Genomic DNA, 48,089 nt, shown 5'->3' on the forward strand with positions numbered 1-48,089 from the left:
TACGTCGGTCAGATGCCGGCAACCGTAATCCCCCGTCGGTTGTTGTCTGCCGAGGACGCCGAGACGCTCCGCGCCTACCTGGCCGAACGCGGGCTACTTCAGGTCCGATGAAATCGCGTTGGCAAGCCCACGGACGCACCCGAGCATGTGGTCGCCCTTCCAGAGGCCGGGTCTCGTAGGCGTGCTGGCCTGCCGAGCGGCCGTCACTGTCCGTACTGCTGCTCGGGCATTTCATCGGTGGTGGCGTCCGGGCTGGCGTTGAGGCCGGTGGCGATCTGAGCGGGCAGCGGGTAGGCATGTTCGACAGGTAGTTGAGCTGCTGCCGCCTGGTCGTCGCCGCTACGCAGAAGATCCCGGACCAGGTGCACCCTGGGGGTGATATCGGTGATGGCAACGACCCAGTCGTCGACATACCGGTGGACGGCCTCGCCGGACAATCCGACCTGCAGCGACCGGTACGGCAGCGCCTTCAACTCCAGCGATCGTTCCGGATCCCACTGCACTCGGACTGGACTGGTCTTCAGTTGCCGCGACCAGGTCGCCTTGTCGCGGTGCACGTCTCGGTCATAGTGACTCAGGCACGCCCGCGCCAGCGCCCACTCGAATCCGTCCCGCCTGATGTCGATGGACAGAACGCGCTCTTGCCCTGGCTTCATAGCCCAACCGCAGCGGTACATCATCCACAGGAACGACGGCTTGATCCACGTCATCCGTTCCCGCTTGAAGGGAGCCATGAAGCGGCCGGCTGCCACCGCTGGCAGCGCGATCTGCGGGGGGTACGCCTGGTACACGGTGATGGTGTCGGTCGAGTAGCGGGCGCGGACCTGGCGGGCGGGAACGGACACGCACGTCATCCTTACCGGTCGGGAGCGATCGCTCCACTGATATTGCAGGTACCGGCTGGATCGCCCAGACCCAGGCCGACCGCACCCGAGCGAAAGCAGAACTACACGCACCCGCGGGCACCACCCCACACCGGCTGACCCGAGCAGAACTTACCGCCCTGGTGACCGCGCTCGGGGATATCGCCGCCGTGCTCCGCGACGACCCAGCCGACAAGGCCAAGGTCTACCGGCAACTCGGCCTCCGGCTGAACTACCATCCCGAAATACAAACGGTGCGCGCTGAAGTGGATCTCAGCGCGCACCGTGGGAAAACGGTTTGTGTCCGAGGGGCAACACGAACCGTTACCCCATCACCGATAACAATCGTCAAGGCCTTGAGGCCAACCCAAGCCTAGGAACGCCGCTGCCCCAACCTGTCGGTTCCGCTGAAAGGGGTCATCACGCACCTGCACGACAGTGTCGCACGCACCGGGCCCGGCTCCCGTGGACTATCCGCCTTCCTGTCGAAGTCAACCTACCCAGCGTCCACCTCACCCGCACCAACCCGTCATGGGCCTGCACGGCTTCAGCTTCGGCGAGATCACCTTTAACAACTGCGGCATTCCCGCGACCAACCGGCTCAGTGCCGAAGGCGACGGCCTCGACGTCGCCTACTCCTCCAGCGTCCTGCACGCCAGACCCAACCAGGCCGCCGTCGCCCTCGGCATCCACCAGGCAATCCTCGACACCACCGTCACCTACACCGTTACGGCAATCCCTGACAGACCTGCCGACGGCGATGCAGCGGCTCGGCTACATCAAGTCCCGGCTTGATGACCGCCCGGCTGGCCGCCTACCACACAGTAGGCCCGCTCGATATAGGACAGTCCTGCGACGCCGAATTCATCAACGCGAAGCTGACATCGAGCGTCACCTACGCAACGCCCTGCACATCTTTGCCCCCGCAGGTACCTCGGACATCCAACGCCTCCGGATAGCCGAACACGCACCCGGCATCACCAGACAACCCTGATCCACCCGGTTCAGAACCTCTCCGTCCATTCGCCTCGACAAGAGGGCGACGCGATGAAGCTCGTGCGCCTGCGGGGAATATCAAAGGACGATCCAGTTGCCGAAGGTGCCGCCGGCTTCGCCCTGGCTGACACCGCCGATGCTGTCGTTGGTAGCGGCGGCATTATATCGCATTAGAGCCCTCCGTTGACGTGACTGATACAGACAGGCTCGCGGCACTCGCTTCACAAACGGTTTCGCCCGGCTTCAGAACCACTTCAGGACGGAGCCAGGACGCGAACCGGACCACCACCACGGTCTACTCGGAGAACGCCGACCGGCTGACCACCACGGTCACGGTCACGAACCCGGCCGGTCACACGAGCACCAGTAGCTTCGATGTCACGCGTGCTGTGCCGTTGACGGTCACCGACGCCAACAGCAAGGTGACAACCGGCACCTACGACGCGGTGGGTCGGCTGCTGTCGGTGACCCGGCCTGGCAACACCACCGGTACTCCCGATGTCGAGTACGCCTACACCCTGTCGAAGACCGCGCCATCCTGGGTGCGCACGCGGGCGTTGGGCCCGAACGGCAACCAGATCACCTCGTACGAGATCTACGACGGGCTGCTGCAACACCGCCAAACCCAGGCCACCTCCGCTGACGGGAAGCGGGTCATCACCGAGAACGTGTACGACGAGCGCGGGCTGACGGCCAAGGAATCCACCTTCTGGAACACCGACTCCACGCCGACGTCCACCCTCGTCACCGCCGCTGACTGCGTCGACGACCACGGTCGGGTCGCCGAGAAGCGGCAGTACCACACGTCAAACACGGCGGGGGCGTTCGACAAGACCACCTACGGGTACAACCTGCGCGGTTACCTGACCCCGATCGTCGATCCGGCCGGGAACACCTGGTCCTACACCTACGACCTCCTCGGCCGCAAGACCCAGTCCGTCGACCCCGATGCCGGCACCGCCCTGCCCTACCGCACCTACCTCGGCGACAACGACAAACGAGTGCGACTGACCACGCAACACGGCACCAGCGCCCGCCGGCTCCTCGACGCCCGGGTACACACCGAGAACCCCACCACCCCGGGCACCTGGGACGACAAGTTCAGCACCCAGTACGCCTACCAGGACAACGGCCTGATCACCGTCATCGCCGGAAAGACCGACGGACAACGAGACCAGGTCGAGTGCTTCACCTACGACCACCAACAACGCCTCACCGAGGCATGGACCGAAGCGACCTGGAACTGCGCCACCCCGCAACGCGCCGGAGCCGACCCGTACTGGCGGCAATGGACCTTCGACACCATCGGTAGCCGACTCACCCAGGTCGACAAGAACCCCGCCACCGGGGACACCACCTGGACCTACACCAGCCCCAACCCCGGCCAGGCCCGCCCCCACACGGTCACCACGGCAACCGGCTTCTCAGCCACGCACCCGACAACACCACCCTCTACCTCGGCCACACCCAACTCGAACTCACCGCCGGCAGCACCCAAGCCGACGGCACCCGCTACTACAACGGCTACGCCATCCGCGACACCACCGGCCTGAAGTGGACCGTCAACAACCACCAAGGCACCGGCCAAGTCCAAATCGACGCCGGCACCCTCACCACCCAACGCCGCCGCACCCCAACACATCCACGGCTACAGCTACGCCAACAACAACCCCACCACCCTCAGCGATCCCACCGGACTCATCCCCCTCGCCACCGGCGGCGGTCCCGCTGAAGAGAAATACTGGAAAAACAAGGAGACAAAGCTAACCTATGACATCCATAGAGAAACGCGGAAGGTCGTTAAGAAGTCTCGCCCTTAGCCTAACCTCAAAAAGATTCCTATCTACCCCCTACCAGTCTTCAATTCAATTCCAGAAAAGTTGCGACACCCGGATGCGCTAGACTGGATCATGTCGGCGCCTCCAATCTCAACCCAAGTGTCGGATATATACAGCAACAACAGGGAACGGTCGCTCGATTCCAGGCCTCGCATGAATCCTGAGCCATCAAAGGGGATGGTCGCGTTTTGTGTCGGTGCTAATGTACAGTTGGGTGAGACGGTAAGTGTGTCGGGATGTCTTGGGTTCGACCAGGATGGCGTAGGTGTCTTTTATGGCGGGAAGATGGGAATGGGTCCAGGTATCGGTGCTGGCCTAACGGCCGGCTTGCAATTCTCTAACGGGGGCGTCGTGGATCAGGCCGGCACTTCAACTTCAATATACGGCCAAGCGGGCCTGGAGCAGCCCGAGGGCCCTGTCATCGGATGGTCCACGTCGGAAGCTGGCGACGTTCACACAGTCAGCGTTGATGCTTCTGCTGGTCCGGGTGTGTCGTTCGGTGAGGCCGGGGTTTCTCGAAATTCGGTCCTCTACTACAAAAACCATGGTGAGTGAAAATGAGAAACCCGAATGAATTCGGTGAGTTGCGTAAGAGCTTCACATATCGGCTCCACATTCGGTCCATACGGATCTTCTTCGGGTTCTTTGTAACTGAGCTGCTTTTGGTTCTGGGTTTTGCCTTAGAGCTATTACCGGACGAGGCTGCGGCGCTGGCGATCGCGGCAGCAGTTATCGGGGCCGGTGCTGTGATTCTGTTAATTGTTACAACGGGAAGAGTGTCTAAGACATTGAGGGACCAGGGTGAATTGAGAAGCATTGATGCGCAAATTCCATACCTTCGTAATTTAATATCTGACATATTTAATCTTAAATAGAGTCCCGGCAAGGTTCGAGGTTGGGGAAGGCCGGTACAGCGGTTAGCGCTGAGAATGACCTTGCGATTGCGATCTCGACGCAAACGTGATCCCGTCAAACCGCTCAAGTACTCAGGACTTGAGGTGGGTCGAGTAGGGGTGCCGGTAAGAAACGTGTCGCTACATCCAAACGACGTCGATCATAAGCGGCCGGCTCCGGGTTTGGCTTGAGTGTGGGGTGCTGGTAACGAGCGTGTCACCAGCCGCCATGCAGTTGCTCTTGTCGTGGCCGCAGACGGCAGCCGGTGAGCGTCTACGCTGGTGTCCGTTTGAGGGTCCTTCACCGGCACCTCCCGGCCGGGTCCTCATTGCTGTTGCGGTGCAGTCGCCCAACGTGACGCAGCACTGGCGGCAGGCGTGTTAGTGGGCTGCGTCGGCTCTGTTGTTCCTGTTCACGTCCGCGGGATGGATATGGGGGTGCGGGTTGGCGTGGTGGTGGGCAGGATGGGCGGGTGCATAGTGCGATCTCGGTGACGCCGGCCCAGTTGCCGGATCTGTTGCTGCATGTGGCGGTGGTCCGGCCGGTGTTTGTGTGGGGCGCTCCGGGTATTGGTAAGAGTTCGCTGGTGCGGCAGTTCGCCGTGTCGCTTGGGTTGGACTGCGTGACTCTGGTTGGTACGCAACTCGCGGCGGAGGATCTGATCGGGGTGCCGGAGTTGCGGGATGGCCGTAGCCGGTTCGCGCCACCGGAGTCGATCGCTCGCGATGAGCCGTATTGTCTGTTTCTTGACGAGTTGAACGCGTCGGCGCCGGAGGTGCAGAAGGCGTTCTACTCGTTGATTCTGGACCGCCGTATCGGGGCCTACGAGTTGCCTGCGGGGTCGATCGTGATCGGCGCGGGTAACCGTGCCACGGACAACGCGCTGGCTCGGCCGATGGCCTCGGCGTTGGTCAACCGGATGGTTCACACGCATCTGCGCGCCAGTGTCGATGACTGGCTGGCGTGGGCGCAGGGCGCCGGGATCCACCATTGGGTGGTCGACTACCTATCGGAGCGTCCGGACCAGTTGTGGGTCAGCCCGCCCAAGGTGGAGGAGGTGTTCTCCACCCCGCGTAGCTGGCACATGCTCTCCGACGCGCTGCGGTCCTACGGCGATGACATCGACGAGCACACGCTGCGGCTGTTGGCGGCCGGCACGTTGAGCCCCAGCCACGCCTCCGGGTTCTGCGGCTACGTGAAGATCGTGCGGCACCGGCACGGGCTTGAGGTCGTCGTGCGTGGGGATGCGGGCTGGCCTACCGCTGCCGCAGACCGGGACCTGCTGTACTTCCTGGCGGAGGCGTTCCGGGCCAGGTTGGTCAAGGAACTGCCGGCGAGCAAGGAACACGCCTCGCCGACAATGCGGCAGTTCGCGCATCGGGCCAAGGCGCTGCTGGTCGAGTTGGCGGAGACGTCGCTGGAGTGCGCCCAGATGGTCATTTCCACCGACGAGGATGGCGCGCCGGTGCTGCCGACATGGTTCCTGGTCGAGGTGAGCCGTGACCTGCCCCGGCTGGTCGCGGCCCGAGCCTGAGGCCGTACACCACGATGGGCAGGAAGAGGCAGGCGCAGGTCGATCCGAACATGGCCGCGTTCGAGGCCGCATGGCGGAAGCTGACCGGCCATCCGATGTTCGCCCCGCTGCTGAGCGTCCAGGTCGGGCTCTGGCAGCGCGTCGGTGCGCGGGCGATGCTGGCCGAGGACGGCCAGCTCGTGGCGGCGAACGCGATCGCCGTGGTCGACTCGCGCGGCCTGATCCGGGCGAGCAAAGCCCGTAGGCTGGACGAGGACCAGTGGTCATGGGTGCTGGCGCACTGCCTGCTGCACCTCGGTTTCGGTCACCTCGCCCCAGATCGTCACGCCATCGACCCGGCGTACGGGGATGTGGCCTGCCTCGTGGTGGCACGGTTCCAGCGGGCCGTCAAACTCGGCACCGAACCGGTGCTGCTGCCAGCCGAGCTTCCCAGTGTCGACGAGTCGGTGCTGCTGCGGCAATGGCGGCAGGCCGGCGTGCCGACCGAGTACGCGGGCTGTGGCACCGGCGGCCACGGACCAGACCTGGTCCCACCACCGCACACCCCGGACCCGGCCGGCGCCAGTGCACCGGACTGGCCGGCGCAGTTCGCGGTGGGCCTGTCCGCGGCGGCGACCGCGGCGGTGGACGTGGCGGGCGGGGCACGCACCTCACTGACCGACCCGACCAGCCGCCGGCAACCGTGGCACCTGGCGATGGGCTGGTTCCTGTCGTCCTACCCGCTGCTCGGTGCGCTGGCGTCCCGATTCACCCTGGTCGCCGACGTCGAACTCGCGCGGGGCTGGGATATCACGATCGCCGCCGTGTCCCCGGTCGCGGGCGAGATCTACCTCAACCCACTGCGAAACCTGTCGGACGAGCAGTGGCGGTTCGTGTTGGCGCACGAGATGCTCCACGCCGCACTGCGCCACGGTGACCGAGTCGGTGGACGCGATCCGTACCTGTGGAACGTCGCGGCGGACTACGTCATCAACGGCTGGCTGATCGAGATGGGTGTCGGCGAACCGCCCGACCGCCTGCTCCACGACCCGCAGTTGGCCGGGATGTCCGCCGAAGCTGTCTACGACCATATCGCCAAGGATCTACGCCGCCTCCGCAAACTGGCCACGCTGCGCGGCATCGGCCTCGGCGACGTACTCGGTGAACCCCTGCCATCCGGCGGCACACCCGGCTACGGAGTTGACCTGGACGACTTCTACCGGCGGGCGCTGCTGGCCGGCTACGCCTATCACCAGCGGGAAGGCCGGGGACACCTGCCAGCCGGACTCGTCGCCGAGATCCGGGTCCTGGAGCAGCCGCCGTTGCCGTGGGATGTCCGGCTGGCCCGCTGGTTCGACGAGTACGTACCGTCGCCGCAGCGTGCCCGATCCTATGCCCGCCCGTCACGCCGGCAGGCCAGCACACCAAACATCCCGCGCCCGGGCTGGCGCTGGCCCGAGGAACCGTCACCCCGGTGCACATTCGGGGTCGTGCTGGACACCTCCGGATCCATGAACCCCGAACTACTCGGCAAGGCACTCGGCGCTGTCGCCTCGTACGCCACCGCCCGTGACGTACCCGCAGCCCGGGTGGTCTTCTGCGACGCGCACCCCTACGACGCCGGGTACCTGCCGGCCGAACAGATCGCCGGCCGGGTACGGATCCGCGGGCGCGGTGGCACCGTGTTGCAGCCCGGCATCCACCTGTTGGAGAACGCCCCCGACTTCCCAGCCACCGCACCGATCCTGCTCATCACCGACGGATACTGCGACACCGTACGCATCCGCCGCCAACACGCCTTCCTCATCCCGGAAGCCGCCCGACTACCCTTCACCCCCCGCGGCCCCGTCTTCCGACTACGGTAACGACAGCCGCGCTGCGTAGCCTCTGCTGAGGGGCGATGAGGGCGTCACTTCCGGATCGGCACAACGCCCGCATCGACTGGTTCGGTGGCCTCGCGATGGAGGCACACATCGCCGTTACTGGCCGCCCCTTCGCCGTCGACGGTCCGGACAGCCCCGATGAACCACTAGGAACCGCAGCCGACCTCACCGACGAGATCTCAACACGGCAGCGTTTCCCCAGAGTCGTGGCCTACCTCGACGCCAACACATGAATCAAACGCCCGTGGGAGAGCGCAGCCAGCTGAACGCGCTCCGCCGAGCACGACTTCCTCCACTTGCTCGCCGTGACCGTCCGCGACCGACGAACGCGCTCGGCGGCAGATCCGGATATCGGTCATCGCCGGGATGATCGCAACCAGCGACCCAACCGCCGAGCGCCTTGACGGCGGGTGGATGTGGTGCGTCGAGGACCGGATCCGCTGCGCCAAGGACACCGGCCTGGGTCGGCTACCCTCCCGCGAGCTCGCCATCAACGCCGCCTGGTGCACGACTGCAGCGATCGCCGTCGACCTGCTCGCCTGGCTGCAGCTCACCGGCCTCAACGGCGACCTGGCCAAGCCGAACCGAAACAACTGCGCCACCGGATCCTGCACACCGCCGCCGCCTCGTGCACGACCAACGCCGCCGCTGGCTGCGCATCCCCACCACCTATCCCTGGGCACACCCGAAACCAGGCTACATCGACCAACAGCGACCAAACGTGCCGAGCCGAAGAAGCCAGCGTCAGGCGCGAATCATCGAGGCTAACGGGAGAACCTGCTCGCAGAACCACCTACTCCCGCCGTACCCGATTCGACGGGCGGGGTGCGGATCCCGCGGTCGCCACGAACAGTCCCTCGGTCTGCGGCGTACGTCGCCAGCGCTTGACCTATTCAGGCGGGTCAGGAAGCCGGTCGCGGCTCACTTGTTGAGGTGCTATTGGTCCACAGTCTCGCCTCGGAGAACGCTGAACAGTCCCGAAGGTAGCCACCTTGCCGCAGCGTCGGCATCGCCACGTCGGTCTGCCCCTGTGAGGGAAGCCCGCTCCCACTGCTGGTGACCATTGCGGGAGTTCGCCGCTGCTTGCTGCGGCGTTCGTACCCTGCCTCGCAAGATCACATTCGTCTCAGCGGAGATCATCGCCGGCAACACACCAGGCGAGTCGCCCAGGATCTGCTCGCGCAGCAGGTCAACAGCTTACACTCAGCTGCGGCCGTCGCGTTCTCTTCTTTGCTACCAGGGCGCGGATGGCTGGCTCGGACGCGGTTCTGGGTGCTAGAAAGACTGACGTGGTCCCGTTCCGCCCGGGATCGGGGCTTCTAGACGACCTTTAGACTAAGGTCTCATTCCGTGATCCGGCTTCACCCGGACAATCGGAAGGACTACACATGATCGACACCATGCAGATGAGGCCTATCAACCCCGAGTCGGTGCCGGAGGCCAAGGGCGGTTACCACAACGCGCTGGAGGTCCAGACTGCTGGGCGGATGCTGTTCATCAGCGGACAAATCCCGCAGACTCCAGACGGCCACGTTCCGACGGCTCCCGAGGCGCAGTGCCGACTGGTCTGGCATAACATCCAGGCGATTCTCGCCGACGCCGGTATGGACGTCGACAACCTGGTCAAGGTCACCACCTTCTTGGCCGATCGCCGGTTCGCCGAGGTCAACACCCAGGTCCGCAACGAGGTACTTGGCGCCCATCGCCCCGCATTGACGGTGATCGTGACCGGGATCTTCGACCCCGAGTGGATCATTGAGGTCGAGGCTATCGCCGTCGCATAGCCGGTCACCGGCACGGAACTCACCGTCACTCAGTCACTCGGCCGGGCGGACGTGGGGGACGCTGGCTCTGCAGGGCGACGGACTGGTCACACTCCAAGATGGGTCCAGTTCGCGCACGTAGGCGCGAACGAGTTCGGGAATCCAGTAGTGCCCGTTCGGTAGCGCCTCGGCAAGCCCTGCATCGACCAGGTGTTCAGCAGCGATCTCTGCAGCGGCTATCGATTGACCCGACAGTTCAGCGAGCTTTGACACGCTGACGGCGTCCTGGTTGAGTCGGCTGAGCAGACGCAGCACGCGCCGCGCTACACCGTCGCCATATCGGGCAAGCACCCGCACTGCGGCTGCCAGCGACTCCCGCATCGTCATCGACTCGCAGACCAGAGCATCGAGTCGACAGGCAGGGTCGGCTAGCCGGGAAACCAATGCGGTCAGCGACCAGCTCTGCTGAGTCTGAAGCCGGGCGGCCGCAATCCGCAGGGCAAGGGGCAGCGCATCACAGCACTGCACGAGAGCCCGCGCTGCCTCGGGTTCGGCGTCCACCCGTTCGGCACCGAGGTGGTAGCGAAGGACGTCGAGCGCGTCCTCGGTGTCCAATGAACCAACGTAGACGCCAAAGGCACCATCTAGAGTTGTCAACCCGGACCGTGAGATGATGATCAAGCCACAATCAACAGGCACCGGCCCGAGGACACGTAGCTGCGCGGCGGTTGCCACGTCATCGAGGACGACCAGGATCCGACGGCCGGTCAGCAGGGCTGACCAGCCCGACGCGGGGTGGTCGTATAGCGGCGGCGATAGCCCGAGTGCTTTGGCCAGGACACTTACCACCCGGGCGGCCTCTACCGGGCCGTCGGGCGTGCCCCCGCCCATGGGCACGAACACCGGTCCACCGAGATACTGTGTGCTCAGTTCGTGGGCGGCGCGCACTGCCAGGGCGGTCTTGCCAGCCCCGGCCAGGCCTTGAACCAGGCCCAGCCGTCCGGACCGCACCCCGCTGACCAACCTGTCCAACTGGGAACGCCGACCGTATAGGGCCACCGGATCGGGGGGAAACCGGTTGGCCAGCGGGCTGGACGTAGTCGTCCGGGCAGGTGGGTGGGCTCCGTCGCGGTGCAGTCGCAGCAACGGGTCGTTGCGAAGTATCCGCTGTTCCAGGTTTCGGAGCGACACGCTGGGCTCGATTCCTAACTCGTCGACGAGCAGCCGCCGCAGGTCGCGGTACACGCCCAGGGCCACTGCCTGCTGTCCATCGCGATACAGGGCAGTCATCAGGTGGGCGTGCAGGCGCTCTCGCAGGGGGTGCTGGCTGACGAGCACCTTGAGTTCTGGCAGCAGCATGCCGTGTCGGCCCAGCTCGAGCTCAGCACCAATACGCGCCTCGACCGTCGCGATCCGGGTCTCTTCCAGGCGAGCCACTTCAGCTGTCACTAGCGGGGTAGGTCGGACGTCGGCTAGCGGGACGCCGCGCCATAGCGCTAACGCCGCGTCGAACCCCTCGACGGCGGCCTCCGGCAGGCCGGCCGCGAGGTCGGCGTGGGCTTGCCGGACGAGCCGTTTACACTCGCCGATGTCGATTGATTCCGCAGCGACCACTAGGCGGTAGCCGGGGCTGCGAGTGGTCAGGAACTCGCCGTCGCGGTCGTCGAGGGCACGGCGCAGCCGCCAGGCGTACCCGGCGACCAGGTTGCTGGCCGAGGTCGGCGGATGATCGTCCCAGAGTTCAGCTATCAGTTGTTCAAGCGATACCACCTGGTTGGCCTTAAGCAGCAGAACCGCCAACAACGCGCGTTGTTTGGCGGATCCGATCCCCTGCCACTGATTGCCGTCGTAGAACTCCATCGGTCCCATCAACCGGAAACACGGGCGGGCGGGTGATACTTGCCGGGTGATCGGCATTTCTGCTCTCGATTCGTGAGCATGGTGAAATAGCTGCCGGTCAGACCAACCCAACGTCGGCCGCCAGGCGATGGCGGTCGACCTTGCCGTTGGCGTTGACCGGGAAGAATTCGACGCGGTGGTATTGCGTCGGTGCCATGTAGGGCGGTAGGTGCTCAGTCACCAGCCCGGCTAGCGCCGTCTCCTCCAGTGAGTCGCAGGTATACAACGCGTGTAGCTCTACTCCACCTGCACGGGCGGGCACCGCCAGGACAACGACTTCGTGCAGGCCCGGATGTCGGCGCAGGACTGACTCGATCTCGCCCAGCTCGATCCGGTATCCGTGGATTTTGACCTGGTCGTCGATCCTGCCTAGGTGGACCAGTTCCCCATCTTCCTGGCGGACCCGGTCCCCCGTCCGGTACCAGTGCTGCGGGCCGGGCAGGCGATCAACCTGGGTCGTCCGGTCGCCGACATGGTCGACGAATCGGCCATGGTTTTGGGCGGGGTCGAGGTAGCCGTCGAATCGTTGGGTACCCCGTATGCACAGCTCGCCTTCGTTGCCGGCGGTCCCATCGGGTGCGAGCAGAACCCCCTCCAGGTGTGGGTGGACACGCCCGATAGGAACGGTGTCGTTGCTGGTTCGTGGCCACCGCGCGGGATCGGCAGGAAGTTGGTAGCGGGTGCAGGTGACTGTTAGTTCGGTTGGGCCGTACAGGTTTTCCAGGGTGCTGCCTGGCGTGGCGTCCGCCCACGCCCGCGCCTGGGCTAGGGTGAGTTGCTCGCCTGCGAAGAGACTCCACCGCAGGCTGGGCATGCTGCCAGGACGCAGGCTACGCAGGCGGCCAGCAAGGGAGATCACTGACGGTACTGAGAACCAGTGGGTGAGCTGGTTGTCGTTGACGTAGCGGGTGGGTGCAAGTAGATCGTCAGGCGCGGCGACCACCAGCAGCGCTCCTGACAGCCAGGCGACGAACATGTCGAATACCGATGGGTCAAAGGTCAGCTCGAAGGTCTGCGACAGGCTTGCCCCCGGCTGTACCTGGTACGCCTCGGTGCAGTGCGCCACGTAGGGGGTGAGGTTGCGGTGGCGGACCGGCACTCCCTTGGGCGTTCCTGTGGAGCCGGAGGTGAACAGGATGTAGGCGACGTCCTCGGGGCCCCCGACGTATGGCTCCGTCCACCGTTGAGCGGGCACGTCGTACCAGCGGTGCTCCAGGGTGTCAGGCAGGTACAGAACGCTGATCGTTCCGGCTGCTTCGTTGGCCACCCGCCAGCCCGCGTCGTCGGCGAGTAGGGCGTCTACCTCAGCGTGGGCGCAGGTGCGTCGAACACGTTCCGCTGGTACGTCGACTCCCAACGGCACGACGGTCGCGGCCAGCCGCAGCGTGGCCAGATATCCGACGTATGCCGCGAGGCTGCGCGACGCGCAGAGCCCAACGGTCCGAGGCGGTTGGCCATGCAGTTCGACCAGCCGGGTGGCCAACCGCTCGACTTGGTCTAGGAGTTCGACGTATGTGAGCTGGTGTCCGGCGACGCGTAACGCTGGGGAGTCGGGGTGGCGGCGGACTGCGTCGGCGAACCCCTGAAATAGGGTCAGATTGTCTATGCTCACCGAGAGCCGCCGGCGGTTGTTGTCTCCGGCACGTCCTCACCGCCGTCGGTGGTGCCCGCGTTCTCGTCCTGTCCCCCGCGGGGCGCCGGGGTGGCGGGGGCTGCGGTCGGGCCGTCGACCTCCGCAATCCGCTCTCGTGTCACTACCTTGAAGAACGGATAGATCAGCAGCACGCAGAGGGCTGCGAAGAAGCCGAACGCCACTCGGTAGGAGAAGATCTGAGCGAGGATTCCGGCGAGGATCGCCGCGACCGGGGTCATGCCCCAGGCCACGAGACGGCTCGCCGCGCTGAATCGGCCAAGCATGTCGGCTGGCACCAGCGATTGGGTGATAAACCGTGAGTTGACCGTCCACATCGTACCGCCAGCTCCAGCGACAAATGCTGCGGCACCGACGATCCAGGCACTGGACGGTGCCGCGGGCAGCAGCGCAGGAGCCGCTACGAGTCCAAAAGCGCCGATGATGTCGGTGAACATCGACCAACGCCGGCCGATCCAGCGGTTGACGGGCCCGACGATGACGGTGCCGATGACCCCACCTGCGCCGAGGCAGGTAAGTAGGAAGCCATACTGTCGTTCGTCGAGTCCGAGCGGGCCACCGACGGCGTAGACCGGAATGAGGGCGAGCCAGGCCGCCCAGCAGCCGGCCATGATGGCGATGAGAAGCGCCATGGTCCGAAGCAACCGGTGCTGCCAAAGGAACCGAAGGCCTTCACGGATGTCCTTGTTGACCGATCGCTTCTGGGTGGTGGGCGGGGCAGCCACCTTGAAGTTGCCGACCAGCAGGAGTAGCAGGATCGCGCCGACGACGTAGGCGAAGCCGGTGACGCTGAGGGCTAGGCCGAATCCGATCGCCACTAGAAAGCCGCCGATCGGCTGCCCGGCGAAGCCGTTGAAGAGGTATTCAAGGGCTGTGATTCGTGCGTTTGCGGTCTCCCACCGGTGTTTCGGTACCGCCGACGGGACGATGGAGACTCCGGAGATCCCGGCCACCACGTCCGCCAGGCCGATGACGAGAGCGGCGGTGTAGATCAGTGCCAGGGTGGGGGTAGCGGCGAGCACGGCGACAAGAAGCGCGCCAACGGAGAGCATCCGACCGATCTCGGCAGCCATCAGTAGGGCTCGCCGGTCCATCCGGTCCACTAGGACCCCGATATGCAGCGCCGCTACCAGCCATGGCAGGCTCATGATGGCTGCGACGGCGGTGACCACGATGGGTGATCGACTAATGTGGGCGGCGAGTAGCGGGAGGGCGATCCGGGCCACCGCGTCAGCGACGTTCGTGGTGCCCGTGAAGACGACCAGAATCCATTCGTTTCGTCTGGCTCCGGGCGGATCCGCCTGCAATTTGGGTTGAGCTGTGGCCACGACAATCCCTCACACAGTCTTGACTTAGAAAAGTGAGCGTAAATCCACCACGAATCGTGCACTCCACATGGAAGTCAGACAAGCACCGTTTACTCAGTTACGCTGTCAGCTAAGTGACAGGGCGTATCGGACGGGTGGTTAGCCGATCCCGCCGGTCGTCGCCGCGCGATTTACGATTGACTAGCCACTAGGACGGATACAGAGTCGCCGGCCATCGCTGGCCGGGCGGTGATGGCATGTCGTGCATGCATCAGCAGGTGGTTGATCAATAGCGAAAGGTCTCTTTCGTACCTTCTATCAGTACTCTGGGTAGCAGTTGATAGCACCATAGGCCATGCAAAGAGGTGTGTCTATCCAGACACAAACATGATCACGGACCTGCTGGGCAGAGTCGAGCTACCGGTGACGCGCCCGTCGACGACTCGTTTTATACGTAGCGAGAATTCTGTCAAGCCTGCCTGATCTGGGCGATTAAGGCAGCATTACAACTCCATCGTCCCACCTTCAGCAATAACCAGCCTTTTGTGTCGCCCACTCCACGTATGTGGAGAAGCTCGCAGCACCCACCGATGTAGCAACCATCGACGTTCCATCCCAAGAACATCGAGAGAACATCGAGGCCAGGATGCTCGGGCTTAACATTCCAAGCGCAAATTCAGTCAGCCCACTTAGACGACGGCCGCCCCCTTGACCGATGCAATCGATCGGCGGGGTCGACCTCAATGAACGGAAGCAGGGATGACGACCCCAGCTGACCTCAACCAGACGATCGCGAAGTACGCGTCGGTGGCCTTCGACGACTCGACTCCCCTGCTGGAGGCGGGACTCGAATCGCTGTCGCTGCTGCGACTCGCCGTCGAGCTGGCCAACGACGACGACGCGGAGATCGACGCCACCCGCCTCGTGGACCTCCGCACCGTGGGTGACCTCAAGCAGTGGCTACACGAGCTGAGCGCCGTGGGCGCCGAAACCGGAGGAGGCGCACGGTGACCACGACTGCCGGGACGAAGCTCGCGACGGCAACCGCCCCAGCGCGGTTGCCGATCACCGAGTCGCAGAAGGGGCTGCTGGTTGTCAATGAACGCTCGCCAGGGCGCGCTGTCTACAACCAGCTCGTCCGGTTCGACATCGACCCGTCGGTCCCCGACGAGATGATCGAGCGCGCGCTCGTAACAGTGGTCGCAGTCCAGCCAGCCATGCGTCAAGTCTTCGGGCTGCTACCCGAAATGCACGTCCGACTCACCCCACCCCCGCAGCCGCAGGACTTTCCGCTCGAATGGGTCACGGCCCGGCAACGTGACTTCGAAGAGGCGGTCGGAGCGGCTCAACAGCGGATCGGCCGACCTGAATTCGACCTAGCCAACGGCCCCGCCTACCGTTTCGCCGTCGTTCGCTGCCTCGATGAGCCCCGCGTAGCGGTGCTCATGTGCGACCACCACATCATCCTCGACGGCGTTTCGATGGGACCTCTCGTACGGGACCTTCAGGAGGCGCTGTCCGGACGCCTCGTCGGGGCGGAGGTCGAGCAGCGGCGCAGCGCCCGCGAGAAGGCCTTCATCAAGGAGTTGGCGGCGCAGAACCGCACCGCCACCTCCGACCGTGTCGTCGAACGGTCTCGAGAGTGGGCGGCCCGGCTACGGGAGGTCCCACCGCTTGTGCTGGCACCCCTGCCTGGCCGCGCCGTGCAGACGGAATTCACCGGCGCCCGCGTCAGCTGGCACCTCAGCCAGAGCGAGACGGCCGCGCTATCGGAAGCCTGCCGACGGCTGGAGATCTCACCGTTTGTCTTCTTCTCCGGTATCTACGGCACGGTACTGGCCCGGCACGGCAACGTATCCAGCGTCCTGGTCGGCAGCCCATTCATGGCCCGCCGCACGATCGGCGCGTTCGAACTCGGCGGCTTCTTCGTCAACACGCTTCCGGTCACCGTCGACGTGGAGTGGGGCCGCACGGTCGACGAGCATCTCGGCAAAGTGGTTCGGGAGTCCATCGACTTCTGCCGCGCGAATGTGGACGTCACCTTCAACCGCCTCGTCGCCGACGTACAGCCCGACCGATCTAGCAACCGCAACCCGCTGTTCTCAGCGATGCTTGCCATGCAGGACACCTTCACGCCAGAGCCAGACGGTGCCGTGCTGCGGGTCCTGGAACCCGGCAACGGCACCGCCAAGTTCGACCTCTGGCTGGGCGCTACGCCGGTCGACGGCCGCTGGCTACTCGAACTCGAATACGACCGGCAGCTCATCGCGCCAGTGGTCGCCGACGGATTGCTCACCTCGCTGCGTGATGCCGTCCGCTGGGCGGTCCGCGACGGTTCGCGCCGGCTCGGTGACCTCTTCGCCGACGCCTCTGGCGCGGCCAGCGTTCGCTCCGACGGCTGGACCAGCCCGCTGAGCGGCGACACGCCATGGGACTGGGTCTCGGTGGCGGCCCGGCAGCGGCCCGACGCCCCTGCAATCGAAGACCCGAACCGTCAACTGAACTATGGCCAGTTGGTGGCTGAGGCCGAGCGGATCAGCGCCGGCCTTGCTGCGCACGGGGTAGGCCCTCGAGCCGTGGTAGGCCTCGCCGCCACGACCCTGTGCGACACGGTCACTGCCATTTTGGCCATCCTGCGCCGTGGCGCGGCGTACCTTCCCCTAGATCCGGGCCTGCCCGCCCAACGGCTGGAGTACATGGTCCGTCGGGCCGGCTGCGAATTCATCGTGGGCGAGACGGTGGTGCCGGGCGTGCCCACAGTCACGGTAGCGGACTTGACCGCCGCGACGCAGCCGCTGCCCGACTCGCTGGCCGACCCTACGGCCCCGATCTATGTCATGTACACGTCGGGCTCCACCGGGCAGCCCAAGGGCGTCCAGATGGGGCACCGACCGCTGGCCAACCTGACAAGCTGGCAGATCGCAGCCCTCGCCATGGACGCCGAGACCCGCTTTCTCCAATACGCCCCACTCGGCTTCGATGTCTCCTTCCAAGAGATCCTGCCGACTCTGGCCGCCGGCGGGACGGTGGTCTCCCGTGAGCCAGCCGACCGGCGGATGTTCACCGCCATGCTCACCCGAATCGCCACGACCGAGGTGACGCACGTCTATCTACCGGTCGCGGCGCTGCGGCCCTTGGTACAGACCGCCGCCGCCAGGGGCACTCGACTGCCCGCGCTGCGCTACCTTTGCGTCTCCGGCGAACAACTCACCGTCGACGACGAGATCCGCGACTTTTTTCTCGCCCACCCGCACTGCACCCTGGTCAACCTGTATGGCCCTACCGAAACCCACGCGGTGACATCGCACCGGCTGTCGTACCGGGACTCGGTATGGCCGACCCACATGCCGATCGGTCAGCCGTACCCAGGGGTAAGCGCATACGTGGTCGACGTTACCGGCCACCTCGCCCCGCCCGGCGTCGCCGGCGAATTGCTCCTGGGCGGAGACTGCCCCGCCGACGGGTACATCAATGACCCGGACAGCACGGTCGAGAGGTTCGTGCCCGACCGCTTCTCGGGCACCCCCGGTAGAACCATGTACCGCACTGGGGACCTCGTAGTACGCGACGACCGCGGTGATCTGGTCTTCCTCGGCCGGATGGACACTCAGGTCAAAATCCGGGGGTACCGAATTGAGCTGGGCGAGATCGAGACTGTCGCGAACCAAGTCGATGGCGTTCGACAGGCGGTCGCGTTGGTCCGGGGCAGCGGCGTCGACCGGGAACTCGGCTTGATCGTTCGTCCCGACACCGACGCCACTTTCGATCCGGAGCAGGTCCGCCAACGGCTGGCAACGGTGCTGCCTGTCTACATGCGACCACTGTGGATATTCGCAGTCGACGTGGTTCCGACGACACCGACCGGCAAGACTGACCGCGACGCCCTCCTGCGGCTCGCCGACGAACTCCTGGTCGATCAACAAAGCGCTGACACTGGTGAGGTCACCTACACCGACGAGCTGGAGCGGGACCTAGCCGGGCTGTGGGGCAGGGTACTCGATGTCGAGGGCATCCGGCCGGACCGTCCGCTCATCGAGTACGGCGCCCACTCACTCAACATCTTTACCACCCTCGCCGAGGTGCAGGAGCACTACGGGGTGGCGGTGCCATTGGTCGACTTCTTCGCCGCACCGACCGTGGCCACCCTGGCCGAACTGATCCGGGCGGGCCAGGACGGCGACGCGGCGGTGACGTCATGACGACCAGGCTGCCCGGCCGGCTGGTTCCCCTGCTGCGGCGGGGCACGCGGCCCGTGTGCGTGCTGCTGCCGGGCGCCGGTGGTGGGCTGCACCCCTACTTGCGGCTCGCCGCGGCGATCGGAAAGACCCATAACGTCGCGGCGGTACGCGCGGCCGGCCTACTGCCCGACGAGGAACCGGAAGTCAGCATCGCCGACATGGCTGATGCGGCGACGCGGGCGCTGGCCGCGGACCAGACGGTCCCGGCGGCTGTCGTCGGCTGGTCCCTTGGCGGCGCGGTGGCCTGGGAGCTGTGCGTGCGGCTGGCCGAACAGGGGTACCAGCCCGACCTGGTGCTAGTGGACGCGTCGCCGCTGCCGCGCCGTGCCACGGCCGAGGAGGACGCCCACGTCCGCGAAACCATCATCGGGATGCTCGGGCCGCGCCCCGACCCGGCGACCGTCAAGCGGGTCCGACGGGTCTTCGACACGCAGGTCGCTGCCCTCGCGAGCTACCGGGCCGACCGCTCCTACCCGGGCCGCGTGTTGATGCTGATGTGCACCGACGAGGAGTTCACGTTTCGGGCAGGGGCCGAAGCCCGGTGGCGGGAGCTCGCGCCGAATCTAAGTGCCGGACGGCTCGACGCAGGCCACTTCGATGTCTTCGACCCCGAGCGCCTGCCGCAGTTGGTCGACGAGGTGACGCCGTTTCTTGACCGAGCTTCCGGGGCGGTGCTGCGATGAGGCCGCTGGGGGTCGTCAGCGGCGGCACCCGGGGCATCGGTCTGTCCTTCAGTCGTCGCCTGGTAGAGCTGGGCCATCGGGTAGTCGCGCTGTACCGCGATGACGCCCTCGCGGCGGCAGCGGCGGCTGCGGAACTGGGCGAGGCGTTCCACCCGGTCCGGCTGGATGTCGCTGATGCTGACGCGGTAGGCGCAGCCGTTAAGACGACTCTCGACGTGCACGGTCCGCCAACCGTGCTGGTGAATAACGCGGGAATCAATATCGACCGGCCTTTTCTGCAGATGTCGACCGAGGACTGGCGGCGGGTACTGGACACGAACCTCTCCGGCGTGTTCCATCTGACCCGCGAGTTCGCGCCGGCGATGCTGAAGGCCGAGGGCGACGGCGTCATCGTCAACGTGGGCGCCACCACTGGCATCCGTCCCCGCCTCAACGGCGTGAACTACTGCGCCAGCAAGGCTGGCTTGCTGCAGCTGACCAAGTGCCTAGCGCTGGAGCTCGCGCCCCGAATCAGGGTCAACTGCTTGATCCCGGGCATGACCGAGACCGACGAGCTAGTGACCCGGTTCCGGCTTGACGACCCGGCTGCCCGAGCGGCAGTGGTGGCGGAGATTCCTCGGGGCCACATTGGGACCACCGAGGAGATCGCCGCCGCCCTGGAGTTCCTCGTAGGGCCGGCAAGCGGATACCTGACTGGGCAAAAGCTAATCGTGGATGGTGGGCAGTTCATGTGGTGACTGATATGGACAAGATCCTAGACGACGCGACGCGGGCCCGAGCCGAGCTTCCCCCACCCGGCGACGAACGCTACGACCGGTATTGCGAGGCGCTCGCCGACGAGCTCTCCTCGGGCTGGGCCGACGTGCTGGCGGCGAATGCCACCGACGTGGCCCAAGGCACCAGGGCCGGTCTCGGTCCCGAACTAGTCGACCGCCTGGCGCTTGGCAAGCGTCACCTCGACGCGCTGGTCGACCTGATTGCGCGCACTCGTGTGGCGCTGCCGACAGTGACCGCCCCGACCGTTGGTCACCGGGCCGGCAATGGCGCCACCGTGCGCCGGCTGCCCAAGCCGCTGGGTGTGGTCCTGATGATCTTCGAAGCGCGGCCGACAGTGACGGTGGAGGGCGCCCTGCTGCCTGTGGCGGTCGGCAACGTAGCCATCCTGCGCGGCGGCACGGAGATCGCAGCCACCAACCAGGCCCTCGCCGTCGTCATCGGCCGGGCGCTGAAAGACGCGCAACTACCCACCGGCACGGTACAGGTCGTCACCGACCCCGACCGGCGGCTAGTGCGGGCCCTACTCAAGCGGCACGACAAGATCGATGGACTCATTCCCCGGGGCAGCCCGTCCCTGATCGACTACTGCCTGACCAGTTCCACCATCCCGGTCATCGCCAGCGGCGGCGGGGTCAACCACCTCTACGTCGACCGCAGCGCCGACCTGGAGCTGGCCGCCCGGATCGCCCTCGACAGCAAGCTCGGCGAGCCCACCGCCTGCAACACCCTCGAACTGGTGCTGGCCCACGAGGACGTGGCCGAGGAGTTGACTCGGGCCCTCCTGCGAGCTGGCGCCGGGCTGGCCGAGCCATGGCTGCTGCGGGTTGACCCCCGGCTGGCCGCCGCCGTACCTCCCGGGGCGCCCGTGGCCGAACTGGCCGCCGCCGACAACGGTCGGGAGTTTCTGGAACGCGCGGTCGGCATCCGGCCCGTCGCTGGCCTCGACGAGGCGGTTGCTCACATCCGCCGCTTCGGCTCCCAGCACACCGAGGGCGTGGTAGCCGCTGACCCGGCCTCCGTGGAGGCATTCCTGGCCGGGGTGGACGCCGCCACGCTGGTGGTCAACGGCTCCCTGCGCCTGCACGACGGTCCGACGATGGGGCTGGGACCGGAGCTGTCTATCGCCACCGGCCGGCTACATGTCCGCGGACCCGTCAGCCTGTCTGCCCTGCTGACCTGGAGCTGGGTCGTCGACGCCGGGGGCAGGCTGCGCGGCGAAACGGAGGCGGCGACATGACTGACCGGCCTCGAGTCAACGAGGCAGTCAAACGGCTGGTCGTACGCGAGTCACGGGTCTCGGTCGACCCCGGCACCATCGACGACCTCGAGCCACTCAACGGTGACCTGCTACGAGTCAACTCGCTGGGCTTCCTCGGCATGCTCGTGCGGCTCGAGGACGAACTCGACGTCACGTTGCCGGACGACATCTTCGCCGGGCGGGCCTTCACGACCGTCGCCGACCTGGTCGACGTCGTCGTGGATCTGGTGAGGGAGGAGTCATGACCGAGACGCCTCGAGCCTGGCGCAGCGTCCTGCCGCACCTTGGCTACGAGCTGCCCGCCGATGTGACGCCGCCGAGCACCGGCGGCCCGATGACCGCCACTTTGCCGCTAGAGCTGATCCGGCAGAGTGTCGCAACCCGGGAATTCTGGCCGATCCCCGAGCCGGTCGCCGAGCGATACCGAACCTACCGGCCGGCGCCGCTATGGCGGGCCCGGCGCTTCGAGGCCGAGATCGGAGCGACCGTCCCGATCTACGTGAAGTACGAGGGTGGCAACATCTCGGGTAGCCACAAATTCAACACTGCGCTGGCGCAGGCCCACTACTACCACCGCGCAGGCTTCCGGGAGTTGGTCACTGGAACCGGCGCCGGGCAGTGGGGCAGCGCGCTCGCCGCCGCGTGCGCCGCATTCGGCATGGCCTGCACCGTTTTCATGGTCGGCGGGAGCCTACGCGATAAGCCGTATCGGGGCAGCCTGATGCGCCTCTACAGCGCGGACCTGCACGCCAGCCCCAGCCCACTGACACAAGTGGGACGCGTCGCCGCCGAGCGGTCCGGGCAGGGCAACAGCCTCGCGTTAGCCATCGGCGAGGCCGTCGAGTATGCCCGAGCGGACCCCAAGCGGGCGTTTTGTATCGGCAGTGGCGAGACATACAGCATCCTGCACCAGTCGGTGATCGGCCTGGAGGCCATCGACCAGCTTGCTGCTCTTGACGCCAGCGTGGAGGCGGTGATCGGTTGCGTGGGTGCCGGCAGCAACTTCGGCGGACTGGCCCTGCCGTTCTTCGCCGCCGACTCCGCCGGGGAGCGGGACGTGCCCACCGACTTGATCGCGGTGGAGTCCAGCACCACCCCGAAACTCACCCGTGGGGTGTACGCCTATGACCACACGGACTCCACAGGCACCGGACCGATGGAGGCGATGTACACGATCGGCAGCGGGTACGCAATCCCCGCATCGCACTCGGCGGGATTGCGCTTCCACGGTGCGGCGAAGCTCATCTCCGCGATGCGGTACCGAGACCAGATCTCGGCGTTGGCGGTGGGCCAGCGGGAGGCGCTGACCGCTGGCCGGACGTTCGCCCTGACCGAACTGGTAGTGCCTGCACCGGAGTCGGGTCACGCGCTGGCGGCCGCTGCCCGGGTAGCGACAGGCCGCGAACCCGGGCACTCAGCACGGCGCGGGCTGCTGGTCTGTATCAGCGGGCACGGCCTGCTCGACCTGGCCGCATACGACAAGCTCCTCGCCGGTTTGCCCGAGGACCGCGCAGCCGACTCGGACGCGTTGCGGGCGGCGACGGCGTCGCTGCGCGCAGTCCACCCGATGGGAGAGGCGTGACATGGTCGTTGTGCCTGCAATTCCGACGCGCAGTCGGGAGTGGACGCCGGTGCTGACCGGTCTTCGCGCCGAGCTGCTGGACTGCGTGCAGGTGAACCTGGCCGCCCTGGCTGATCGAGCCTACCGGCCTGGCGCACACCTGGAGCTCGGCGCCAGCCTGCGGCTTCACATCACCGCGCAACCCGCAGGGACGCCAGCGGTCACCGCGTCGGTCGAGCAGCGGTTGACCGAGGCGGGCGACCTGCTCGGCCTTCGGGTCACCCGGCGCTGGGACGATGTGCCTGGTACCCGGCTGCGTGAGCTACTCGCGGAGCACTCGCCGCTCTATGTGGTCGCCGACACGTTCACCATGAGCTGGCTGCCGTACGCCGGCAACCAGCACATGGAACACAGCTTCCTGTTGGTTGACGCCGACGATCCCTGCGTCTTGGTCGATGGCTACCACAACTCCACTCAGTGGGGCGACGCGCGACCGGGAACGTGGCGAATGTCGGCTGCGCAATTCGACGCGGCGGTGCCCCGAGCGACCGCGATGACCGTCGCCGCCGACGGGGCCCCAACGCTTGACCGGGCGGCGGTCCTGCGCGACAACGCTTCCGCGCTGCACGCCGAGGCAGACCAGATTGAGGACTACCTAGCGGCAGTGCGGCGACGGGTGGGCGAGGCGCAGGCGGCGACCCAGCTCGTACTCGACGTGTGGCTGCTCGGCCGGTCCCGGGCCCTGCACGCCGCCTGGCTGGCCAACGATCCGACCACCGCTGACGCGGCACGGGAGGCCGCCGCCCGCGCCGACGAATGGCTCACCCTGGCTAGTCAGAGCTACGTGGCAATGCGCCGGGTCCACCGAGGCGGCGTCTTCCCCGCTCCGGTCCTCGACCAGCTTGACGGCCTGCTGCGCGGCGAGGTGGCGTTCGCTGATCGGCTCGCCGACACCGGACGGGTGCCGCCGCAGGGCGCGCCGAACGCCGAATCTCAACAGATCCGCGGGGTGCTCGCCGACGAAGTCCGGGCTGCCCTCGGGGTGGGTCCTGAGGTACCAGTCGATGATCGTCCCCTACGGGCACTGCCTGGCTTCAACTCCTTCCGGCTGGTCGAGGTGATCGAGCGAGCAGAGGCCCGACTGCGGGTGGAGCTGGACCCGGACGACCTTACGAGGACGGCCCTGCACGACCTCGACTCACTCGGAGCCGTGTTCGACCGGGCCCGTGCGGCGACGCGAAGGGTGTCGGGCCGGTGACCGCGCTGCTGCACGACCTGCTGGACCGCACTGCGACCGCTCATCCGGACACGTCGGCGATCAGCCACGGCGACCAGGTCCAAAGCTACCGGAACCTGGACGCAGCCAGCCGGCGGCTTGCCAGCTGGCTGGCTACGCGCGGTGTCCGCCAAGGCGGACGAGTGCTCATCTGCCTGCCCACCGACCCGCTGGTACCCGCCCTGCTGTACGCCTGCTCCCGGGCGGGCGCCGTGTTCAGCATGGTCAACGAGCAATCCCCCATGGTCACCTTGGCCCATGTGCTGACCGATGCCGAGCCGATACTGCTCGTCACTGACAGTCCTCGAGCACTCGCCGTGGCCGCGAGCCACGGCGTGCCGACCGTGGGTACGGCCGAGCTGCGCGACGTCGTACAGGACGGTTCGGACTCCGCGCCAGCAGAGCCCCCACTGGCCGTCGACCCGATATGCCTGATCTACACCTCTGGCAGCACCGGCATGCCGAAGGCAGTGGTCTCTACCCACGCGCAGGTGGTCTTCGCCGTCAAGGCCATCGCCTCCCAGCTCGCCTACCGGGCGGACGACGTCGTGTGGTGCGCGCTGCCACTGTCGTTCGACTATGGTATGTACCAAATCTTCCTCAGCACCCTGGCCGGCGCCCGGCTACATCTGGCCTCCCCCGCCGACACCGGCCCGACGCTGCCCCGGCACCTGGTAAGCAGCGCCGCGACCGTGCTACCCGCCGTGCCCGCGCTGGCCCGTGGCCTGGTCCGAATGCTGTCCCGCCCGGGCACGACCGTGCCCACGCTGCGTCTACTCACCAACACTGGCGCCGCGATGCCGCCGGAGGTTCTGCGCGACCTGCGTGCCCGCATACCCACCTTGCGCGTCCAGCTGATGTTCGGGCTGACGGAGTGCAAACGGGCGGCAATCATGCCAGTGGATGAGGACCTGCGCCGACCGGGCGCCTGCGGGCGAGCCCTGCCCGGCACCGAGATCCTGGTCGTCGACGCGGACGGCGCGACGGTGCCGCCCGACACCGTCGGCGAGATCGTGGTCCGAGGCCCGCACGTCATGGCCGGCTACTGGCGTCGACCGGAACTCACCGCCCAGCGTTTCCCCCGCGTTGAAGGCCTCTTCCCCCAGCTGCGCACGGGCGACCATGGCTGGCTCGACGCCGAGGGGTACCTGTACTTCGTCGGCAGGCGTGACGACATCTACAAGGAACGCGGCATCCGCGTCAGCGTCACCGAGGTCGAGGCGGCGGCGTACCGAATTCCGCAGATTCAGGCAGCCGCCGTGCTGCCGCCGAGGGTGGAGGACGGCGGTGATTCGGCCACTTTGTTCGTAGTGAGCGAACTGACAGCGCCCGAGGTACTCGCCGCGCTGCGCACCGAGCTCGACGAGATCAAGATACCCCGGACGTGCCTGGTCGTGCCGGAGATCCCGTTGACCCGCAACGGCAAGGTCGACCGAGCCGAGCTGTACCGAATGTGGTCGGAGCACACCTGTGTCTGAGCTAGCGGAACTTTTCAACCGGCCGGACGCACCGCAGACCCCGGCGTACTTCTACGACCTGGACGAGCTGATCCGGTCCTACGCGGCGCTGCGCGCCGCGTTGCCGAGGCAGACCGAGCTGTTCTACTCGCTCAAGGCCAACCCTCACCCAACCGTGGTCGCCGAGCTGACCACTGCGGGGTGCCGGGCAGAGGTCTGCTCCCCTGGCGAGTTGCGCGTCGCGCTGGCTGCCGGCTGCGATCCGGCCCAGGTCCTCTACACGGGCCCGGGCAAGCGAGACATCGACCTAGTCGAGGCCGTCCAGGCTGGGGTCGAGCTATTCTCCGTCGACTCCCCGTACGGGCTGGACCAGCTCGACCGGGTGGCCCGCGAGCACGACGTCGAGGTACGCGCCCTGGTACGGATCAACGACGACACACCTGCGCCCGGTCAGGGGCTCACCATGACCGGCATCGCCTCACAATTCGGCGCGGACGTGCGCTGGGTGTTGGACCAGCCCGACCTATTCGGACCGCGCCGCAACGTGTGCCCGGTCGGGTTCCACCTCTACATGGGCAGCAACGTCGACGGTGAGGAGGCTCTGGTCGCTCAGTTCACGCAATCCGTCGACACTATACGGCGGTTGGTGGCGGCGACCAGAACGCAGCCGGAGCTGATCGACCTAGGTGGCGGCTTCGGGGCGCCTTTCGCGCGGGCCGGCGCTCGGCCGGATTTGCCGAAGTTGGCGGACCGGCTGGCGGCGTTGCTCGCCGACGCCTTCCCAGGCTGGCCGGCGCAAGGGCCGGCGGTGGCCTTCGAGTCAGGCCGGTACCTGGTCGGCACCTGCGGCACTCTGGTCACCCGGGTCCTGGAAGTGAAGCGGTCGCAGGGCATCCCCGTGGTCGTCCTGGAGTCGGGCATCCACCACCTCGGTGGGATGTCCGGTCTGCGGCGGCTACCGCCGATCGTGCCGGACCTACTTACGGTGGACGCAGCGGCCGGACCGCCAATACCCGGAACCATCGTCACCGGGCCGCTGTGCACACCGCTGGACACGTGGGCCCGCGCCACCGCCCTCCCGCCGTTAGTCCCAGGCCAGCTGGTCTCCGTGCCAAACGTGGGCGCGTACGGCCTCTACGCCAGCCTGGTGGCCTTCCTCGCGCATCCCATGCCCATCGAGGTCACCATCGCCGGGGGTCAGGTCACCAGCGTGACCCGGCTGGAACTCACACGGCATACCGTCACCGGCAGCGACAGGGGTTGATCTAACAATGGACGCCGCTTTTCCGGATCTACTCAAGCCGTTCCTCAAGTATGCGGGAACGCAGCCCATCACCTCCGAAGCCTCGCTCCACGAGCTGGGCCTGGACTCAATGCGCGCGATCGAACTGCTGTTTGCCATCGAGGACACCTACGGGGTGTCCATGCCTGACGAACTGCTGACCGACCGCACCTTCGCCACCGCGGGCAGCCTTTGGGACACCATCGAGTCGCTGCGGGGACGGACGGCGTGAGCACCGCCACCGGACACGAAAAGGCACTGGATGAAGTGCTGTCCGCCACCGCCTTGCACGCCGAGCACACCGACGCGGCAGCGGAGTTCCCCACCGCGGCGCTGGACGCGATGCGGGCCACCGGCATCCTCGGCCTGCTGGTGCCGACGCAACATGGCGGCGGTGGCGGCGGCCTCGGCGACCTTGTCGACATGACCCTGCGGCTGGCCCGGGTGGACATGTCTGTCGCGTTAATCTTCGCGATGCACTGCCAGCAGGTTATGGCAGTGGTCCGGCATGCCGACGGTCCGCTCGCCGAGCGGCTCCTGCCGGCTCTTGGCAAGGGAAACGTCTACCTCGCCTCAGTCACCACCGAACGCCGCAAGGGTGGGAGCTTGCTCAGCTCAGAGTCGACGGCCCGGCAGGACACCGGCACCCTGAGCATCGATCGGGACGCCCCGATTGTGACCGGCGGTCAACACGCTGACGCGTTCCTCATCACCACGCTAGCGCCGGAGGCCACCTCACCCAGCCAGGTCTCCCTGGTGTACGCCCGCCGCGACCAGCTTACGATCGAGATCCGCGGCGGTTGGCAGCCACTCGGTATGCGGGCCACCCAAAGCGTGCCCATGCGGCTAACTGGGCGGGTGCCAGCCGACCAAGTAATCGGCGCCCCCGGGCGGTTCCACGAGATCGTCGCCCCCACCTTCGGTCCGCTGGCACACATTGGCTGGTCGGCAGCGTGGCTCGGCGCGGCCACCGGGGCGTTGTCCCGGATCCTGCACCACATCCGGGACACCGGCCGGAGTCAGTTCGATCCCTCCTCGGAGCTGCTGCTGACCCGACTGGCCCGGATCCGGGGCCGTCTCGACCTGGTAAACGCTTTGCTGCGACACACCGTCGCCGCCGTGCAGAGCGCCCCCGACACCGCCGAAACGTCAACTCAGCTGCTTATCAACAACCTAAAGGTCCAGGCCGCCGAGCAGTGCTTCGGCGCCGCCGATGAGATGGTGGAGCTAGTTGGCTTACGACACGGCTATCTCCGGTCGTCGTCGCTGTATCTGGAGCGGGTCTTCCGGGACCTTCGCTCTGCCTCGCTGAACTACGCCAACGACCGGCTGCTGCTGGTCAACGGAGCGCTGGCTCTTCGAGACCGGCAGGTGAATCTTGCCTGAGTTGCCAACGGCACCGGAGATGGCGCTCGCGGACCCGGGCTCGGCGGGAGCCGGCACCAACGTGGCCGCGCGTACTGGGGTGGCACTGGGCGCGCTGGCCACACCCGAGGACGCCCGGGCAGTCTGGCGGACGCTCGGTGAGCACGGCCTCCTGCGTGACACCGGGCCGGCCGAGCTGCCGGGACTGCTCGGCGCTCTCGACGCGCGCTGCCCGGTCGGCGTGGTGCTGTCGGTCTGCGTTCAGGTCGCTAGCGCGCTGCCCGTCCTGCGTGAACAGGTCGACGGGCAGCCGGAGGACGGACCGGCGCGGACCGCATACCTCGATGCGATCGCCGGTCACGCGATGCTCGCGTTGGCCGCGACGGACCGTGACGGCGCTGGCTCCGACCTGATGGAGCTAGGCACGACGGTACGCCTCAACGACCGGTCGCTGGTGCTCGATGGCGGGAAGCGATGGATCACCAACGCCCGAACTGCCGCGTATGCGCTCGTGTTGGCTCGGCACCGCCCGCAGCGGCATTTCACCAGCTTCGTGTGGGTGCTGGTGCCCACCGACGCCCCCGGAGTGCGGGTGTCGGCCACCCGGGGTACCCCACTGAGCAACGCGGGTCTGGGGGACCTGCACTTCAGCGAGGTACACCTGGATCGGTCCTATCTGGTCGGACGCCCTGGGCGGGGCATGGTCAGCTTCGCCCGCCACATCGCCACCGAACGCTTCGCTGGGGGTGTGTGGGCCGCCGCGATGTGCCGTCGTGTACTCGCCGACACCCACCGCCGCCTCACTGAGCGTCCTCTTGGCGCTGGTCGGGCCTGGGATAACCCGGCGATCCGAGAACGGTTTGCCCGGTGCATGGTGGAGGCCTGGCGGATCGAGGCGGCCTGCGACGCCTACCGGAACAGCCCCGACCCCTTAGTGACCAGCATGTTATTGAAGGCCTCGGTGGCGCAGGGCTTGGACGTGGTGCTCGGCGAGTGCGCTGCCTTGCTCGGCGCGGAGGCGTACGTCGAGGACGGGCTAGCGCAGCTGCGGGCCACCGCCGGCATGTTCGCCACGGCCGGCGGCGCCACTGGGGCGATGCTCGCCGGGATCGCCGAACACGTGCCCGACCTACTCAGGGGTCAGCCATGGTGACAGCGCGGCAGCGGGCGGTGCTGGCCAGCTGGGCGCGACCGCGTCGAGCTAGCACGGGCCGCTACGGCGGCGTGGTTCGGCTGTGGCTAGGCACCCGAGTGCGGGTTGCGGTGGCCGAGCAGCGTGTGCTCGCCCATCTCCCGCCGTCCCCGTCCGATCTGGCGGGGGTCGCAGACCTTTCCGCCGGGCCGCGCGCCGAGCGACTGGCCGCACGGACGCTGCTGCGCATGCTGCTCGCAGCTGAGCTGGGCCGAAGGGCCGGCGCTGCGCCGATCGCCGCTCAGGACAGCGGTCAACCCCACCTGCCTGAGTGGCCGGAGGTCACCGTCAGCCTGTCCCACGACGCTGGGATGGTGGCCGCAGCACTCGGGCGGGGCGTACCGGTCGGTGTCGACGTCCAGGTACCCGTACCGGCGCCGCCGGCCCTGCTGCGCCGCTGTTGCGCCCCGGCGGTCCGCGCCGCCCTCGACCGGCTGCCCGAACCGGCACGGGACCGCGAGTTCGCCTGGATCTGGACGGTCCAGGAGGCATGCGTGAAGGCGATCGGCGCTGGCCTCACTGGTCGGCCCTGGGCTATTCCCGTGCCGGCGGGGCGGCGGACAGGCCGCTGGGCCGACCTGCGGTGGGTGAGCCTGCGCGGGTACAGCCGGGTCCCGATAAGCGTCGCACACGGGGTGGGTACGCGATGACCGTTCCGGATCCCCGATTCGCCGGACTGAGCTGCTATACCAGCAATCTGGCCGGCTATCAGGCCGGCGAATTCGCCGACACCGTGGACCGCTTCGCCGATTCCGTACGCATCGCGGTACGCAAGGACCTGCCGGAGGGTGAGCTTGCCTTCTCCCATCACCGCGTGCCGCTCGAACGGCTGCCGGACGGCACTCGGCTAGCATGGGCCACCACCCCGGCTGACGGTGTCGTCGACCGCATCGACGCCGAGCTGCGACGCTATGGGCGGGTGCTCGTGGTTACCGACAACGCGGCGCTGCCCTGGTCCCCGTCAACCAACGGCACCGCGCACGCGCCGCACTGGCTGCTGGTCGACGACCGACGCGGCGACGACTGGCACGTCGTTGACGGATTCAGAGGGCTGCTGCCCGCCGGCGAGCAGGAGCCGTACGCTGGCTGGCTCGGCACTGCCGGCCTACTCGCCGTGATGACCCCGCCGTCGTCATGGCGCCCGGAACAGGACCGGCGCAACGCGTTGGCGTTCGGCTTCTGGATGCCCCCGCCCGTCGGCGCGCAGCCGCAGTGGTTGGTCCGTATGGACGGCACCGGAAACAAACCGGAGTTGCCCGGCACCTGGCTGCTCGACGAGGGCGCGGCCTTGGAGTTTCTGCGCGACCATGTCGTCGCGCGACCGCTGGCCGTCGGGGCGCACCTGGACGACCTGTGGGCTGTCGCGCAGCACCGTGCTTTCCGATACCGCCACCTCGGCGACAACGAGGCCGTGCAGGCCTGGTCTGACCTGCCTCGGGCCCTACGTTTCGTCGTGGAATCGGCCCGCCGGGGGCGCCCTCGGTCTGCGCTGGCGCGGACCACCTTCGAGCACCTGCGGCAGCTGGAACACGACCGGTCGACTACCCCAGCGCCGGCGGCGGGACGTCCGCACCGGCAGACGATGTGAAGGATGTGCGATGCAGACCCGTACCCTCTACGACTGGTTCCGGACCTCGGCCCGGCTACACCCAGATAACGTCGCGATCGAGGTCACCTCGGACGCACTGACTTACGCCGAGTTGCAGGCCGCAGCCCAGCGGTTGTCGGCCGAAATGCGGCGGGTGCTGGGGCGGTCACCCCGACGGGTCGGGCTGCTCACCTCCCGCAGCCTTGTCGGCTACATCGCATACCTGGCCGCCCTGCGGCTGGGCGCGACAGTGGTGCCACTCAATCCCGCTAACCCGGCGGCCCGCAACCTCGCCATCGCCGACGAGGCAAACCTTGACCTGGTCATGGTCGACGAAAGCTCAGGCGACGGGCTCGCTGAGTTCCGCGCCCAGACCACTGTCACGCTCCTCGACCTGACTGGTGAGGGCTGGCGCGAGTTCCTCGTCCCGGGCGAGGCGACGGAAATCCCGCCGGCCGTGGAGCGGGGCCGCGACGACTTCGCATACATCATCTTTACCAGCGGTACCACCGGGAAGCCCAAGGGCGTGCCGGCGACCCACGCCAACGTCGACTCGTTCCTCACCGAGGTAACCACGCGATATCGGTTCCGGCCCGAGTCGCGGGTCTCGCAGACCTTCGAGTTTTGCTTCGACGGCTCAATCCTTGCGATGTTCGGCGCGTGGGGCACCGGGGCCACATTGTGCGTCGCCCAGCGCAGTGACGTGCTGACGCCGGTGCGCTTCATCAACACGAAACGACTCACGCACTGGCTATCTGTACCGTCGTTAATCTCGTTTGCCAAGCGGCTGCGCGCCCTGGCCCCGGATAGCATGCCGACTCTGCGGCTGAGTTCCTTCGGCGGGGAGCCACTTACCATAAAGCAGGTCAACGATTGGACGGCCGCCGCACCGAACACCGCGGTAATCAACTGCTACGGCCCAACCGAGACCACGGTCATCGTCACCGCGTACGAGGTGCCCGCCGACCCATCCGCCCGGATCGAGTCGTCGAACCGCTCGGTGCCGATCGGGGACATCTACCCGCACCTCGACTATGTGCTGCTCGACGAGGAGCTGCGCCCGTGCGACGACGGCGAGCTGTGTGTCCGGGGCGAGCAGCGCTTCCCCGGCTACCTCAATCCGGCTGAGAACGCGGGACGGTTCGTCTCCTTTGACGGCAATCGCGGTCGCCTCTACGACGGCACCGGGCCGTTGACCGCCCAGCACTGGTACCGCACCGGTGACCGGATCCGTCGCGAGTTCGGCGAGCTCATACATCAGGGTCGAATCGACCACCAAGTGAAGGTCCGTGGCAACCGTGTTGAGCTCGCCGAAATCGAGGCCGCGTTGCGCGCTCACGCGGACGTGGCGGAGGCTGTGGTGCTTACTGTAGCCGGCGACGATGGAGAGCTGGACCTGCACGCCGTCTACACGGGCGCGGCTTTGTCCGACGATGACCTCACCCGGCTTGTAGGGCATCTACCATCATATATGCGACCCCGGGTGTTCCACCATCGGGCGGAGATCCCGCTGACCGAGGTGGACAAGGTCGACCGCAAGCGGTTGACCTCCGAGCTGCTCGCGACCCGTGGTTAAGCAGGGCGCCGACGCGGCGCTGGAGCCGTTCCCGGCCACCGCCATGCAAGAGGCCCTGTGGTGGGTGCACCAGCGCGCCCGCGACCAATCGGTCTATCACCTCACCTGGCGGCTCGGGGTGAACGAGCCAATCGACGGGGAGGCACTGGCCGTGGCTTGGCAGGCACTCGTTGACCGGCATGAGGCGCTGCGGACCTCGGTGGTGCGCCAGGCGGACACTGTCACGCTGGTGGTAGCGCCACGCATCGTCGTGAGCCCGCACCGGCTGCACGTAGACGACCTGGAAGACGCCGATACGAATACTCTGCTGCGGCTCATCGCCGAAGAGGTGCACGCCACGCCACTGGAGCCGGAGCAGGCGCCGCTTGCTCGCATCACCCTGGTCCGGGTCCGCGACCAACACGAGGTGCTGCTGACCGTGCACCACATGGTGCTCGACGGCTGGGCGGTCCAACTGCTCGTCGCGGAGCTGTCCGAGGCGTATGCGGCTGTGCGGCAGGGACGCGCCGTGAGCTTCCCGACCGACCCGGTGCCCTTCAGCACATACGCCCAGGAGCAGGCCGCGGCTCGCGCGGACGGCCGGTGGGACAAGAGCATTGCCTACTGGTGCGGCGCTCTCACCGGCGCCGCCTCCGCCACCTTGGAACCCGACCTGCCGGGCGCAGTGGCGAGCGGCGCGCCGGGCGCGATCCTGCGCTACGGCTTCAGCGCCGAGGCGGGTGCCGGGATCGCGGCGCTGGCCAAGGCCACCTTCGCCACCCCGTTCGCGATCATCCTCGCCGCGGCGCAGCTCGTGCTCACCCGAGCCGGTGCCGGGCCGGACGTGACGGTGGGTGTGGTGACCGCGAATCGGATGACCACCCGCGATCAGGCGCTGCTCGGCTATACCGCAAACCTCTGCATGATCCGGGGCAAAGTCGCCGAGACGGACAGTGTCGCCGCGGTGGTGAATGCCGCCCGAGACGGCATGTGGCAGATGTTGACTCATCAAGCGGTGCCCTACCCCGTGGTGTTTGGGGCGTTGCCCGAGCAGACCCGGGTCGCCCTCGGCGACCCCGCGCCGCTGCTTTTGAGCTATCTCGGTCCGATCGGCACCGATCTGCGGCTCGGCCCCATCTCGGCGACGCTGCTCCCTAGCCCAAACCGGGCGGCCCGGGCCGACGTGGCGATGTCCGTCTGGGAAACTGACGGCGGCTACCTCGCCGAGGTTGAATACCACACTGGACGCTACCAGGAGAGTAGCGTCCTGACGCTGCTGCACGACCTGGATAGAGTGCTGGCCGACGGCGGCGCCGAGCCGCAGCGTGCGGTCGGCTCGTTCGATGTCGCCTCCAGCGCCCGCACCCAGCGCGCGGCCCAGGCCGCCGTCAACAGCAGCCCCCTGGTCGGCCTGCTGCCCGACTCGGCGAACTGGCGCCATATCGTCGCCGCCTGGACCGACGTGCTCGGCGCCCCACCGGCGGGAGCGGACGTCAACTTCTTCGCCGTCGGCGGCAACTCGCTCAGCGCCCTACGCCTCGTGGAGACGCTGACCGCCGACGGGCGACCGGCGGTGGATATCGTGCGGTGGCTCGGCGATCCGACGCCCCAACGGATGGCCAACCTACTGGGCAACGGGTCTGAGCCAGCCTCGGCGGAGTCAACGCTGGTGCTGTTACGGGACGGCTCGGGCCCGCATCTGCACCTCGTACATGGCGCAGGGGGCAGTCCGCAGGACTACCAGCACCTGCTGGCTGAACTGCCGCAGCACTGGCGGGTGACAGCCTCCCGTGACAGTGGGCAACTACCGACGGTGCCGGCGCTGGCCCACCGCTACCAGGCCGACCTGGACACCGCCGGCCTGATCCCGGACCTGCTCGGCGGATGGTCGTTCGGCGGTCAGGTTGCCTACCAGATGGTCGCCGACCAGACCGAGCGGCGACCGGCGCTGGTACTGCTGGACTCCGCCCCACCAGTCGGGTACGAGCTGTCAGCCGACAATGTTCGACAACGCTTCGACACCTTCACGGAAAACGTCTACCGAGCCTTCAACCTGGAGTCAGACGCCCCGAGGTCTTTGGTGACAAGCGACGCGGGATCGGCTGGCTTCCACGAACGGCTAGCCGTCGGAGCACTCGCGGCCTGCCTGGCGGCCATCCAACAACCCGTGCCGGCGGCACTGCTGGCGCACCAGTGGAACAGCTACGAACGTCACCTGCGGGCAAGTGCCGAGTACGTCCATGACGGCCCGGTCGACGCTCCCGCGCTGGTGATTAGCGCGGACCTGCTCGACGCGCAGCTCGCCCAGTGGGCCGGCCGTGTCGGAGTGATGCGGTCCCACCGGATTGACACCGACCACTTCGGATTACTGACTTCGGCTGCCGCGGCACAGGTAGCGGCGGCCGTCATCTTTTTCGCGCGCGATGTAACGGCGAGAGGTTAACTAGGGAGGATCCGTGTTCGACTTGGATGTCCTGCACCAGCAATTGCGAGAGCATGTGCAGCGCAATGTGGCGCCGGACGACATCACCACAGCCCACCGAGAATTCTCGTACCTGGGGCATGCGAAGGTCTCCTTCGTCGCTCCCGACAGCGTCAAAAAGGCGGTCGCCGACGAGGTCAACGCGCTGATCGACCAGGCAGGCACGCGACGGGACCTTCGTTTCGCCGAGACCGACTACACGCCGCGTCGGATGCGCAACGTGACGCGAGCCGAAATCGCCAGCCTAGGCACCGTCATCAGCAGCATCTACACAGCAGAGCCGATCCTGCGGATGCTGTCGGAGGTGGCCGGCGAGCCGGTGCATCCGTGCCCGTATGAGCCCGAGCAGTTCGTCATCACCTGCCTAGAAAGAGACGGTGACACCCACGGCTGGCACTGGGACGACTTCGCCTTCGCCCTGGTCTGGGTAATCGAGTGCCCGCCGGTGGAGCATGGCGGCTTCGTCCAGTGCGTGCCTGGCACCATCTGGAACAAGCAGCGTCCAGGGATCAACCGTGCCCTGGTCAGCCGCCCGATCTACTCGATGGAGCTATTCCCTGGCGACCTGTACCTCATGCGGACCAACACCACGCTGCACCGCGTTACCCCAGTCCGCCAGGGCCGACGCAAGATCACCAATATGGGATACGCCTCCACGTCGGACCTGACCCGCCACCTCACCCACGAAACGATGGACCGGCTGTGGGCCACTGCGCCCACCACGGAGGTGTGACCCCATGTCGTCTCGCAACAACATCGCCCCTCAGCACATTGTGCTCGCCTTCTCCGGCGGGCTCGACACCTCGGTGGCCCTGGTCTGGCTAAAGGAGCGCTACAACTGCCGGCTGACCGCCTTCATTGCCAATCTAGGCCAGGGCGCGGAGCTAGACACCGCCGCTCGCAAGGCTGAAAAGCTCGGTGCCGACGAGGTGCGGGTGGACGACCTACGCGGAGAGTTCGCCCGGGACTATGCCTTCCCGATGTACCGGGCCAACGCCCTCTATGAGGGGCAGTACATGATGGGCTCTTCCATCGGCCGGCCATTGATCGCCGCAGCCCAGCTGCGCGTTGTCGAGGAGGTCGGCGCGGACGCCGTGGCGCACGGAGCTACGGGCAAGGGCAACGATCAGATCCGCTTCGAGATGACTCTAGCCGCGCTACGCCCCGACATCATGGTGATCAGCCCATGGCGGGAGTGGGATCTGTCCTCCCGCAGCGATCTGCTCGCCTACGCCAGACAGCACGGCATCGAGCTAGATCTGAGGAGCGGCGACCGACCGTACTCTATCGATAGCAACTTGCTACACACCTCCTACGAGGGTGAGGCGCTCGAGGATCCGGAGCAACCGGCGCCGGAAGGCCTGCTGTTCCGGGTGCGCGATCTCGCAGACACCCAGGACGAACCCGAGACCGTCGAAATCCACTTCCAAAGCGGCAACCCAGTCGGCGTGAACGGAACGCCCTTGTCAGCCAGCGCTGTACTGGAAACGCTCGACCAAATCGGTCGCCGGCATGGAATCGGCCGCCTCGACATCGTAGAGAACCGAATATTCGGCATGAAGACCCGCAACATCTACGAGGCTCCGTCCGGCAGCCTGCTGTGGCACGCCCATCGCGCGGTGGAGTCCCTGGTACTCGACCCGGAGGTAGCTCAGCTCAAGGAGGAGCTCATGCCGAAGTACAGCGCCCTGGTCTACCGGGGCCTGTGGTTCGCCCCCGAGCGGCTGATGTTGCAAACGGCCATCGACTTTAGTCAGCAGAATGTCACCGGTGACGCGATCCTGCGGCTGCACCGGGGCACTGTCCAGGTTATCGGTCGCCGCTCCCCACACAGCCGCTACGACACCGCGTTCGCTACCTTTGAGGCGGAGGACGTGTTCGACCAGCGCGATTCCTCTGGCTGGCTGCGGGTCAACACTGTTCGCTTCCGCGCCGGACTGACAAACGGGACGGCGACGCCGTGAGGATCGTCTTTTTCGGCTACGGCGAGCTAGGCGCCATCGTGCTGCGAGGCATCGCGCCGCACCACGAGGTGCTACTTGTATTGACCCACCCGGTTGAATTCAGTGACCTCGGCGAACCGGACGTGGAGCTAGCTGGAGCCGAACTGGGACTGCCGGTGCGCTACTCGGCTACCGCCCGCGAACCCGACCTGCACGAGCATCTGCGCGAGCTCGCGCCGGATGTCATCGTCTCCACAAACTGGCGGACCAGGGTTCCCCCGGAAGTGCTGCGGATCCCCGAACGCGGCGCGGTCAACACGCACGATGCGCTGCTGCCCGCCTATGCGGGGTTCGGCGCGGTCAATTGGGCGATCCGCAACGGCGAGGAGGAGACCGGCCTCACCGTGCACTACATGGCCGAGGACCTGGACACCGGGCCAATCATCACTCAGGCTCGTGTGAAGATCGGCGTGCATGAAACCGCCGGACAAGTTCTGGGGCGGCTACTCACGGAATACGTGCCAGTCACACTGGAGGCGTTGAACCGGGTCAACGCGGGGTACCAGGGCAAGCCGCAACCACCCGAGGGGGCGTCATTCTACCACCGGATCGGCGTCGAGGACACACGAATTGACTGGCGGGACGACACCACCACGATCTGCAACCTGGTACGCGGCCAGTCGGATCCGTTCGTCAACGCGTGGACGACGTACCGGGGGCTCCGGCTCTGGATCATGACTGCTGCCCGGCCGACCCGGGCGCACGGCGGCACACCTGGCCGGATCGTCAAGGCCGACTATGGCGGTGTGGTCGTTGCCAGCGGCGGCCCGCGGGACGGCGACGACCGCGGGGTGGTACTGCTTCAGGTCCGTACCGAGACCGGCCCACCAGTGCGCGCCCTCGACTACTTTGCCGCCTTCGGCGAGTACCTTCACTAAGACGGTGACCGGGGCGTCGGTCATCAGGCTACGACGATGACGGGAGAGGTTGGATGATCGGTCGACTGCACTCGATGGTGCTGGATTGTCCGGACGCCGAAAAGCTCGCGGAGTTCTACGTCGAGTTGACCGGCCTGGAATGGGCCGACAGCGACGGGTACTGGGTGACGTTAAAGGGCGCGGACGGACATCCTCGCCTGTGCTTTCAAAGTGTCGCCGACTACCAGCCGCCGCAGTGGCCGGACCCGGCCCTTCCGCAGCAGGCCCACCTCGATGTGGAGGTGGACGATATCCAAGAAGCTGAGGAGACTGTGCTCCGGCTAGGCGCTACTTTGCTTCGCGGCGGCGGGAGCCGCAGCCACGGCTTTCGGGTCTACGCTGACCCCGTGGGACACCCGTTCTGCCTGGTATGGGGGCAGGACTGAAGACATGACTAATCAGGACCAGACAGTGGAGTTCCGACTCGCGGCGGGAACATTCGCCACTGGCGTCGGCATCGTCAGCAGTGTGTACGACGACATTCCGCTGGCCATGACGGTCAACTCGTTCACCACCGTATCGTTGCAACCTCCCATGGTCCTGATCTGCCTCAAACACCGGAGCCGGCTGCTCGCCCAGATCCGCAACTCTGGCATTTTCGCGGTCACCGTACTGGCGGCGGACCAACGGGACATCGCCCGATGGTTTGCCGATGCCAGGCGACCCTCCAGCGCTGCCGCGTTCGCCGGTGTCCGAGTACATCGGGCACCGGCAACGGGATGCCTCGTGTTCAGCGAAGGGCTGGCCTACTTTGACTGCCAGGTACGCAAGCTGTCTGAGCAGGGCGACCACGCGGTGGTCATAAGCGAGACCATGTCCTACGGCCCATTGCATCCCGCCAAGGCGCCGCTGCTGTACCTGCACGGGACGTACCGATGGATCACCCCGACACCGTCAACGGCTTCGGCCGCGTAGGACAGACACCACGACAACTGGTCGACCTGCGTGGCGAGCCGGGTGGTGGGTGCGTTGCGTTCGGCGAACCAGGTGGCGAGCCGGGCAACCTTGTGGACACGGTGGTGCAGGGTGGTGGAGCGGGTGATGCGTACGACGATGGCGGCGGTGGGTAGCGCGAAGACCGCGTTGTTGGTCAGGCGGAGTAGCCGGGCGTCGTGGCTGGGGACGTCGAGCTGGTCGGCAATCCGGCGCATGGCCTCGGTCATGGCCGCTTCGGCGTACCGGCCGCCGGTGTCGGTGGTGGTCATGCGGCCGGGCCGATCGTGGACAGGGCGCGGCTGAACTCGGCTACCTGCGGGTCGGCTGCGTACCGATGCATGCGGCGGAGGTTGCGGATGCGGTCATGTACCCGTTGGGAGGTCAACTGGTTGGCATGCTGGGTAGCCCGGGTGCCGATGGTGACGGCTTCCTGTGGTTCTCCGGCGAGGAAGAGGCTGCTACACAGTCCGACTTCGTTGAGTACCGTGCTGCGTACATTTGGGGGCCGAATGCGGCGATGGCCTCGGAGACCCACCGTACAGCGGCCCTGCCGTGTCGTTCGTTTGCTCGAGCGAGGTCGCGGTGGACGCGCCCGTACTGGGCGAGCAGCTCGCCGCGGTCGTAGAAGCGCATCCACTCCGGTTCGCGGTCCGGGTCGATGCGGCGGCGCGGTCGGTGTCGCCGCCGCGGCTCGGCGGTGGCGTGAAGCCCGCGCCACACACCTGGCCGTGAGCACGCTCGGCGCCGGGTTCACGTCGCTCAGCAAACACCTCGGAGCGCTCACGGCGAACGCCCACACATGACTACTCGACGAGAACATGGAAAGGGCCCGAACGATGACCGACACCCGGCTACTGACCCAACCTCACACGACCGTCGAACCGGCGGTTGTCCATCGTCGTCATGCTGACACCGCCTTCCTCGCCGATGTCCATCCGGACGGCACCGGCGAATATGTGGCGACGGCGTTGCTGCCCGAGCGACACGCGTACTACGCAGCACACGTCGCGGAGGCGAATCGCCGTCTCGATCCGATGCTGCTCCTGGAGGATTGCCGGCAGGTCGTCATCTACATCGGCCACAACGGCCTCGGCCTGGCCGACGACACCCAAATTCCTGGTGGACTCCTGCGAGATGTCCGTGCCGGCCCGACGCGTATGTGCAACGACCCGACGGCGGCTCGACCAAGCTGACGATGCACGTCACTGTGGTGGCGGTCCGAGTCGGCAGCCGGCTCCGCGCGTTCACGTCCCGGTGTGAGCTGTCACTCGGTGGTGTGCGGATCGGATCAACAGTCATCACCTCGTCGGTCGTGTCCCCGGCCGCCTACACGCTGCTGCACCGCCGGGCTCGTGGCGGGTCGCCGCCACCTTGGTCCGACCAACTGTGCCCGTACCTGGACGGGGCGACTCCCCCCTCGACCGTGGGCCGCCTGGTACCCGCCGACGTGCTGCTGGCCGAGGTTCGTACTGGTGCGAGTGAGACCAGCGCGCGGGTGCTGCTGCCCTTCGATCACCTGGGCTTGTTCGACCGCCGGCTGAACCACGTCCCGGGGACCCTGCTCGTCGAGGCGGCCCGTCAACTCGGCACCGCGCTCAGTCCCGCGCCATCCGCGGCGGTGATGACCGGGCTTGCCGGCACGTTCGACACGTTTGTCGAACTGGACGCTCCCGACTCAGGGACAGCTCGACGCACCTGGTGGCCCGGCCAGGCACGACCAACGGTGAGCGATCGGTCGAGGTGGTGCAGGGCGGCACCGTGCACGCTGCGATCAACGTTACTACCGCCCGCGCGTCGAGCGGGTTGCCATAGTGAGCAGCCATCACCACCTCTCGGCGATCCGGCCTACGTAGCGGGACCAGCGCTTCGGACCGCACCAACGGCGACCCGCGCCATCAGTCCTGGGAACGGAACAACGTATGGACATCCTTGGTTACAAGGCTACAAGTGCCGCGTTGCCGGCCCGCCGCTTCGTGCGTACCCGAGGCGGGCGTCTCCATCCTTCGTCGAGCCACAACCGGCGGGTGCGCCCGCGGCAGACCGCCGTCACCGTGCGACGGCGGCCGTGCTGCGCCACGAGCTGTGGTGGGCCACGAGCCGTGGTGGGCCGACGTGGTGGCGCTCGCGCCGACGCTCGCCTACGAGTCGGCGGTCATGGGTGACCTGCGCCGCGGTGGCACCCTGCCGGTGGAGGGCTGCGGTGGGGTGGATCAGCGTAGGTGCTCGGGGCGTATGCCGATGCCGACGAGCCAGGCAGGTAGGGCTTGCAGCGCAGGGATCCGCTGCAGCAGGCGGATCGGCGCCGGGGCCTCGATCCGGTCGGTGGTGTGCAGCAGGGGGTCGACGACGCGCCGCTGCGCGGCACGCTGGATGTTCTGCGTCACCACCGCCGGCAAGTGCCGGCGCTTCTGCACTGCGGCGAGGCCCGCTTCGGCCACTGGTTGCCCGGTGGCGAGTTTCGGACCCAGCATCCGGGCGGTGGCCGCGGCGTCCTGTACCGCCAGGTTGATGCCGACGCCGCCGATCGGGGACATGGCGTGCGCGGCGTCGCCGATGAGCAGCGCGCCGGGTGCATGCCACCGTTCCAGCCGGTTGACCTCCACCGTCAGCAGTTTGACGTCGTCCCAGCTGGCGAGCTCGCCGACCCGGTCGGCGAGGGTCGGGTATCGCCGGGTCACCTGCTCCCGCAGCGCCTCCAGCCCGGCTGCGCGGATCTTGTCGTAGCCGCCCTTGGCGATGACGTAAGCGCACTGGTAGTAGTCGCCGCGGTCGACGGCGAGTATCAGCCCTCCGGCGCCGATCCGCATCGCCAGGCCGTCGCCGTCGTCTGCGTGGCGCGAGATCCGGAACCACAGTACGTCCATGGGTGCGCCGTACTCGACGGGCTTCAGGCCGAGTTCCCGGCGTACCGTTGAATGGCGGCCGTCGCAGGCCACGGTGAGCGACGCCCGGATCTCCAGTTCGCCCTGCGGACCCACGGCCCGGACGCCGGCGACGGCGCCGGACGCGTCGTGGAGCAGGCCCGTCACGGTGGTGGAGCGGAGCAGCGTAAAGGTCGGGAATCTCGTCGCCTCGGCCGCGAGCATTTCCAGAAAGTCCCACTGGGGGACGAAGTACAGGTAGTTGTGGGGCGTCGGCAGGCGGGTGAAGTCCACGATGGTGTAGGTGCCGTCGTCGAAGGTGGCGCGCACCGCGCCGGCCTTGCGTCCGCGCAACGCCGCCATCCGTTCGCCAAGCCCGATCTCGTCGAGCATGTTGAGTGTGGAGGGGTGCACGGTGTCGCCCCGGAAGTCCCGGAGGAAGTCGGCGTGCTTCTCCAGCACGGTGACCGCCACTCCCTGCCGGGCGAGGAGCAGCCCCAGGACGAGCCCCGCGGGCCCGCCGCCGACGACGCAAACGGTGGTCTTCATGGATTCTCCTCCAATCGCAACTCGTGTTGCTTTTTAAGCCTGCCATGATGGTGAGTAACAACGCAACGGCCGTTGCTTTAATGGAGGTGTCCGATGCCTGTCAGCCAGCGACCGGGCGGGCGCAGCACCCGCGTCCGGGCTGCAGTCCTCACGGCCGCCCGCGGCCTCCTCGCCGACGGGTACGCCGAGTTGACCGTCGAACGGATCGCCCAGGCAGCCGGCGTCAACAAGACATCGGTTTACCGCCGATGGACCGACCTGGAAGGCGTCCTTGGTGACCTGCTGAGCGAGTATGCCAGTGAGGTTGTCCCGATCCCGGACACCGGCGACCTCGGCACAGACCTCGAAGAACTGGCGTTGCTGGTCCGGCGCGGCATGACCGGCGAACCTGGCGAGCTGATCACAGCCCTGGCCACGTCCGCGCCCCGCAACCCGCGCGCCGCGCAGATCGTCCGCGGCTTCTTCGCCGAACGGTTCCGCCTTGCCGAGGCCGTCGTCGACCACGCCATCGCCCGCGGCGAACTACCTCAGGGCACCGATGCCGGGGCCGCGATCGAGATCATTGGCGCACCCTTCTTCCTACGGCTGCTCGTCGTCAACGAACCCATCGACGAGGAGTTCGCCCGACGTGCTGCCGCCGCGACCACCGCAGCCCTGCACGCCGGCGTCTTCGATCCGAGGTGAGCGCCGCATGCCGCCATCGATGACGACCAGGGCACCCCGGCCAACGCTTGGTGTTGACCGGGGCCCTTAGCGGAGAGGCTCAGGCGGGAAGGCCGCCGACCTGGGTGTCGATCCAGGAACGGATCGACGGCAGATCACCGTAGATCGATGGACCGGTGGCACAGATCGGGTGATTGTTGCCCGACCGGCTGGTGGCACCGACCACGTGCCACACCCCGCCGATCCGACGAACCTGCGGGCCACCCGAGTCGCCATAGCAGGCGCCCGAGTCACCGTTCGTGTTGTTGGTGCAGATCTCGTACGGGCCGTTGATGCCGATACACGCCCCGTCCGACCGGATCGACGTGTCCAGCTCGTGCGCGACCGTCGGCGTCGAACCGCAGCCCCGGAACGGACAGGTCAGACCCCAGCCGATGATCCGGGTAGCGGTACCGACCTCCCCGGACGTCGCCGGAATCGGGGCCGGGGCATAGGACACCGCACTGGACAGTTGCAACAGCTTGACGTCGATCGTGGGATTGTTGACGGCACGGCGGACCCCGACGACCGTGCCACCGCTGGTGCGGTTGACGCTACCCACACGGACCGAGGACGGTGTCGGGCAGTGCCGCGCCGTGACGACCCAGTCCGACTTGACCAACGTGCCGGTACAGCCCGAGGTGTAGACCAGCCACGAGTAGTTCTCGGTCGCCGGCTGGCCGCCAACCACGAACGGCGTGACATCGGCATCAGCCTGGGCCGCCTGGTCGAAGTTCGTCCGGAACTCGCCGGCCCGGCTCGCGTCGTGGTAGGCCGTCTGGGCCGCGGCGGCCGGTGCACCGGTGACGATCTGCACCCCGGTCGCTGCCAGCACCGCTGTCAGCACGGCGCCGAACGCGCGCAACAGATGTCTTCTGACCATCTCACACTCCTGGGTTGCGGCGGTATCGCCATCCATTGATATGAATAGATACTAGCCGAACATCTGCAATCTTCGATATAACCGAACCATCACACCCCATGCCACAGTGCGGCGCGCGCCACCGTCGCCTCACGGCCTCGCCCGCCAGCCCAAACTGGCGGCCTGGCCGGCCACTTCGGTCCGCCACCGATCGGTGAGCGTTATTCAACGTCAGTGGTCACTCCCACCACCCCGCGTTCATACAGGACGAGCCCTGGCCCTGGGAGATGACCGACGATGCGGTGGTGCCTCTAGTTATAGGTCTGGCTGACGGACAGCTGACGAACTTCGCCGCGCTACGGCAGTTGGTCGGCTTCGCCGGGGAGTCGGTGCGTCGAGGCGACCAACTGATGCAGCTGCCACACGAGCGACGAGGGTGACGGCATGCCCGCGGACCCGCACGGCCCGGCGGATTCGGGCGCGCACGCTCGATCGCGGTCGTCGACCAGACGACCTTGCGGATCTCGACGTCGAAGGACGCGCGGGCGAACCGCTCCCCGGTTCTTCGCCGGCCATCAGCAGCGCTACGGCGTGAAGTGGTTGTGTCAAGTTATCGGGCCGTCCCGGTCCAGCATCGTTCGATGACCGCCGTGTCCAACTGACCGGCTTCGTCGCCTCCGGCCCTGGCGGCGAGCCGGTCCCCGCTCCAATGATCATGTCCTACTGCGCCGGTGGACGGTTGACTGGCCGGCGCACGGCCCGGGTGGGCGGTGAGCTCGCGCGCCGGCCGACTCGTCGCTTGCACCCCGGCGGACGTCCGCGTTCAGCCGCTGGCGCCGAAAGCGGCGGTGTCCGGGACAGACGTCGCAGTTCCAGGTCTTGACGCCGGAGGTGACGACGGCACCGGTGCACGCGAGCGAGATGGTTACGCCGAAGGTGACGCTGAGTGGGCGACGCCGGCGGAGCGGGTAGCTCGCGCCGGACCGGTGCGGGCAACCGTCACCAGGACGCCTTGCGGATGCCTGGTAACTCGCCGCGCAGCGCCATCTCCCGGAACCGCACCCGGGACAACCCGAAGCGGGTCAGCACACCGCGCGGGCGACCGTCGACCACGTCTCGGTTACGCAGCCGAACCCGGCTCGAATCTCGGGGCAGGCGGGCCAGCTGGCGAACGGTGTCGGCGCGTACGGCCGAATCGGTGTCCGGGTGCGCGATCAGCCGCTTCAGCTCCGCCCGGCGGTCGGCGTGCCGGGCGACCAGTTCCTCCCGGCGGACCTGCCGGTTACTCAAGCTCCGGCGGGCCACGTCAGCGCGCCTCGCGGAACTCGACGTGCCGGCGGATGATCGGGTCGTACTTGCGCAGCACCAGCCGGTCCGGGTTGTTGCGGCGGTTCTTGCGGGTAACGTACGTGTAGCTGGTGTCGGCGGTGCTTTTCAGCCGCACGATGGGACGGATGTCGGTCTGGCGGGCCATCAGAGCTTCATTCCCTGGGCGCGCAGCTCGCCGACAACCTTCTCGATGCCCTTGCGGTCCACGGTCTTGAGTGCCTTTGCGGTCAGCGTGAGGCTGATCCAGCGCCGCTCCGACGGCAGCCAGTAGCGGTGGTTCTGCAGGTTCGGGTTCCAGCGGCGTCGGGTACGCCGGTGGGAATGGGACACGGCGTTGCCAAAGCTCGGCTTCGCGCCGGTGACGTCACAACGTCGGGACACAGTGCTCGCTCCTCGATCGGACTCAAACGGTAACGACAACGGTTTTCAGTTTGACATCAGCCGTCGGGCAGGTCCAACCCGGGGCCGTCGGCGATCTCCGCTCGGACGAGGTGCTGGGTACGGGCAGTTGGACCGCACTGGCTTCGAGAGCCCCGCGTGTGCTTAGAATGACAATCGTTTTCAGTAAGTCGAAAGGAATTCCATGTCATCGTCACCACAGCCCCCGACGGATGCCGTGCCAGCCGACGCCGATACCCGCCCGTCGTTGACCGTGCTGTCCGGGTTCTGGCCGGCGGCGACGTTCGCTGCCGCCCGCGCGCTGCTCGCCGCGGACACCTCGCTGCTGCTGATCCGGCATGACCTGGCCGGGATCCGGGACGGCGTCGTGCGGCGGGTGATCCGCACCGGCACCGGCATCGTCGAGGACGAACGGGTCGAACTGCGGCACGGCTGCATCTCCTGCACCCTGCGCGAGGACGTACTGCCCACCCTCGTCCGGCTCACCCACACGCACCCCGGCCGGGACCTGGTGTTGATGCTGCCGGAGGCGGTGGAGCCGGAGGCGGTGGCCGCTGCCGCCGCGCACTGCCTCGTCAACGGCGCCCCCATCACCGACCTCATCCGGGTGGACTCCTACGTCACCGTCCTCGACGCCGAGCACCTGCTCGACGGCCTGGCCAGCACCGACGACCTCATCGCACTCGGCATCCAGGTCGCCGACAACGATCACCGCGCGCTCGCCGAGGTCGTCGTCCGACAGATCGAGTACGCCGACACCCTGGTGCTGTGGGGGCGGTCCCGCGAAGGCGAATTCGATACCGGCCGGATGTCTGTCCTGTTACAGCGGATGGCGCCTTGGGCAACCCACCTACGGGTCGACGGCGACCTCGTTGACGCTGGAATGCTGACTCGTCAGCTGCGCCACACCCACCGGCACCGGCCGGAAACCCCGGGGGTACTCGCCCGCGGCCTGCAGGGCTACCTCCTCGGCGAACACGAACCGGAGCCCGACAGCGGGGTCGTTTCCGCCGTTTTCCGCGCCCGCCGCCCGTTTCACCCGCAGCGCCTGCACGATGTCCTCGAAGAGGTCAACGCCGAGGTCATCCGCTCCCGCGGTCACCTCTGGTTGGCCAGCCAAGCCGACACCGTCATCGCCTGGGAATTCGCCGGCGGCGGCCTGGCCATGGGATCCCTCGGGCACTGGCTGGTCAGCCTGCCCGAGGACCGTTGGGACCAGGTCCAAGACCAACGCCGGCTCGCCGCAGCGATGGACTGGGACCCCTACTACGGCGATCGGCACCAGCACCTGGTCTTTATCGGCCTCGGCATCGACCCCGTCGAGCTGCAACAGACCCTCGCCGGATGCCTGCTCACCGACGCCGAACTTGCCGACGGCGAGGACACCTGGCGCACCTACCCCGACCCGTTCGCCGGCTGCTTTCCCCTCGCCGTAGAAGAGCAGGCCGACACCGACCTCGAAGGAGCACGATCCGCATGAAGCCCGGCATCCACCCCGAGTACCGGCCCGTCGTACCGTGACAAGGGCGCCGACTTCGCCTTCCTCACCCGCTCCACCGCCACCAGCGACCAGACGATCGAGTGGACCGACGGCAACACCTACCCGGTAATCGACGTCCAGATCTCCTCGGCCAGCCACCCCTACTGGACCGGCAAGCAGCGCCTGCTCGACACCGCCGGCCGGGTCGAGAAGTTCCGCCAGAAGTATGCCCGCCGCGGGCCCCAGAGTGGATAATCACCGACACCCACGTCGACTGGGCGGAGCTGGCGCCGCTGCTGGTCAATGCTGCCCAGCAGGACCGGGCCTGGTAGCAAACGCTCGCCCGCGTTCCGGCTCCGCCCGAAGCGTCCACCTCGACGCACGGCCCTGACTGCCGATGACGCGGTGCTGGTGTCACCGGCAGCGACATGCAGGACGGCACCTGACACACAGCTGCCCGTCGGGCCTATGGGGGCACTATCGTTCTGGCGTGCACATCCGTTTTGACGTCCCGGCCGATCCCGCCTATCCGAGCCGCGTGGCCGCTGCCCTCACCGTTGATCAGCTACGCAAGTACCTATACCTCGGCGCGGCGCTGGCAGCGGCGGGGGCGGCCGGCCTCGCCGTATCGCGGGGCCTCGGGTGGGGCAACCAGATCCAGCCACTGTGGCTGACGATGCTCATGGGTGGCCTGCTAGCGATGCTGTACTGGCCATGGGTCCGGCTGCGC

The 48,089-nt window shown here is 67.1% G+C and carries 39 protein-coding genes and 11 pseudogenes; 39 read left to right on the forward strand and 11 right to left on the reverse strand.

The genetic code is table 11. The features are described 5' to 3' along the window. A pseudogene (locus B116_RS27560) lies at window positions 1-111 on the forward strand (YcxB family protein); the annotation flags it as partial. Between the two features lie 92 nt (window positions 112-203). Here the strand turns inward: B116_RS27560 and B116_RS0116420 are convergent. After that, entirely contained in the window at window positions 204-854 is a 651-nt protein-coding gene (locus B116_RS0116420) for a DUF4291 domain-containing protein (RefSeq protein ID WP_033667674.1), read from the reverse strand. Window positions 855-1,394: 540 nt separating this feature from the next. Here B116_RS0116420 and B116_RS28345 point away from each other — a divergent pair. The 8 genes and pseudogenes from B116_RS28345 to B116_RS0116465 all read left to right on the forward strand — a co-directional run bounded on the left by B116_RS28345 (window position 1,395) and on the right by B116_RS0116465 (window position 9,771). Next, the gene (locus B116_RS28345) at window positions 1,395-1,658 is read left to right on the forward strand and encodes a hypothetical protein (protein ID WP_027660691.1); all 264 of its coding nucleotides are present in this window, start codon (window positions 1,395-1,397) and stop codon (window positions 1,656-1,658) included. Between the two features lie 683 nt (window positions 1,659-2,341). Beyond that, window positions 2,342-3,480, forward strand: a pseudogene (locus B116_RS26800) (RHS repeat domain-containing protein); the annotation flags it as partial. 10 nt (window positions 3,481-3,490) lie between these two features. Continuing rightward, a pseudogene (locus tag B116_RS29120) lies at window positions 3,491-3,673 on the forward strand (hypothetical protein); the annotation flags it as partial. Between the two features lie 1,408 nt (window positions 3,674-5,081). Further along, window positions 5,082-6,125 carry a MoxR family ATPase gene (locus tag B116_RS0116445; RefSeq protein ID WP_317888967.1) on the forward strand — a complete coding sequence of 348 codons (1,044 nt, stop codon included), beginning with the start codon at window positions 5,082-5,084 and terminating at the stop codon, window positions 6,123-6,125. A gap of 14 nt (window positions 6,126-6,139) precedes the next feature. Further along, window positions 6,140-7,969, forward strand: coding sequence for a vWA domain-containing protein (locus tag B116_RS0116450; RefSeq protein WP_449619015.1), 1,830 nt, complete (start codon window positions 6,140-6,142; stop codon window positions 7,967-7,969). Window positions 7,970-8,004: 35 nt separating this feature from the next. Then, window positions 8,005-8,220: a hypothetical protein gene (locus tag B116_RS25260; protein WP_018724224.1), complete on the forward strand. Its 216-nt coding sequence runs from the start codon at window positions 8,005-8,007 to the stop codon at window positions 8,218-8,220. Between the two features lie 190 nt (window positions 8,221-8,410). Beyond that, window positions 8,411-8,669: pseudogene (locus B116_RS29125) on the forward strand (transposase); the annotation flags it as partial. 718 nt (window positions 8,670-9,387) lie between these two features. Continuing rightward, complete coding sequence (locus B116_RS0116465) at window positions 9,388-9,771, forward strand: RidA family protein (protein WP_223874598.1); 384 nt, start codon at window positions 9,388-9,390, stop codon at window positions 9,769-9,771. A 33-nt stretch (window positions 9,772-9,804) separates the two neighbouring features. Here B116_RS0116465 and B116_RS0116470 read toward each other — a convergent pair whose 3' ends face one another. The 3 genes from B116_RS0116470 to B116_RS0116480 all read right to left on the reverse strand — a co-directional run bounded on the left by B116_RS0116470 (window position 9,805) and on the right by B116_RS0116480 (window position 14,628). Beyond that, complete coding sequence (locus B116_RS0116470; RefSeq protein WP_033667675.1) at window positions 9,805-11,610, reverse strand: AfsR/SARP family transcriptional regulator; 1,806 nt, start codon at window positions 11,608-11,610, stop codon at window positions 9,805-9,807. A 97-nt stretch (window positions 11,611-11,707) separates the two neighbouring features. Then, a complete protein-coding gene (locus tag B116_RS0116475; protein ID WP_027660698.1) occupies window positions 11,708-13,261 on the reverse strand; it encodes an amino acid adenylation domain-containing protein in 1,554 nt (517 codons plus the stop codon). After that, a complete protein-coding gene (locus B116_RS0116480; protein WP_027660699.1) occupies window positions 13,258-14,628 on the reverse strand; it encodes an MFS transporter in 1,371 nt (456 codons plus the stop codon). Before B116_RS0116480 ends, B116_RS0116475 begins: the two co-directional genes overlap by 4 nt. 738 nt (window positions 14,629-15,366) lie before the next feature. Between B116_RS0116480 and B116_RS0116485 the strand changes: the two genes are divergently transcribed. From B116_RS0116485 to B116_RS0116590, 22 genes are read left to right on the forward strand one after another with little or no spacing between them, the layout of a single operon-like run. Beyond that, the gene (locus B116_RS0116485; RefSeq protein WP_018724219.1) at window positions 15,367-15,618 is read left to right on the forward strand and encodes an acyl carrier protein; all 252 of its coding nucleotides are present in this window, start codon (window positions 15,367-15,369) and stop codon (window positions 15,616-15,618) included. Next, window positions 15,615-18,806 carry a non-ribosomal peptide synthetase gene (locus tag B116_RS0116490; protein ID WP_027660700.1) on the forward strand — a complete coding sequence of 1,064 codons (3,192 nt, stop codon included), beginning with the start codon at window positions 15,615-15,617 and terminating at the stop codon, window positions 18,804-18,806. Before B116_RS0116485 ends, B116_RS0116490 begins: the two co-directional genes overlap by 4 nt. Next, a complete protein-coding gene (locus B116_RS0116495; RefSeq protein WP_027660701.1) occupies window positions 18,803-19,528 on the forward strand; it encodes an alpha/beta fold hydrolase in 726 nt (241 codons plus the stop codon). The genes B116_RS0116490 and B116_RS0116495 overlap by 4 nt, the downstream gene beginning before the upstream one ends. After that, window positions 19,525-20,265 (forward strand): SDR family NAD(P)-dependent oxidoreductase, encoded by a 741-nt coding sequence (locus B116_RS0116500; RefSeq protein ID WP_018724216.1) that lies wholly within the window; start codon window positions 19,525-19,527, stop codon window positions 20,263-20,265. The genes B116_RS0116495 and B116_RS0116500 overlap by 4 nt, the downstream gene beginning before the upstream one ends. Before the next feature lie 5 nt (window positions 20,266-20,270). Further along, window positions 20,271-21,542, forward strand: coding sequence for a glutamate-5-semialdehyde dehydrogenase (locus B116_RS0116505; protein ID WP_223874599.1), 1,272 nt, complete (start codon window positions 20,271-20,273; stop codon window positions 21,540-21,542). Continuing rightward, window positions 21,539-21,808 carry a phosphopantetheine-binding protein gene (locus tag B116_RS0116510; RefSeq protein WP_018724214.1) on the forward strand — a complete coding sequence of 90 codons (270 nt, stop codon included), beginning with the start codon at window positions 21,539-21,541 and terminating at the stop codon, window positions 21,806-21,808. The genes B116_RS0116505 and B116_RS0116510 overlap by 4 nt, the downstream gene beginning before the upstream one ends. Continuing rightward, window positions 21,805-23,145, forward strand: a complete 1,341-nt coding sequence (locus B116_RS0116515; protein ID WP_018724213.1) for a TrpB-like pyridoxal phosphate-dependent enzyme — start codon at window positions 21,805-21,807, stop codon at window positions 23,143-23,145. Before B116_RS0116510 ends, B116_RS0116515 begins: the two co-directional genes overlap by 4 nt. Before the next feature lies 1 nt (window position 23,146). After that, window positions 23,147-24,382 (forward strand): acyl carrier protein, encoded by a 1,236-nt coding sequence (locus B116_RS0116520; protein WP_033667676.1) that lies wholly within the window; start codon window positions 23,147-23,149, stop codon window positions 24,380-24,382. Continuing rightward, window positions 24,379-25,878, forward strand: coding sequence for a class I adenylate-forming enzyme family protein (locus tag B116_RS0116525; RefSeq protein WP_027660704.1), 1,500 nt, complete (start codon window positions 24,379-24,381; stop codon window positions 25,876-25,878). Before B116_RS0116520 ends, B116_RS0116525 begins: the two co-directional genes overlap by 4 nt. Continuing rightward, window positions 25,871-27,121 (forward strand): type III PLP-dependent enzyme, encoded by a 1,251-nt coding sequence (locus tag B116_RS0116530; RefSeq protein ID WP_018724210.1) that lies wholly within the window; start codon window positions 25,871-25,873, stop codon window positions 27,119-27,121. The genes B116_RS0116525 and B116_RS0116530 overlap by 8 nt, the downstream gene beginning before the upstream one ends. Window positions 27,122-27,128: 7 nt before the next feature. After that, window positions 27,129-27,371, forward strand: coding sequence for a phosphopantetheine-binding protein (locus B116_RS0116535; protein ID WP_018724209.1), 243 nt, complete (start codon window positions 27,129-27,131; stop codon window positions 27,369-27,371). Beyond that, window positions 27,368-28,525: an acyl-CoA dehydrogenase family protein gene (locus B116_RS0116540; protein WP_018724208.1), complete on the forward strand. Its 1,158-nt coding sequence runs from the start codon at window positions 27,368-27,370 to the stop codon at window positions 28,523-28,525. Before B116_RS0116535 ends, B116_RS0116540 begins: the two co-directional genes overlap by 4 nt. A 19-nt stretch (window positions 28,526-28,544) precedes the next feature. Further along, the gene (locus tag B116_RS0116545; protein ID WP_027660705.1) at window positions 28,545-29,657 is read left to right on the forward strand and encodes an acyl-CoA dehydrogenase family protein; all 1,113 of its coding nucleotides are present in this window, start codon (window positions 28,545-28,547) and stop codon (window positions 29,655-29,657) included. Next, window positions 29,651-30,346 carry a 4'-phosphopantetheinyl transferase family protein gene (locus B116_RS0116550; protein ID WP_027660706.1) on the forward strand — a complete coding sequence of 232 codons (696 nt, stop codon included), beginning with the start codon at window positions 29,651-29,653 and terminating at the stop codon, window positions 30,344-30,346. The genes B116_RS0116545 and B116_RS0116550 overlap by 7 nt, the downstream gene beginning before the upstream one ends. Then, window positions 30,343-31,284: a hypothetical protein gene (locus tag B116_RS0116555; protein ID WP_027660707.1), complete on the forward strand. Its 942-nt coding sequence runs from the start codon at window positions 30,343-30,345 to the stop codon at window positions 31,282-31,284. The genes B116_RS0116550 and B116_RS0116555 overlap by 4 nt, the downstream gene beginning before the upstream one ends. A 10-nt stretch (window positions 31,285-31,294) precedes the next feature. Then, entirely contained in the window at window positions 31,295-32,860 is a 1,566-nt protein-coding gene (locus tag B116_RS0116560; protein WP_027660708.1) for an amino acid adenylation domain-containing protein, read from the forward strand. Further along, window positions 32,853-35,282 carry a condensation domain-containing protein gene (locus B116_RS0116565; RefSeq protein WP_027660709.1) on the forward strand — a complete coding sequence of 810 codons (2,430 nt, stop codon included), beginning with the start codon at window positions 32,853-32,855 and terminating at the stop codon, window positions 35,280-35,282. The genes B116_RS0116560 and B116_RS0116565 overlap by 8 nt, the downstream gene beginning before the upstream one ends. A 13-nt stretch (window positions 35,283-35,295) precedes the next feature. Continuing rightward, complete coding sequence (locus tag B116_RS0116570; RefSeq protein WP_027660710.1) at window positions 35,296-36,054, forward strand: HalD/BesD family halogenase; 759 nt, start codon at window positions 35,296-35,298, stop codon at window positions 36,052-36,054. Window positions 36,055-36,058: 4 nt separating this feature from the next. Then, window positions 36,059-37,285 (forward strand): argininosuccinate synthase, encoded by a 1,227-nt coding sequence (locus B116_RS0116575; RefSeq protein WP_027660711.1) that lies wholly within the window; start codon window positions 36,059-36,061, stop codon window positions 37,283-37,285. Next, window positions 37,282-38,202: a methionyl-tRNA formyltransferase gene (locus B116_RS0116580; RefSeq protein ID WP_027660712.1), complete on the forward strand. Its 921-nt coding sequence runs from the start codon at window positions 37,282-37,284 to the stop codon at window positions 38,200-38,202. Before B116_RS0116575 ends, B116_RS0116580 begins: the two co-directional genes overlap by 4 nt. A 53-nt stretch (window positions 38,203-38,255) precedes the next feature. Next, entirely contained in the window at window positions 38,256-38,627 is a 372-nt protein-coding gene (locus tag B116_RS0116585) for a VOC family protein (protein ID WP_027660713.1), read from the forward strand. 4 nt (window positions 38,628-38,631) lie between these two features. After that, on the forward strand, window positions 38,632-39,156 hold the full coding sequence (locus B116_RS0116590; RefSeq protein ID WP_027660714.1) for a flavin reductase family protein: 525 nt from the start codon (window positions 38,632-38,634) through the stop codon (window positions 39,154-39,156). A gap of 17 nt (window positions 39,157-39,173) precedes the next feature. On the opposite strand, the pseudogene B116_RS0116595 reads toward B116_RS0116590, so the two are convergent. Then, window positions 39,174-39,446, reverse strand: a pseudogene (locus B116_RS0116595) (hypothetical protein); the annotation flags it as partial. Beyond that, window positions 39,443-39,840: pseudogene (locus B116_RS0116600) on the reverse strand (hypothetical protein); the annotation flags it as partial. The pseudogenes B116_RS0116600 and B116_RS0116595, both read right to left, overlap by 4 nt. On the opposite strand from B116_RS0116600, the pseudogene B116_RS27570 reads away from it, so the two are divergent. The 3 pseudogenes from B116_RS27570 to B116_RS27575 all read left to right on the forward strand — a co-directional run. Beyond that, a pseudogene (locus B116_RS27570) lies at window positions 39,840-39,980 on the forward strand (LLM class F420-dependent oxidoreductase); the annotation flags it as partial. The pseudogenes B116_RS0116600 and B116_RS27570 overlap by 1 nt on opposite strands. Before the next feature lie 33 nt (window positions 39,981-40,013). Beyond that, a pseudogene (locus tag B116_RS25270) lies at window positions 40,014-40,989 on the forward strand (AfsA-related hotdog domain-containing protein). 267 nt (window positions 40,990-41,256) lie between these two features. Beyond that, window positions 41,257-41,370: pseudogene (locus B116_RS27575) on the forward strand (alpha/beta fold hydrolase); the annotation flags it as partial. Between the two features lie 17 nt (window positions 41,371-41,387). Here the strand turns inward: B116_RS27575 and B116_RS0116615 are convergent. Continuing rightward, complete coding sequence (locus B116_RS0116615) at window positions 41,388-42,587, reverse strand: FAD-dependent oxidoreductase (RefSeq protein WP_027660718.1); 1,200 nt, start codon at window positions 42,585-42,587, stop codon at window positions 41,388-41,390. A gap of 93 nt (window positions 42,588-42,680) precedes the next feature. Here B116_RS0116615 and B116_RS0116620 point away from each other — a divergent pair, with 93 nt between their 5' ends. Continuing rightward, window positions 42,681-43,271 carry a TetR/AcrR family transcriptional regulator gene (locus B116_RS0116620; RefSeq protein ID WP_027660719.1) on the forward strand — a complete coding sequence of 197 codons (591 nt, stop codon included), beginning with the start codon at window positions 42,681-42,683 and terminating at the stop codon, window positions 43,269-43,271. A gap of 79 nt (window positions 43,272-43,350) precedes the next feature. Here B116_RS0116620 and B116_RS0116625 read toward each other — a convergent pair whose 3' ends face one another. Continuing rightward, complete coding sequence (locus tag B116_RS0116625; RefSeq protein ID WP_027660720.1) at window positions 43,351-44,172, reverse strand: S1 family peptidase; 822 nt, start codon at window positions 44,170-44,172, stop codon at window positions 43,351-43,353. Between the two features lie 266 nt (window positions 44,173-44,438). Between B116_RS0116625 and B116_RS27580 the strand changes: the two genes are divergently transcribed. Further along, on the forward strand, window positions 44,439-44,591 hold the full coding sequence (locus B116_RS27580) for a hypothetical protein (RefSeq protein ID WP_155255755.1): 153 nt from the start codon (window positions 44,439-44,441) through the stop codon (window positions 44,589-44,591). A gap of 559 nt (window positions 44,592-45,150) precedes the next feature. Here B116_RS27580 and rpsN read toward each other — a convergent pair. Genes rpsN through rpmB form a run of 3 tightly spaced genes read right to left on the reverse strand, consistent with a single transcriptional unit; the run spans window position 45,151 to window position 45,861 of the window. After that, window positions 45,151-45,456 (reverse strand): 30S ribosomal protein S14, encoded by a 306-nt coding sequence (rpsN, locus tag B116_RS0116635; protein ID WP_027660721.1) that lies wholly within the window; start codon window positions 45,454-45,456, stop codon window positions 45,151-45,153. 1 nt (window position 45,457) lies between these two features. Then, window positions 45,458-45,625: a 50S ribosomal protein L33 gene (gene rpmG / locus B116_RS0116640; protein WP_018724189.1), complete on the reverse strand. Its 168-nt coding sequence runs from the start codon at window positions 45,623-45,625 to the stop codon at window positions 45,458-45,460. Then, on the reverse strand, window positions 45,625-45,861 hold the full coding sequence (gene rpmB / locus B116_RS0116645) for a 50S ribosomal protein L28 (RefSeq protein WP_027660722.1): 237 nt from the start codon (window positions 45,859-45,861) through the stop codon (window positions 45,625-45,627). Before rpmB ends, rpmG begins: the two co-directional genes overlap by 1 nt. A 202-nt stretch (window positions 45,862-46,063) precedes the next feature. Here rpmB and B116_RS0116650 point away from each other — a divergent pair, with 202 nt between their 5' ends. From B116_RS0116650 to B116_RS25275, 3 genes and pseudogenes are all read left to right on the forward strand, one after another. Further along, entirely contained in the window at window positions 46,064-47,359 is a 1,296-nt protein-coding gene (locus tag B116_RS0116650) for a CobW family GTP-binding protein (protein WP_027660723.1), read from the forward strand. Next, window positions 47,356-47,614, forward strand: a pseudogene (locus B116_RS26805) (type B 50S ribosomal protein L31). The gene B116_RS0116650 and the pseudogene B116_RS26805 overlap by 4 nt, the downstream one beginning before the upstream one ends. Window positions 47,615-47,849: 235 nt before the next feature. Next, a pseudogene (locus B116_RS25275) lies at window positions 47,850-48,089 on the forward strand (YcxB family protein); the annotation flags it as partial.

Source organism: Salinispora fenicalii, from assembly GCF_000514815.1.
In the GTDB taxonomy this organism is placed as follows: Bacteria; Actinomycetota; Actinomycetes; order Mycobacteriales; family Micromonosporaceae; genus Micromonospora; species Micromonospora fenicalii.

Bases quoted from the DNA above. Each gene is read 5' to 3' on its own strand.
- B116_RS0116585 (WP_027660713.1), top strand. From the start codon at position 38,256: ATGATCGGTCGACTGCACTCGATGGTGCTGGATTGTCCGGACGCCGAA.
- B116_RS27580 (WP_155255755.1), top strand. From the start codon at position 44,439: ATGACCGACGATGCGGTGGTGCCTCTAGTTATAGGTCTGGCTGACGGA.
- B116_RS0116450 (WP_449619015.1), top strand. From the start codon at position 6,140: ATGGGCAGGAAGAGGCAGGCGCAGGTCGATCCGAACATGGCCGCGTTC.
- B116_RS0116620 (WP_027660719.1), top strand. From the start codon at position 42,681: ATGCCTGTCAGCCAGCGACCGGGCGGGCGCAGCACCCGCGTCCGGGCT.
- B116_RS0116545 (WP_027660705.1), top strand. From the start codon at position 28,545: ATGGCGCTCGCGGACCCGGGCTCGGCGGGAGCCGGCACCAACGTGGCC.
- B116_RS0116625 (WP_027660720.1), bottom strand. From the start codon at position 44,172: ATGGTCAGAAGACATCTGTTGCGCGCGTTCGGCGCCGTGCTGACAGCG.
- B116_RS0116500 (WP_018724216.1), top strand. From the start codon at position 19,525: ATGAGGCCGCTGGGGGTCGTCAGCGGCGGCACCCGGGGCATCGGTCTG.
- B116_RS0116615 (WP_027660718.1), bottom strand. From the start codon at position 42,587: ATGAAGACCACCGTTTGCGTCGTCGGCGGCGGGCCCGCGGGGCTCGTC.
- B116_RS0116510 (WP_018724214.1), top strand. From the start codon at position 21,539: ATGACTGACCGGCCTCGAGTCAACGAGGCAGTCAAACGGCTGGTCGTA.
- B116_RS0116555 (WP_027660707.1), top strand. From the start codon at position 30,343: ATGACCGTTCCGGATCCCCGATTCGCCGGACTGAGCTGCTATACCAGC.
- B116_RS0116465 (WP_223874598.1), top strand. From the start codon at position 9,388: ATGCAGATGAGGCCTATCAACCCCGAGTCGGTGCCGGAGGCCAAGGGC.
- B116_RS0116575 (WP_027660711.1), top strand. From the start codon at position 36,059: ATGTCGTCTCGCAACAACATCGCCCCTCAGCACATTGTGCTCGCCTTC.
- B116_RS0116520 (WP_033667676.1), top strand. From the start codon at position 23,147: ATGGTCGTTGTGCCTGCAATTCCGACGCGCAGTCGGGAGTGGACGCCG.
- B116_RS0116505 (WP_223874599.1), top strand. From the start codon at position 20,271: ATGGACAAGATCCTAGACGACGCGACGCGGGCCCGAGCCGAGCTTCCC.
- B116_RS0116495 (WP_027660701.1), top strand. From the start codon at position 18,803: ATGACGACCAGGCTGCCCGGCCGGCTGGTTCCCCTGCTGCGGCGGGGC.
- rpmG (WP_018724189.1), bottom strand. From the start codon at position 45,625: ATGGCCCGCCAGACCGACATCCGTCCCATCGTGCGGCTGAAAAGCACC.
- B116_RS0116650 (WP_027660723.1), top strand. From the start codon at position 46,064: ATGTCATCGTCACCACAGCCCCCGACGGATGCCGTGCCAGCCGACGCC.
- B116_RS0116550 (WP_027660706.1), top strand. From the start codon at position 29,651: ATGGTGACAGCGCGGCAGCGGGCGGTGCTGGCCAGCTGGGCGCGACCG.
- B116_RS0116485 (WP_018724219.1), top strand. From the start codon at position 15,367: ATGACGACCCCAGCTGACCTCAACCAGACGATCGCGAAGTACGCGTCG.
- B116_RS0116590 (WP_027660714.1), top strand. From the start codon at position 38,632: ATGACTAATCAGGACCAGACAGTGGAGTTCCGACTCGCGGCGGGAACA.
- B116_RS0116470 (WP_033667675.1), bottom strand. From the start codon at position 11,610: ATGGAGTTCTACGACGGCAATCAGTGGCAGGGGATCGGATCCGCCAAA.
- B116_RS0116515 (WP_018724213.1), top strand. From the start codon at position 21,805: ATGACCGAGACGCCTCGAGCCTGGCGCAGCGTCCTGCCGCACCTTGGC.
- B116_RS28345 (WP_027660691.1), top strand. From the start codon at position 1,395: ATGGGCCTGCACGGCTTCAGCTTCGGCGAGATCACCTTTAACAACTGC.
- B116_RS0116420 (WP_033667674.1), bottom strand. From the start codon at position 854: ATGACGTGCGTGTCCGTTCCCGCCCGCCAGGTCCGCGCCCGCTACTCG.
- B116_RS25260 (WP_018724224.1), top strand. From the start codon at position 8,005: ATGAGGGCGTCACTTCCGGATCGGCACAACGCCCGCATCGACTGGTTC.
- B116_RS0116535 (WP_018724209.1), top strand. From the start codon at position 27,129: ATGGACGCCGCTTTTCCGGATCTACTCAAGCCGTTCCTCAAGTATGCG.
- B116_RS0116560 (WP_027660708.1), top strand. From the start codon at position 31,295: ATGCAGACCCGTACCCTCTACGACTGGTTCCGGACCTCGGCCCGGCTA.